At 70.0% G+C, this 43898-nt stretch carries 41 protein-coding genes and 1 pseudogene; 25 read left to right on the top strand and 17 right to left on the bottom strand.

The window, feature by feature from the left end; all coding sequences use genetic code 11:
• Positions 1 to 118: pseudogene (locus D7X99_RS30595) on the bottom strand (phosphoribosylformylglycinamidine cyclo-ligase); the annotation flags it as partial.
• A gap of 152 nt (positions 119 to 270) precedes the next feature.
• Here D7X99_RS30595 and D7X99_RS30590 point away from each other — a divergent pair.
• The 9 genes from D7X99_RS30590 (at position 271) to D7X99_RS30550 (ending at position 10908) form a co-directional block, all read left to right on the top strand.
• Complete coding sequence (locus tag D7X99_RS30590) at positions 271 to 921, top strand: Crp/Fnr family transcriptional regulator (RefSeq protein WP_120594646.1); 651 nt, start codon at positions 271 to 273, stop codon at positions 919 to 921.
• A gap of 1 nt (position 922) precedes the next feature.
• The gene (locus D7X99_RS30585; RefSeq protein ID WP_121753330.1) at positions 923 to 1678 is read left to right on the top strand and encodes an MBL fold metallo-hydrolase; all 756 of its coding nucleotides are present in this window, start codon (positions 923 to 925) and stop codon (positions 1676 to 1678) included.
• Between the two features lie 68 nt (positions 1679 to 1746).
• Entirely contained in the window at positions 1747 to 2604 is an 858-nt protein-coding gene (gene accD, locus D7X99_RS30580; protein ID WP_121780856.1) for an acetyl-CoA carboxylase, carboxyltransferase subunit beta, read from the top strand.
• A gap of 18 nt (positions 2605 to 2622) precedes the next feature.
• A complete protein-coding gene (locus D7X99_RS30575) occupies positions 2623 to 3936 on the top strand; it encodes a folylpolyglutamate synthase/dihydrofolate synthase family protein (protein WP_171805473.1) in 1314 nt (437 codons plus the stop codon).
• 9 nt (positions 3937 to 3945) lie between these two features.
• Positions 3946 to 5217: an alpha/beta fold hydrolase gene (locus D7X99_RS30570; protein WP_121780855.1), complete on the top strand. Its 1272-nt coding sequence runs from the start codon at positions 3946 to 3948 to the stop codon at positions 5215 to 5217.
• 98 nt (positions 5218 to 5315) lie between these two features.
• Positions 5316 to 6815, top strand: a complete 1500-nt coding sequence (locus tag D7X99_RS30565; protein ID WP_171805474.1) for an AMIN domain-containing protein — start codon at positions 5316 to 5318, stop codon at positions 6813 to 6815.
• 51 nt (positions 6816 to 6866) lie between these two features.
• Positions 6867 to 9575 (top strand): LPS-assembly protein LptD, encoded by a 2709-nt coding sequence (locus D7X99_RS30560; protein ID WP_121780853.1) that lies wholly within the window; start codon positions 6867 to 6869, stop codon positions 9573 to 9575.
• 67 nt (positions 9576 to 9642) lie between these two features.
• Positions 9643 to 9993, top strand: coding sequence for a helix-turn-helix domain-containing protein (locus D7X99_RS30555; RefSeq protein ID WP_121780852.1), 351 nt, complete (start codon positions 9643 to 9645; stop codon positions 9991 to 9993).
• A gap of 153 nt (positions 9994 to 10146) precedes the next feature.
• Entirely contained in the window at positions 10147 to 10908 is a 762-nt protein-coding gene (locus D7X99_RS30550) for a TetR/AcrR family transcriptional regulator (RefSeq protein WP_121780860.1), read from the top strand.
• A gap of 19 nt (positions 10909 to 10927) precedes the next feature.
• Here the strand turns inward: D7X99_RS30550 and D7X99_RS30545 are convergent, their stop codons facing one another.
• Positions 10928 to 11998 carry a M23 family metallopeptidase gene (locus tag D7X99_RS30545; RefSeq protein WP_121780851.1) on the bottom strand — a complete coding sequence of 357 codons (1071 nt, stop codon included), beginning with the start codon at positions 11996 to 11998 and terminating at the stop codon, positions 10928 to 10930.
• A gap of 315 nt (positions 11999 to 12313) precedes the next feature.
• On the opposite strand from D7X99_RS30545, the gene D7X99_RS30540 reads away from it, so the two are divergent.
• From D7X99_RS30540 to D7X99_RS30505, 8 genes are all read left to right on the top strand, one after another.
• Positions 12314 to 12832, top strand: a complete 519-nt coding sequence (locus D7X99_RS30540) for a hypothetical protein (protein WP_121780850.1) — start codon at positions 12314 to 12316, stop codon at positions 12830 to 12832.
• Between the two features lie 25 nt (positions 12833 to 12857).
• The gene (locus tag D7X99_RS30535; protein WP_121780849.1) at positions 12858 to 13622 is read left to right on the top strand and encodes an endonuclease/exonuclease/phosphatase family protein; all 765 of its coding nucleotides are present in this window, start codon (positions 12858 to 12860) and stop codon (positions 13620 to 13622) included.
• Between the two features lie 169 nt (positions 13623 to 13791).
• A complete protein-coding gene (locus D7X99_RS30530; RefSeq protein ID WP_121780848.1) occupies positions 13792 to 14265 on the top strand; it encodes a phage holin family protein in 474 nt (157 codons plus the stop codon).
• Positions 14255 to 14464: a DUF3618 domain-containing protein gene (locus D7X99_RS30525; protein ID WP_121780847.1), complete on the top strand. Its 210-nt coding sequence runs from the start codon at positions 14255 to 14257 to the stop codon at positions 14462 to 14464. The genes D7X99_RS30530 and D7X99_RS30525 overlap by 11 nt, the downstream gene beginning before the upstream one ends.
• Positions 14465 to 14536: 72 nt before the next feature.
• Positions 14537 to 14731, top strand: a complete 195-nt coding sequence (locus D7X99_RS30520) for a hypothetical protein (RefSeq protein ID WP_121780846.1) — start codon at positions 14537 to 14539, stop codon at positions 14729 to 14731.
• A gap of 26 nt (positions 14732 to 14757) precedes the next feature.
• Complete coding sequence (locus tag D7X99_RS30515) at positions 14758 to 15138, top strand: hypothetical protein (protein WP_121753326.1); 381 nt, start codon at positions 14758 to 14760, stop codon at positions 15136 to 15138.
• 54 nt (positions 15139 to 15192) lie between these two features.
• Positions 15193 to 15501, top strand: coding sequence for a YtxH domain-containing protein (locus tag D7X99_RS30510; RefSeq protein ID WP_121753325.1), 309 nt, complete (start codon positions 15193 to 15195; stop codon positions 15499 to 15501).
• 225 nt (positions 15502 to 15726) lie between these two features.
• Positions 15727 to 16650 (top strand): hypothetical protein, encoded by a 924-nt coding sequence (locus D7X99_RS30505; RefSeq protein WP_171805422.1) that lies wholly within the window; start codon positions 15727 to 15729, stop codon positions 16648 to 16650.
• A 6-nt stretch (positions 16651 to 16656) separates the two neighbouring features.
• On the opposite strand, the gene D7X99_RS30500 is transcribed toward D7X99_RS30505, so the two are convergent.
• Positions 16657 to 17520: a hypothetical protein gene (locus D7X99_RS30500; protein ID WP_121780845.1), complete on the bottom strand. Its 864-nt coding sequence runs from the start codon at positions 17518 to 17520 to the stop codon at positions 16657 to 16659.
• Between the two features lie 99 nt (positions 17521 to 17619).
• Here D7X99_RS30500 and D7X99_RS30495 point away from each other — a divergent pair, with 99 nt between their 5' ends.
• Positions 17620 to 20226, top strand: coding sequence for an adenylate/guanylate cyclase domain-containing protein (locus tag D7X99_RS30495; RefSeq protein WP_346729778.1), 2607 nt, complete (start codon positions 17620 to 17622; stop codon positions 20224 to 20226).
• Positions 20227 to 20234: 8 nt separating this feature from the next.
• Here the strand turns inward: D7X99_RS30495 and D7X99_RS30490 are convergent, their stop codons facing one another.
• The 8 genes from D7X99_RS30490 to D7X99_RS30455 all read right to left on the bottom strand — a co-directional run bounded on the left by D7X99_RS30490 (position 20235) and on the right by D7X99_RS30455 (position 29211).
• Positions 20235 to 21296, bottom strand: coding sequence for a S9 family peptidase (locus tag D7X99_RS30490; RefSeq protein WP_158627093.1), 1062 nt, complete (start codon positions 21294 to 21296; stop codon positions 20235 to 20237).
• A gap of 17 nt (positions 21297 to 21313) precedes the next feature.
• Positions 21314 to 21676 (bottom strand): ferredoxin, encoded by a 363-nt coding sequence (locus tag D7X99_RS30485; protein ID WP_120620128.1) that lies wholly within the window; start codon positions 21674 to 21676, stop codon positions 21314 to 21316.
• A gap of 173 nt (positions 21677 to 21849) precedes the next feature.
• Positions 21850 to 22608, bottom strand: coding sequence for an NADH-quinone oxidoreductase subunit I (locus D7X99_RS30480; RefSeq protein ID WP_120594634.1), 759 nt, complete (start codon positions 22606 to 22608; stop codon positions 21850 to 21852).
• Between the two features lie 27 nt (positions 22609 to 22635).
• Complete coding sequence (locus D7X99_RS30475) at positions 22636 to 24081, bottom strand: complex I subunit 1 family protein (RefSeq protein ID WP_121780843.1); 1446 nt, start codon at positions 24079 to 24081, stop codon at positions 22636 to 22638.
• 2 nt (positions 24082 to 24083) lie between these two features.
• Positions 24084 to 25976 (bottom strand): 2Fe-2S iron-sulfur cluster-binding protein, encoded by a 1893-nt coding sequence (locus D7X99_RS30470; RefSeq protein ID WP_121780842.1) that lies wholly within the window; start codon positions 25974 to 25976, stop codon positions 24084 to 24086.
• Entirely contained in the window at positions 25973 to 27232 is a 1260-nt protein-coding gene (gene nuoD, locus D7X99_RS30465) for an NADH dehydrogenase (quinone) subunit D (RefSeq protein ID WP_121780841.1), read from the bottom strand. The genes D7X99_RS30470 and nuoD overlap by 4 nt, the downstream gene beginning before the upstream one ends.
• A 13-nt stretch (positions 27233 to 27245) precedes the next feature.
• Complete coding sequence (locus D7X99_RS30460) at positions 27246 to 27764, bottom strand: NADH-quinone oxidoreductase subunit C (protein WP_121780840.1); 519 nt, start codon at positions 27762 to 27764, stop codon at positions 27246 to 27248.
• A gap of 172 nt (positions 27765 to 27936) precedes the next feature.
• Positions 27937 to 29211 carry an adenylate/guanylate cyclase domain-containing protein gene (locus tag D7X99_RS30455; protein WP_121780839.1) on the bottom strand — a complete coding sequence of 425 codons (1275 nt, stop codon included), beginning with the start codon at positions 29209 to 29211 and terminating at the stop codon, positions 27937 to 27939.
• A 158-nt stretch (positions 29212 to 29369) separates the two neighbouring features.
• On the opposite strand from D7X99_RS30455, the gene D7X99_RS30450 reads away from it, so the two are divergent.
• The gene (locus D7X99_RS30450) at positions 29370 to 31553 is read left to right on the top strand and encodes a sulfatase-like hydrolase/transferase (RefSeq protein ID WP_121780838.1); all 2184 of its coding nucleotides are present in this window, start codon (positions 29370 to 29372) and stop codon (positions 31551 to 31553) included.
• Positions 31543 to 31911, top strand: coding sequence for a PaaI family thioesterase (locus D7X99_RS30445; RefSeq protein ID WP_169820855.1), 369 nt, complete (start codon positions 31543 to 31545; stop codon positions 31909 to 31911). The genes D7X99_RS30450 and D7X99_RS30445 overlap by 11 nt, the downstream gene beginning before the upstream one ends.
• Before the next feature lie 84 nt (positions 31912 to 31995).
• Here the strand turns inward: D7X99_RS30445 and D7X99_RS30440 are convergent, their stop codons facing one another.
• Positions 31996 to 32559: an NADH-quinone oxidoreductase subunit B gene (locus D7X99_RS30440; protein ID WP_120566535.1), complete on the bottom strand. Its 564-nt coding sequence runs from the start codon at positions 32557 to 32559 to the stop codon at positions 31996 to 31998.
• A gap of 9 nt (positions 32560 to 32568) precedes the next feature.
• Positions 32569 to 32937 (bottom strand): NADH-quinone oxidoreductase subunit A, encoded by a 369-nt coding sequence (locus tag D7X99_RS30435; RefSeq protein ID WP_120594627.1) that lies wholly within the window; start codon positions 32935 to 32937, stop codon positions 32569 to 32571.
• Between the two features lie 259 nt (positions 32938 to 33196).
• Between D7X99_RS30435 and D7X99_RS30430 the strand changes: the two genes are divergently transcribed.
• Positions 33197 to 34747: a methyl-accepting chemotaxis protein gene (locus tag D7X99_RS30430; RefSeq protein ID WP_121780837.1), complete on the top strand. Its 1551-nt coding sequence runs from the start codon at positions 33197 to 33199 to the stop codon at positions 34745 to 34747.
• On the opposite strand, the gene D7X99_RS30425 is transcribed toward D7X99_RS30430, so the two are convergent.
• Positions 34748 to 35578 carry a PHP domain-containing protein gene (locus D7X99_RS30425; protein ID WP_121780836.1) on the bottom strand — a complete coding sequence of 277 codons (831 nt, stop codon included), beginning with the start codon at positions 35576 to 35578 and terminating at the stop codon, positions 34748 to 34750.
• Between the two features lie 194 nt (positions 35579 to 35772).
• On the opposite strand from D7X99_RS30425, the gene D7X99_RS30420 reads away from it, so the two are divergent.
• From D7X99_RS30420 to D7X99_RS30410, 3 genes are all read left to right on the top strand, one after another.
• The gene (locus D7X99_RS30420) at positions 35773 to 36999 is read left to right on the top strand and encodes a deoxyhypusine synthase family protein (protein ID WP_120577343.1); all 1227 of its coding nucleotides are present in this window, start codon (positions 35773 to 35775) and stop codon (positions 36997 to 36999) included.
• A gap of 45 nt (positions 37000 to 37044) precedes the next feature.
• Complete coding sequence (locus D7X99_RS30415; protein ID WP_120577342.1) at positions 37045 to 37473, top strand: OsmC family protein; 429 nt, start codon at positions 37045 to 37047, stop codon at positions 37471 to 37473.
• An 85-nt stretch (positions 37474 to 37558) separates the two neighbouring features.
• A complete protein-coding gene (locus D7X99_RS30410; RefSeq protein ID WP_120577341.1) occupies positions 37559 to 38086 on the top strand; it encodes a hypothetical protein in 528 nt (175 codons plus the stop codon).
• A 13-nt stretch (positions 38087 to 38099) separates the two neighbouring features.
• Here D7X99_RS30410 and speA read toward each other — a convergent pair whose 3' ends face one another.
• Complete coding sequence (gene speA / locus D7X99_RS30405) at positions 38100 to 40106, bottom strand: biosynthetic arginine decarboxylase (RefSeq protein ID WP_120577340.1); 2007 nt, start codon at positions 40104 to 40106, stop codon at positions 38100 to 38102.
• A 237-nt stretch (positions 40107 to 40343) separates the two neighbouring features.
• On the opposite strand from speA, the gene clpX reads away from it, so the two are divergent.
• Positions 40344 to 41420: an ATP-dependent Clp protease ATP-binding subunit ClpX gene (gene clpX / locus D7X99_RS30400; RefSeq protein ID WP_121780835.1), complete on the top strand. Its 1077-nt coding sequence runs from the start codon at positions 40344 to 40346 to the stop codon at positions 41418 to 41420.
• Here the strand turns inward: clpX and D7X99_RS30395 are convergent.
• On the bottom strand, positions 41410 to 42174 hold the full coding sequence (locus D7X99_RS30395) for a CvpA family protein (protein ID WP_121780834.1): 765 nt from the start codon (positions 42172 to 42174) through the stop codon (positions 41410 to 41412). The genes clpX and D7X99_RS30395 overlap by 11 nt on opposite strands.
• Positions 42175 to 42195: 21 nt before the next feature.
• On the bottom strand, positions 42196 to 43245 hold the full coding sequence (locus tag D7X99_RS43965; RefSeq protein ID WP_233613850.1) for a DnaJ domain-containing protein: 1050 nt from the start codon (positions 43243 to 43245) through the stop codon (positions 42196 to 42198).
• Positions 43246 to 43898: the final 653 nt, after the last annotated feature.

Here is a 43898-nt window from a genome sequence, read left to right as displayed (position 1 = left end):
CACCCACCCCGCCCAGGACTTCAGGGCGCGTGGTGCGCGCGGCATGGGGCTTGATCTTCTCGACGAACGCGTCGCCGGCCTCGATGTCTACTCCGGACTGCTTGTAGGTCGTTCCCACGGGCCGGCCTTGTACCCCTCCCGGGGGCCCCTGTCTCGGGCCTCGGAAGGGACGTGTCGGGTTTGCGGCGGCTCACTGCCCTCGGGCGCCCGCACGATATCGGTCTGGGATATTTGACCGGTGGGGTGGGGGCTGATTGACTCGCGGGCCAGATGGGCGCCGAGGAAACCCTCTTTCAACGTTTTGGCAAGGAGTTCCCCAAGGGCACCGAGCTCTTCCGCGAGGGAGAGATCGGCAAGGAGATGTTCGTCATCCAGTCCGGGAAGATCGCCATCTCCAAGCGCGTACGCGACGTGGAGAAGGTGCTCGCGGTCCTGGGGCCAGGCGAATTCTTCGGGGAGATGGCCATCATCTCCAACAAGCCCCGGAACGCCTCCGCCGTGGTGCATGACGACGCGAAGCTGCTCGTCATCGATCCCAAGACCTTCGAGGCGATGATCCGCGGCAACGCGGAGATCGCCGTGCGGATGATCAAGAAGCTGGCCGAGCGCCTCTCCGAGGCGGACGCCCAGATTGAGAACCTGCTCCATGGCGACCCCGCCAGCCGAGTGGTCCATCAAATCCTCCAGGCCTGCCAGACGCGCGGCCGGCCGCTGGAGGAGGGCGTGGAGGTGGACTTCGCCGTCCGGGAGATGCCCCGGCAGATTGGCGTGGGCGAGCCCGCCGTGCGCAGCATGCTGGATCGCCTGGAGCGCGCGGGCCTCATCGAGCGCAGCGGTGACAGGATCACCGTGTACGACACGGCCCGGCTGCATGACTTCCTCAACTACCTCGAGATGAAGTGGAAGTTCGGAGACCTCTAGCGTGAAGCTGCAAGTCCTCGGGTGCCACGGCGGCGAGCTTCCCACGTGCAGGAGCACCTGCTTCCTCGTGGACGACGTGCTCGCGCTCGACGCGGGCGCACTCACCGGCACGCTCTCGTTGGATCAGCTCTGCAAGGTGGACGACATCCTCGTCGGCCACAGCCACTTCGACCACGTGAAGGACCTGCCGCTGCTCGCCGACCTGGTCATCGGCCGCAGGGACAAGCCCGTCACCATCCATGCCTCCCGCGAGTGCGCGAAAGCGCTGCGCGAGAACATGTTCAACAACTCGCTGTGGCCGGACTTCACGCGCATCCCCACGCGCAACAAGCCCGTCCTGGCCATCAAGACCTTCCGCGCCGGCAGCACCTTCCAGGTGGGCCCGTACACCGTGAAGAGCGTGCCGGTGAGCCACCCCGTGGAGTCGTGCGCCTTCATCATCAGCGACGGCAAGACGTCGCTGGCCATGAGCGGCGACACCGGCCCCACGGACAAGCTGTGGAAGGCGCTCAACGCCACGAAAAATCTAAAGGCGCTGCTCCTGGAGGCCAGCTTCCCCAACAGCCTCCAGGCCCTGGCGGACATCTCCGGCCACCTGACGCCCGCCACCGTGGGCTCGGAGCTGCGCAAGTTCGACCGCAACGGCGCCCAGGTGATGCTCTACCACCTGAAGCCCGCCTTCGTGACCCAGCTCAAGAAGGAACTGGCCCCGCTGCCCGTGAACGTCCTGGAGCTGGGTGAGACGTTCCAGTTCTAGGGACGTGCCGCGGCGCGGCGTACGCGGGTATTGACGGCCCGCGACGGGCGGATTAACCCCCGGGCCTCATGGCCTGGTTCTCCAAGAAGCCCCGCATCGCCGTCGCCGCTGAGTCAGAGAAAGCCGCCGAGCCCCAGCCCTCCCGCATGCAGGGCCTCTGGGCCAAGTGCGAGCAGTGCGACGAGATCATCTACCGCCAGGAGCTCGAGAAGAACTGGATGGTGTGCATGCACTGCGAGCACCACCACGCCTGGACGGCTCGCGCGCGGCTGGCGGCCACATTGGATCCGGACTCCTTCGAGGAGTTCGACAAGGAGCTGGAGCCCCTGGACCCGCTCGGCTTCACCGACTCCAAGAAGTACAAGGACCGGCTCAAGTCCACGCGCAAGAACCTGGAGGAGAACGATGCGTTCATCTCCGGCGTGGGCCGCATCGAGGGACACCCCGTCTCCATCGGCTCCTTCGTCTTCGAGTTCATGGGCGGCTCCATGGGCTCCGTGGTGGGTGAGAAGGTCACGCGCGTGTTCGAGCGCGCCTTCGAGCTCAAGTGCCCCGCGGTGGTGTTCTCCGCCTCTGGCGGCGCGCGCATGCAGGAGGGCATCTTCTCCCTGATGCAGATGGCGAAGACGTCCGCGGCCATTGCCCGCTTCCGCACCAGCGGCAAGCCGTACGTCTCCGTGATGCTCAACCCCACCACGGGCGGCGTGGCCGCGTCCTTCTCCTGGCTGGGCGACATCATCCTCGCGGAGCCCAAGGCCCTCATCGGCTTCGCCGGCCCGCGCGTCATCGAGCAGACCATCCGCCAGAAGCTGCCGGAGGGCTTCCAGCGCTCGGAGTTCCTGCTGGACCACGGGATGATCGACGCCATCGTCCACCGCAAGGACCTGCGCGGGAAGCTGGGGCAGATCCTCGGCATGCTGGGGTAGGGCGGCGGGCTTCCACCCATGGACGCGCCCCGCACCCCCGAAGAGGCTTTGCGCTTCTTCCAGGCGCTCAACCCCTCCGGCATCAAGCTGGGGCTGGAGCGGGTGAGGGACGCGCTCGCCGCGTTGGATCACCCGGAGCGGGACTACCCGGCGCTGCACGTCGCCGGCACCAACGGCAAGGGCAGCACCTGCGCCTTCGTGGCGCGCGCCCTGGAGGCCGCCGGCCACCGCGTGGGGCTCTACACGTCTCCGCACCTGGTGCGCGTCAACGAACGGATCCGCGTCTCCGGTGAAGACATCCCGGACGCGGTCTTCGGGCAGCGCATCCTGGAGGTCCTGGAGCGCTATCCCTCCGCGTTGTCGGATCCGATGACGTACTTCGAGTTCGGTACCGTGGTCGCGCTCTGGCACTTCTCCCGCGAGCGCGTGGACGTGGCCGTGCTGGAGACGGGCCTGGGCGGCCGGCTGGACGCCACCACCGCCGCGAACCCCGTGGTGACGTGCGTCACCCCCGTGTCCTTCGACCACATGGAGTACCTGGGCCACACGCTCGGCGAAATCGCCTGGGAGAAGGCCGGCATCTTCAAGTTCGGCGTGCCGGTGGTCCTGTCCCGGCAGGAGCCGGAGGCCCTGGACTCCCTCCTGCGCCGCGCGGAGCAACTCGCCGTGCCCGTCCAGGTGGAGGGCCGCGACTTCGGTATCGACCTCGGGTCCGATGGGACGCTTTTCTACAGGGGACCCACCTGGTCGCTCGATGGCCTCACGATTTCGCTGCGCGGTCCGTATCAGCACCAGAACGCGGCGGTGGCCCTGGCCTGTCTGGAGGCCCTCCATGCCCGGGGCGTGGCGGTGACGCTGGAGGCCGCGCGCGCGGGTCTGGCCACGGCGCGCTGGCCGGGGCGGCTGGAGGAGGTGTCCCACGACCCGACGGTGGTGGTGGACGGCGCCCACAACCCGGCGGGCGTGGCGGTGCTGCTGGAGGCCCTGGACTCGCTCTATGCCGGGCGGCCGCTGCACCTCGTCTTCGGGGTGGTGGCGGACAAGGACCGGGGGCCGATGATGCGAGCCCTGTTTCCGCTGGCGGCCTCCGTGCACCTCACGCCGCTGGAGACGCCGCGCTCGCTTGCCCCGGAGCGATACATCCCTGAAGCACGGATTTTGTGTTCACGGGTCGCCGCGCACTCCTCCCTGGAGGAGGCCCTTGCCGGAGCGAGGGCTGATGCAGTGGGTCGCCCGGACGGACTCGTTCTAGCGACGGGCTCATTGTTCCTGGTAGGCGCCGTAAAGCGATTGGTCGACCGAAGCCTTGGCGCGATGCGGCAGCAGCAGTAAATTTGAGACATGCGCCTGCCGGACTGGAGATCAGCGCTTCCGGGACCTCCGATGCCCACCGTCGACGAGGTCGATTTCCGGGCGTTGTACTCCAAGACCAACTACGTGGTGGAGACGGCGGACGGCTGGTCACTCGTCATCACGCGCTACCGGCCGGTGAAACAGGCGTTCGCGCAGCCGCTGTTCGGTGAGCCGCTGCTGCTGGTGCACGGCTTCTCCCAGAACCGGCACACGTGGACGAGCGGCCAGTTCGTCAAGAACCTGCTCTTCTTCGGCGTGGACATCCACATCCTGGAGCTGCGCGGGCACGGCAAGAGCTCCATCGCCTTCCAGAAGGAGCGCGCCGAGCGCTTCAAGCGCCCGCTGCCGCAGGACCTGGACTACGGCTGGGACCTGGACAGCTACTTCCTCTACGACCTGCCGGCGGCCGTGTCCGGCGTCAAACGCATCACCCGCCGCGAGCGCGTCTTCTACTGCGGCCACTCCATGGGCGGCATGCTGGGCTACGGCTACGCCGGCATCCATGACGACTTCGAGGGGCTCATCACCATCGGGTCGCCCGCGGACCTGGGGCGCGGCTTCATGCTGCTGCGCATGCTGGCGCACGGCTCGCCGCTGCTCGCGGGTGCGGTGGACATGACGCTGGGCGGGCTGAACCTGAACCGCCGCGCGGCCTCGCTGGGCCGCTCGCTGCTGGCGAAGGGGGCGGGCGCCTTCAGCCCCGCGCTCCAGAAGCGCCTGGAGCCGGATGCGCCCAAGCCGCTCGTGTTCAACGCGGTGCCGGTGGACGTGGTGCTCAAGTGGGCGGAGCGCCAGCTGTCGCAAGCGGACGAGTCCGCGCTGTATCAGCGCTTCACGCGCAAGCTGAACCGGCTCATCAACACGGAGCGCGTCAGCCGGGACGACATCCGGTGGCTGCTGCGCGAGGGCGGCGAGCGCGAGCCCCGCAAGGTGATTGAACAGTTCGCCCGATGGATCCGCCGGGGCGAGATGGTCTGCTACCGCACGGACTACGACTTCAAGCGCGGCTTCGGGAAGATTGAAATCCCCATGGCCATCATCTTCGGGGACCTGGATCCGCTGGCTTCCGTGGAGTCCACGCGCAGCGTCTACCGCGCCGCGAAGAGCGAGTACCTGCTGTGGCGGCCGGTGAAGGGCAACAGCCACGTCGAGCTCACCATGGGGCACGACATCCGGCAGATCTGCTACGACATCAAGAACCTCATCGAGTACACCCGCACGCACCGCACGCGCTCGCCGGCCCTGCCGCGCTTGCGTTGAAGCGCGGACGTTCCGGCCAGACTGAAAAGTTGGTGCCTCCCGGGTGCGTGATAATTTCGCGCGCGTCTGTCTTCTGACGCATGTCACGGGAGGGGTCGATGAGGGGCTTGGCGGTGTCACTGCTGGGATTGTGGCTCGTGCCGTTGGTGGCGCTGGCGCAGCAGCCGGCGGACTACAACACCATCACGTCCGTCAACGTCAGCGGCGGGACGGTGGAGATCTCCGGCAGCAAGAAGCCGGACTTCAACAGCTTCACCATGACGGACCCTCCGCGGCTCGTCATCGACGTGTCCGGCGCCGTCTTCAAGGACGTGCCCGAGGAGCTGCCGGTCGGCAATGGCACCGTGACGGGCATCCGCACGCAGGCCTATGGCACGGAGTCCTCGTCCATCGCGCGCATCCTCATCGGCTATGAGCGCGAGGTGGAGACGGACATCCAGACCTCCGGCAACAAGCTGGTGGTGAAGGTCCTGGGCAGCGGGGGCGGCGCGGTCGTCGCGCAGGTAACCCCCTCGGAAGGGCAGGGCACCTCCGCGCAGGGAGCCACCGCGGCCAACACCCAGGCCGGCTCCAACGCGCAGGACGCGGCCCGCGCCGCCGCGTCGGACCGGGAGGCGCAGGAGAAGGCCGTGAAGGCCGCCGCCGACGCCGCCCGGGCGGAGCGCGAGGCCCAGGAGAAGGCCGCCGCCGAGGCCACCGCCCGCGCCAAGGCGGATGCGGACGCGGAGAAGAAGCGCCAGGAGGAGGCCCAGGCCGCCGCGAAGCGCCAGGACGAGGAGCGCCGCGCGTCGGAGCAGGCCGCCGCCACGGAGCGCAAGCGCCAGGAGGCAGAGGCGCAGGCCGCCGCGAAGCGCGCAGAGGATGAACGCCGCGCCACCGCGCAGGCCTCCGCCGACCAGAAGCGCCAGCAGGAAGAGGACGCGAAGACCGCCGCGAAGACCGCCGCCGAAGAGAAGCGCGCCGCAGCGCAGGCCGCCGCCGAGGAGCGCCAGTCCGCCGCGAAGACGGCCGCGGAGCAGAAGCGCGCCGCCGCGCAGACCGCCGCCGAGGCGAAGCGCCTGAAGGAAGAGGAGCGCCAGGCCGCCGCGCAGGCCCGTCGCGAGGAGCAGCAGTCGGCCCGCGAGGCCGCCGCCGACCAGAAGCGCCAGCGTGCGGCGGAGGCCCGTGAGCGCCGCGAGCAGGCCGTGGCGGCCCGTGAGTCGCGTGCCCGGCCCAGCCAGGGCAGCGCCGCGGCCGAGTCGCGCGAGAGCGGTGGGGGCGCGGTGTCGTCGCGCCGCAAGACGATGACGCAGATTGGCTTCCAGCAACAGCCGGACAGCTCGCGCGTCTTCGTGCGCACCAACGAGCCGGTGCGCTACACGGTGAGCACTTCCGGCAACCAGGTGGTCCTGGAGCTGGAGAACACGCGCGTGGTGGAGTCCAACAACACGCTGCCCCTGGACACGCACTTCTTCCCGTCGGCCGTGTCGCGGGTGGAGGCGTTCTCCGGCGCGGGCCAGACGGTGCGCGTCGTCATCCAGCTGAAGCAGGGGGTTCGCTATGAGACACGCCAGGAAGGCGGCCTCATCACCCTCGACTTCCCGCGCCCGGGCCGGTAGGACGGGGCGGGCGCCGTTGCCGGCACGGCGCCCACCGCCCACGCCTCCCGCATGACCTTCCTTGCCCCGGTCGTCCTGACGCTCTGGGTGTCGGCCCAGATTCCGCTGGCCACGCAGGTGGAGCTGCCCACCGGCGAGGTGGTGGAGCTCGCGGCCGACTACGTCGTCTTCGAGAACGACGTCCTCACCGCCCGGGGCCACTGCGAGCTGCGCAGCGGCCCCAACGTGCTGCGCGCGGATGAAGTGACGTACAGCGAGGCCACGCAGGTGGCCACCGCCACCGGCAACGTGATGTTCGTCAGCGGCCTGATGGCCGCCATCGCGGACGACGTGCGCGTGGACCTGCGCTCCAACGAGGCCAACGTGAAGGGCGGCCTCTTCATGCAGAAGAAGGGCGTCACCCCCGAAGCGCTCCAGGCCGCCAAGACGCCGGACGAATTGCGCAAGCTGGGGGAGACGCCCGTCCTGATGAGCGGCACGCGCATCCGCCGCACCGGGGAGACGGCCTTCTCCGTGGACGGCCTGGCCTTCACCCCGTGCCAGTGCGGCCCGGGCGAGCCGGGCTGGCGGGTGGAGGCGAAGGAGGCCAACGTGAAGATGGGCGAGCGCGCCATCCTCACCTGGCCCGTGGTTTACGTGCGCTCGGTGCCGGTGTTCGCGCTGCCGTGGCTGTACCTGCCCCTGGCCGAACGCCGCTCCGGCCTGCTCATCCCCCGTCCGTCCAACTCAGGCCTCAACGGCTTCGGGCTGGACGTCCCCGTCTTCGTCACGCTGGGGGAGAGCTACGACCTGACGTTCACGCCGGGCATCTACACGGGCGGCGGGGACATCTCGAACCCCCGGTTCGTCGAGGTGGACGAGGACGGCAACTCGACGCCCATTCGCGAGCTCCGCCCCACTGGCGTGAAGGGCCCCCGGCTGCTGACCGAGTTCCGCTACGTCCCCAGCGACCGCACGCGAGGCCGGGCCACGCTGGGCTTCCTCTACGACCTGCGGCCCCGGCTGGATCCCACCACCTCCGACTTCCTGCGCGTCGTGGACCGGACCAACTCGAAGGAGCCCTTCTACACATCGCAGATCATCGACGAGAAGCGGGGCCTGCGCGGCGAGGCGTCCTGGCAGCACACGCAGGACCTGGGCGACGGCTGGCACGACCGCGTGGACGCGTACTTCGTGTCGGACGGCTTCTACACGCGCGACCTCACCGCCGACCTGCTGGTGCAGAACACCAACTACCTGCGCAGCACCGCCGTCGTGTACCAGCGCCGCGACGAACGCTACCTGGGGCTGGACGTGTCGCTGCGCCAGGACCTGCGCTACGCCTACCGCTTCTTCCAGCCGAACCCCGTCCCCGCGGTGGCTTCGCTGAGTGGCGACGCCTTCAACCCCCACGGCCCCACGACGTTCCAGCGCCTGCCGGGCATCACCCTGGCCCTGCCCCAGCGGCCCCTCTTCGGCGGACGGGTGATGGGCGGAATGCAGGTGGAGTACAGCCGGCTGGCGCCCCTGCGCAGCGGCGGTTTCGCGGACGATGGCTCCGACGGGCTCTTCTCGCTCGCCGGCACCTGGCGCCCCGAGGGCACGCCGCTGGACATCAACACCTTCACCCTGCCCAAGGACGAACTGGAGGGCAACGGCCGCCTGGACCCCACCGAGCGCGAAGGCCGTGACCGCGTGTCGTTGGCCCCGCGCCTGTCCACCTCCTACGGGCTGGGCAACTGGGGCCGGCTGACGCCTTCCGTGGCGCTGCGCCAGGACGTGTCCGTGGGCGAGGTCTCCGGCCGCACCGCCGCGCGCGGCTACGCGCTGGCGGACCTGATGCTGGACTCGCAGCTGGCGCGCACCTTCGTGGACCGGGACACGCTCTACCGCCACACGATGTCCCCGTCGGTGAACCTGCGCTACGTGCCCGGCGGCTGGGGCCACGGGCTCACCGCCCTCAACGGCAGCGGCACCGGCACCGTGCCGCTCATCTACGACGAGTGGGACTCCGCGGTGCCGCTCCAGTCCAACGGCAGCGTGCGCGGCTTCCTCCACGCCGTGGTCGCCGTGGACCAGTCGTTGCGCGTGCGCAAGGGGCCCACCACCCGGGAGCCGCTGCGCCTGCGCATCGGGCAGGGGTTCGACCTGTCGCGCATCGCGCCCGTCGCGGGCCGGGACACCGTGCAGGGAAGCGTGGTGCGCGACACCTTCGCGCGCCTGTCCGCCAGCGCCGGCGTGCTCACCGCGGGCGGGCTCGTGCGCATGGACCCGACGACGCTCGACATCACCCAGCTGTCCGCCGACTTCACCATCGACAACGGCAAGGGCAACGCCCTGTACGCGCGATACGACGACCTGCTGGCCGTGAAACAATTGTCAATTGACCGTGGGTTGGATCCTTTGGCACAAGGACCCGATTTCGTGCGTCGGGGCGTGGATATGCTGGTGGGAGACGCACCTCGTCCCCTCCCGTCCCACAACGATCAAGTCGACCCCTCTCCGACCGAACGGGCACAGGCCCTCACTGTTGGTACGCGAATCAAGCTCGGATTCGGGCTCGGGTTGCGATACGAAGCACTTGTGCAGCCGCTTTATAAGGATCTGATTACCCAGGAAAGTCAGCCCCTTGCGCAGCAGACCTTTGGCGTGTCGTATGGACCCGCCTGTGACTGCTGGCGTATCGAGGGGGTGGTGATCCTTCGACGCAACCAGACGCCGGAATTCGCCGGTGTGAATCTGAGTGTGGCCGGATTTGGATCCTTCGGGTCGGGTGGATAGGAATCACCCGCCGTACGCGAGCGTTGCACACACCTCGGAAACATCCCCCCTAGAGGAGAAGTACTTCGTGTCGGATCTCGGAAAAAGAATTGGCCAGCGCATTCGCGAGCTTCGCACGCAGCGCCCGGAGCGATGGACGCAGGAAGAGCTCGCGGAGCGAGCGCAGATCAGTGTGTCCTTCCTGTCGATGATCGAACGCGGCGAGCGCGTGCCCCACGTGGAGACGCTTGCGGCGCTCTCCAACGCCCTGAGCGTCAGCCTCGGTGAGCTCTTCACGGGCACCGAGCAGACGCCTGCCCAGACGGAGGACCTGCTGCGTCCCCTTTCGGATTTCGCCCGTGCACGCGGCCTGAACGCGCGCGACGTGGACCGCCTGCTCGGCGTGGCCCGCGTGATGTTCAACGGCTCGGTGGCCTGAATCCCCTCCCGGGGAGGGCTCTTCCCCGTGCGTTTCCCTTCCGCCCGCCTCCCCCCCGGCGAGGCGGAGGGCCCCACGTAAGGATTGACCCCGGGGCCCCGCGTCCATAGCGTGGCTGGCTGATTCTTGAATCAACCAGTCATGGGAGGACGCGTGGGCCAGCAGAAGACGGCGCCGGAGAACGGGACGCGGGAGAGCGAGCGTCGCCGCACCATCCTGCGGGCCGCCATCGACGTGTTCGCTCGCAAGGGCTACCACGGCTGCCGTATCGCGGACGTCGCCAAGGAGGCGGGCGTCGCGTACGGGCTCGTCTACCACTACTTCAAGAACAAGGATGAGCTGCTGGAGACCGTCTTCGAGACGGGCTGGAGCGGCTTCATTTCGCGCGCGCGCACCGTCGCGGAGAGCGAGGGGCCGCTGGTGGAGAAGGTCCGCCGCATCGCGGACGTGGCCTTCGATGCCTACCGCGTGGACCCCCGCGCGGTGAAGGTGCTCATCCTTGAGATTGCCCGTTCACCGGCCGGAGCCCGCATCAACCGGCAGACGGCCTTCGTGGACGTCATCCGCCTGAGCGCGCAGATGTTCACCCGCGCGAAGGAATCAGGGGAGCTGCGCCCGGACGTGGATCCGCTGCTCGCGTCCGCGCTGCTCTTCGGCTCCATTGAAATGGGACTCACGGCCTTCGTCGTGGGGCTGGCGGACGCGCGCGACACGGCGATGCTCGAGCGCGCGAAGGCGCAGATCGCCGACTCGTTCCTCCACGGCGTGCTGCTGAGCGGCGCGTCCTCCAAGGCGGAGCCCGCGAAGCACGAGCCCGCGAAGCACGAGCTTCCTCCGGGTGAGGAGCCCCAGGACGCGGCCCCGCCGAAGCGGGAGAAGGCCGCGCCCAAATCCCGGACGCCCAAGCGCGGCTGAGAAGAGGCCGCGCGGCGCGCTACGGGTTGCTCAGGCCGGGCGCGTTGGTGGCCACACCCGGCGCTTCCGGGGCGCCGGTGAAGTCCAGCTTGAGCAGCGTCTGGCCATCCACCCAGCGGTCATCCGCCTTCACGCCCCAGTGGAGGTGCGGACCGGTGACGCGGCCGGTGCTGCCCACCAGGCCCAGCGGGTCGCCCTGCTTCACCTGCGCGCCGTCCTTCACGTCGATGCGCGACAGGTGGAAGTACGCGGTGTAGAGCCCCGCGCCGTGGTGCACGAGCACGGTGTTTCCAGACGCGTAGTTCTCGCGCGTCATCACCACCGTGCCGTCGTTGGCGGCGACCACCGGCGAGCCCGTGGCGCCGTCCAGGTCCACGCCGAAGTGCTGCGTCTGCAGCTTGCCGTTGAACGAGCGGCGGTCGCCGAAGGGCGCCGTCACCGTGGCCTCGCGCGGCCAGGCGAAGTTCCGGCCGAACAGCGGCGTGTGGAAGGGCTGCGCGAACGCCGCGGCGAACGCCTTGCGGTCCGCCTCCATGCGCGCCTTCACCGCCTTGGGCGGCTTCACGTACTTGTTGGCCACGCGCAGCTCGCGTTCGCGGAAGCCCGGCGCGCCCACCTTGAGCACGCCGGACAGCAGCACCGGCAGGCCGCGCCCGGGGGCCGTGACGTCCACCGCCACGGTGCCCTCCGTCTGCTCCACCGGCAGGCTGGAGAGGGCCGCGTAGCCGTTGTTCCACGCGAAGAAGCGCAGGGGCCGGCCCGCGATTGAGCCCGTGGGCAGCGAGGACGCGCCGTTCACCATCACCAGCACCGGGTCGCCCGGCTTGGGGTTGGAGGGTTGGAGCGACAGGCGCGGCCCGTCCAGGGGCGCCACCTTCAGCGGTGCCAGCTCTCCCTGGAGCACGGCGCCCGCCGTGGGCGCGCCCGGGGCGCGGAGGCCCGACGCGGTGGGCGTGGCCGCGGAGCCCGGCACGCTGCCCGTCACCACTGCGTTGGGGGCGGTGGGCGTGGCCGCGGCGAACGCCGGAGACCCGGAGGCGAGCAGGGAGAGGACGAAGAAGCGGGCGGCGGAAGGGGTCCGGGCGGGCATGGGCCGTTCTTTACACCACGCACGCGCGGAACCTTCCCGGACCGGCGTCGGGCGTGTTGGCTGGCTGCTTCTCTGCCCGGAAGGGCTCGCCTGGCTGACTCCCGCTGGACGCCTGGCCGCACGTCCCGGAGGCAGGCGCCAGAGATGTGCCATTGCCGGTACTTGGGTGCCCTCGGAGGCGAAAGGGTGTTCCTGGCCGGACGTGCGGCAGGCAGCCGTGCCAGTTCTCCCCGTGTCAAGGCGTTACGGACGGCGAGGGGCTCCCTAGCTTTCCGACATCAACGCAGCACATCAATTTCGAAAGGGAGGGCGCGCATGCCTCGCTCCTACAGCTTCGACCACTTCCAGGTTCCCAAGACGCTCCCGCCGCAGAAGCGTGGCCTTCGTCAGCGCGACAAGGAGCACCTGGCCCAGTCGTCGCGAGTGTCGGTGGACGAACACGAGGGCATCCACTACGGCAAGAGCCACGCGCAGACGGAGGAGATCCTCGCCGCGCGCAAGATGGAGCTTCAGCTGGAGGAGCTGGCCCGTCCGGAGGCGGACGCCAAGTTCTCCCACGGGCCGGTGTCGCGCGTGAGCGGGGCCTCGAAGAAGAAGCAGCGCAAGGCGGCCGCGTCGCCCATCATCGGGACGACGGCGCCCATTGGCGCCCTGCCGCCCACGCAGGAGCGGCCGCCGCAGCAGGGCCGGCTGCCGGACCTCATCGACGAGGCGCGCCGACAGCTCAAGGCCATCAAGTCCGGCGTGGGTGACGTGGCGTCGGCCATGCAGCGGCTGGCGTTGCTGCCCCTGGAAGCGGTGCGCCTGGCGGCCCGCCGCATCATTCCGGCCTGAGCAAGAAGGGGAGGGTGAACGACGCGTGGAGCTGACCCTGGTCTCCTACAACATCCACTCCGGCATCGGCGTGGACGGAGCTTTCGACCTGGAGCGCGTGGGCCTGGTGCTCCGCGAGGTGAACGCGGACATCATCGCCCTGCAGGAGGTGGGGGACTTCCGGGGCAAGACGTCCCGGGAGGACCAGCCCGAGCACCTGGCCGCGATGCTCGGGATGCACATGGCCTTCGGGCCCAACGTGGTCCGCAACGGCCGCAGGTACGGCAACGCCATCCTCAGCCGGCTGCCGGTGCTCAAGTCGAAGAACTACGACTTGAGCGTGCCGCGCCGCGAGCCCCGGGGAGCGTTGAGATGTGATCTGGACCTGGGAGGAGGGCAGCAACTGCACGTCTTCTGCCTGCACCTGGGCCTGTCCGTGAGCGAGCGGCGGCGGCAGCAAGCACTCCTGCTGTCCGCCGACCTGCTCCGCGACGCGGCCCGCAAGGACCCCATGGTGGTGTGCGGGGACTTCAACTCCTGGGGCAACGGGCCGGTGTCGTCGCTCGTGCGCGAGGCCATCCACGACGCCGCGTTCGAGCTGGGCGCCGCCGCGCGCACGTACCCCACGCGGCTGCCCCTGTTCCGGTTGGATCGCATCTACGTGGACTCGGGGGTGCGGCCCGTGTCGGTGACGCCGCACCGCTCGCCGCTGAGCCGCGTGGCGTCGGACCACCTGCCGCTGGTGATGCGCTTCGAGGCGCCCATCGCCGTGCAGCCGCCCGTCGCACCGCCGGTGCAGCTGATCGGCTAGGAGTATGGGCTTGGGGTAGGCTCCCACGCGGGTCCGGTGGTTTCTCGCGTTGAGTGGCCGACGCTGGCGAACGCCGGACAAATTCCTCGCGCCGTGGTTGTCGCGGGGAGGTGGGGTGCCTAGGTTGGCGCCCACGCGCACAGGGACGTGAGCGTCGGCCGGAGAGCGCATGCACGTGGGCAGTGAACAGACGGACCGCGGCGTCGCCGCGCTCGTCGGGCGCATGGCGGACGGCTTCAGTCGGTTGGTGACGCAGCACCTCCAGTTGGCGCGCGTGGAGCTGGCGGAGGACGCGAAGGCCATGGGCCTGGACGTGGCGAGCATCGCCGTGTTCGTGCCCTTCCTGCTCGTGGGGTACGCCTTCGTCTGCGGGGCGCTGGCGGCCGTGCTCGCTCCGTGGACGGGGTGGGCGGGGGCGCTGGCCCTGGTGGGCGCGGTGAACCTGGTGGGCGGCGGCCTGGGCATCCTGCGCGCGGTGAAGCGGATGAAGTCACGCCAGATGATGGATGACAGCGTGAGCGAGCTGTCGCGCAGCATGGCGGCGCTCACCAATGCGCAGCCGCGGGTGTCCGCGGCGCCCGGGGTGAACACGCTGAAGGACGCAACGGGAATGGCCTTCAAGGAGCCGCGGGATGGGCGCTAGCAATGGACACCTGCCGCGTACGAGCGCGGCGCTTCGCGAGGAGATCGAGCGCACCCGGGCCGACCTGGCCACGTCGGTGAGCGCGCTCCGGGTGGAGGTGGCGGAGGTCACGGACTGGCGTCAGTGGGTGCGCAAGCATCCCTACGCCTGCGTGGGGACCGCCTTCCTCGTTGGTTACCTGGTGGGCTCGCGGCGCTGAACGGCGCGGGCGGGCCCGGATGCAGAAGCTTCAAGACTCAATCGGAAAACGAACGCACAGCAGAGGGCTTCCATGGAAATCAATCCGCAGCAGATGGCAGACCGGGCGCGGCAGATTCAGGATCAGCTGCCGGACATGGACGAGGCGCGGCAGAACCTGGTGGACCTGAACCACCAGGTCGTCGGGTTCATCAAGGCCAACCCGGGCACGTGCCTCCTGGGCGCCATCGCGGTGGGCTTCATCGTGGGCCGCATCGCGTCCCGCTAACCGGTTGCCTGAAAGCGAGCACGGACATGACGAACTACTCGGGCACGACGGGCAACGGCACGGCGGGACACGGCGACGACGCGGGCTTCGGCCAGCGCGTGGATCAGCTGGGCTCGGACGCGCAGCAGTTCATCGACAACGCGCGCAGCGCGGTGGCGGACCTGGGGCAGACCCTGGACCTGAAGGGGCGCGTGGAGCGCAACCCCTATGGCACGTTGGCCATCGCCGTGGGCGTGGGCTACGTGCTGGGCGGTGGCCTCTTCACGCCGCTGACCGGGCGCATCCTCAAGCTGGGCGTGCGGCTGGCCGCGCTGCCCTTCGTGAAGGATGAGCTGATGGGCATGGCGGAGTCCGCCTTCCAGGGCTACCAGACGGGCCGTGGCCCGCCGCCGTCGGGCAGCGTCTAGGTTTTCCGAAGCAACCCGCGTCTTTCCCCCGAAGTCATTTCCCTGGAGTCGGACATGCTGAGCCTGAAGGACTTGAAGAAGCTGGACCGGGACGACGTGCTGGACCTCATCGGCCTGGAGACGCGCCGCTCGACGGCGGAGACGGCGCTGCCGGCGCTGGGCATCTTCGCGGCGGGCGTGCTCGTGGGCGTGGGCGTGGGCCTGCTGCTCGCGGACAAGCCGGGCCAGCAGCTGCGCGGTGACCTGCGCCAGCGCATCCAGGGCGGCCAGGACAAGCTGGCCACGGCCATCAACACCGCGCGTGGCTCGGAGACCCAGCAGGGCGCCGGCTCCACGGTGCCGCCGGGTCAGCGGACGACCTGATTCCAGGGCGTGCCTTGGAGTCGCACACGGGCCTCTTCCCGCTCATGGCGGGGAGGGGCCTTCGTGTTTCCGGCGGAGGGGGAGGGCGAATGGCCTAGGATGCGAGGCGATGGGCGAGCCTTCGCATCAGGAGCAGACCCGGTGAGCGCGGCGAAGAATCGACGGACATCCGGTACGAAACCGCCCGGGGCGACACCGCCACCGAGACATGACACGCCCGTGGACATGCCCGCCGTGGACGAGTCCTCGGCGCTCCCCGCGCGAAACACAGACACGCCGTGGGCCTCCGGACCCGATGGTGCGCTGGGTCAGTTGCGTGCGCTGGAAACGCTGGAGTCCACCTACGACGCCTGGGCGGAGCTGAAGCGCGAGCACGCGGCCTCCGTCATCCAGTTCCGCGAGGAGCAGGCCCGGCTCACGCAACAAGGTTCATTCCTGCTGGGCGCGGTGCGTGCCGCGGGCATGGACTCGGGTTCGACGACTCCGGGCCTCCAGCCCCAGGGCTCCGCCAGTGACTTCCTCCGCGACGCGGAAGCCAAACTCACCAAGGCGCGCGACGCCGTCTCCCAGCGCGAAGCGGAGAGCGAAGCCCGCTACCAGGCCGCGTTCACGGAGGTCCGCACCACGCTGCTGGACCGTGTCCAGCGCTACCTCCAGCGCAGCCAGCCGCACCTCACGCTGCTCCTGCGCCGAGTGGGCGCGGAGCGCTCCATCCTCCACGTCGCGCGCGTGCAGCCGGATGAGGCCGTCCTGCTCAGCTATCTGCTCACGCAGCGGGTGCCATCCCGCTACGGCTTCCTCTTCGACGACTCCACCGAGGACCTGTCGCTTCCGCCCGCGCCGCTCTACGCGGAGGAGTCCGTCGTCTCCGACGCCGTGCGCCCGGATGCGCCGGGCCTGCTGCGCGTCATCGATGCCAGCACGGACGTCGTGCCGCTCAAGGGCTTCATCCCCCTGCGCGTGCCCAGGCCCGGAGGAGGGGGGGACTTCTTCCGCCTCCTCCAGCGCGGCGCGGTGATGGAGGTGGAGATCGCGGACGGTCCGGACTTCCGCAGCATCCTCACCCGCGAAGAGTCGGAGCGCTTCGCGGGCCACCTGCTGCGCCTCAAGCTGGAGGAGCGCATCGGCCTGGACATCGAGGCCGGCTAGACGCGCTCAGTTCGTCCGCACGATGCCCACTTCCGCGGTGCCCGCCAGGACGACGCTGCCCAGGAAGAGGTTGTCGGACTCCGGGCCGCCCATGCGCACGGCCTGGAAGACGACCAGGTAGGTCTGCTTCGGGGTTGGGAACGCGGTGGCGGGAATGGTCACGCGCGCCTCGCGGAACAGCGCCGGGGTCGCCGCCAGCTGGAGGAACTCCACCGGCGACGTGGGCACGTTCGAATAGGTGGACTGGCCCTTCTCTCCGTTTGAACCCAGCGGCACCACCGTCACGAAGCCCAGCGTCCGGTCCTGGTTCGGCGGAGGCGCCGGCCGGTCGAACGCGAACGCCGTGTTGGCGTTGATGCGCACGAAGCCCTCCGCCGGGTGGAACGCCGGGATGGCCTCCTTCGTGGGCGCGTCCTCCACCCGCGCCTCGTACTTCGTCCCGCCCTGCTCCGCGAAGAACGAATAGGTGGCGCCGGACGCGTACTTCAGGTCGTCCGTGGAGTCGCTCGTCACGCCGTAGCTGCCGCCGCCCTGGCCGTTGAGCGGCACGCCCGCCGCGCTCCCGGCGTTCAGCGTCACGGTGGCCCCGCTCAGGCCCTGAGGCTGCGAGTTCTCCCCCGACTTCGTCCCGAAGAACACGAACGCCGCCGTCTGCCCGGGGAAGCTCACCACGTCCCCTCCGTCCGGCCCGAAGGTCCCCGCGTCGTAGCCCGCCATGGCGGACGCGGACACGTCCACCTGCGGCGTCGAGAGCAGGGTGCCCACGATGACGTGGTCCGCCTTGAGCTGGTGGGTCGTCTTCTCCAGGTCACAGGCGAGCGGCGACAGCAGGGACACGGTGGCCAGGGCGGACAGCAACAGGCGTTTCATGGGCACTCTCTTGAACGGGGCACGGGTGACGGCGGCCAACCATACCGCGCGTGTTGCCCATGGGCGCGGGGCTCCGACGGAGTATCCTGTGCGCCGCTCGTGCAACGCCTCCGCATCCACTCCTCTGGCCGCCGCTTCCTCCACCGGCTCGGCTTCTCGCTCGCCATGGCGGCCCTGTTCGGCTGCCTGCTGGGCCTGCTCGTCTCCCAGCGCGACACGGGCCCCGTCCGGCCGGAGGACACGCCCGCGCCCTGGCTGTCGCCCTCCGGCTTCATCGACGGGCTCTCGCGCTGGATAGACGGCGGCGAGCGCGTCTTCTACGACTGGCGCATCCGCCAGCTGGGAGAGGTGTCCGAGCGCTCCGACCGCGTCGTGCTCGTCTCCATCGACGACGACACGCTCGCCGAAGCCCAGCAGGGTCCCCGCGCGGACATCGCCGCGTACCCGTGGCCTCGCCAGGTCATGGGCGGCATGGTGCACCGGCTGGTGGAAGAGGGCGCCTCCGTGGTGATGCTGGACTTCGCCTACCCGGAGCTCAGCCCCCGCGCCTGCGTCACCCCCACGCGCTCGGGCCGGGGCGCCCTGTCCCAGGACGACGACGCGCTCCGTGCCCTCCTGGACCAGGACCCCGGCCACTCCGTGCTCGCCTTCCGCTGGGGCGCCGAGGGCACCCGCACGCTGCCTCCCACCGGCCGCCTGTGGCCCTACCGCGTCCGCCTGGGCAGCTACCCCAGCGTCACCGAGGCCCGCACCCGCGCCCAGTCCGTCCTCGCCCTCCAGCGCCCCGCGTTCCTCATCCCCGCGGGCAAGGCCCTGGAGGTCTGGGCCGGCGTCGCGGACGAGGGCGAGGGCCGCAGCCTGGGCGAGCAACTGGGCACCGCCGCCGCGTCCATCCAGGAGCGCCGCGCCGCGGACGACGCCTTCCGCGTGGCCCCGTCGGACCTGTTCCTCGCCCTGGCCTCCGTGCAGGTGCAGGGGCTGGATCCGGAGAAGCTCCTGGAGGTGCGCCAGCTCCAGCACCCGGTGACGCCGCTGCTCAGCCAGGCCAGCGGCTACGGCGCCACCACGCTGCCCTCGGACTCCGACGGCGTGGTGCGCGGCGTGCCCCACCTCGTCGCGTACAGTCCGCGCGGGGGCGAGCGCTACGTCCTGCCCTCTCTGCCCCTGGCCGCCGCCATGCGGCTCGCGGGCACGCAGAAGCTGCGGTACGCGGAGGGGCGCCTCTACATCGGGGACAAGTACTCCGTGCCCATGGACGCGGCCGGCTACAGCCTGCTGCGCTGGGAGGCCCCGGCCGCCACCCGCGGCGCGCGTGGCCCGCTCGCCCGCTCCATCCGCGCGTGGAACGTGCTGCTCAACCTCTTCGACTCGCAAGAGGCGCGGCCCGTCCGCTTCGACCACGACCTGGATGGCCGCGCCGTCATCCTCACCAACACCAGCAGCTACGCGCCCGAGCGCCGGGTGACGCCCATCGGGCCGGGCATCGCCAACGGCGCCGTGCTGGGCCAGGCGCTCGCCAACATCCTCGCGTCGGACGGCATCACCCGCGCGCCGCCGAAGGTGGACATGCTCGCCACCATGGGGCTCGCGTTCATCGGCGCGTTCCTGGCGCTGTCGTTCAGCTGGCTCCTGCGCTCGGTGGGCGGCGCCTTCCTCTTCGTCTGCGTGGCGGTGGCTGCCGGGGCGGGCTACGTGGGCGCGGCGGGCTACGTCTTCGTCCATGACCAGGTGTGGATCGCCGTCGCGGGGCCGCTGTGGTCCGGCGGGCTCGCGTTCCTGGTGACGACCCTCTACGCCTTCCGCACCGAACAGGACGTGCGCGAGTTCGTGCACAGCGCGCTGGGCCGCTACGTCAGCCCGGACGTGGCGCGGCTGGTGGCGCGCGACGTGAGCCTGATGAAGCCGGAGCGCAGGCAGATGACCGTGTACCTCTGCGACATCGAGGGCTTCACGCGCCTGTCGGAAGCGATGCCGCCGGAGCAACTGGTGCCGCTGCTCAACACCTTCCTCACGGAGATGACCGCCGTGGTGCGCGCCACGGCGGGGCAGGTGGACAAGTACATCGGCGACTCAGTGATGGCCTTCTGGGGCGCGCCCGTGCGCACGGACCGCCACGCGCACCTGGCCTGCGAGGCGGCGCTGAAGCTCCAGGCGGCGCTCGCGCTGAAGCAGCCGCTCTGGGAGAAGCAGTTCGGCCACCGGCTGTCGGTGCGCGCCGGCATCGACACGGGCGACCTGCTGGTGGGCGACATGGGCAGCGAGCTCAAGTCCCACTACACCGTGATGGGCGAAGCGGTGAGCATGGCCGGCCGGCTGGAGGCGGCGAACAAGGAGTACGGCACCCAGATGCTGGTGGGGCATGCCACCGCGCAGCTCGCCAGCGACGCCTACGTCTTCCGCGAGGTGGACCGCGTGCTCCTGAGAGACCGTCCCCAGCCCGTGCGCGTGCACGAACTCCTGGGCCGCCGGGGCGAATTCTCCCCGGAGAAGCAGGCAGGCATCGCCCTCTACGAGAAGGCCCTCACCGCCTACTACGGGCGCGACTTCATCGTGGCCCAGGAGCTGTTCCGCCGCTGCACCGTGGAGCACGGCGACCCGGTGGCCCGCGTCTACGTCCAGCGCTGCCAGCGCCTCATCCAGGCGCCGCCGCCCGAGGACTGGGACGGCGTCATCCGCTGGGGCCGGCGCAGCACGGACGCGCGCTAGGCAGCCCGTCAGGGCTGCGTGTCCACCCTCAGGGGCACACCGAAGCGCGTGGTGAAGAACTGGAGGAGGTGGGCGTGCTCGAAGGCGATCTCCTCCGGGCGTTCCGTGAGGTGCGCGTGCTCGGGGATGATCATCAGGGTCGCGTCCTGTCCCCTCGCCCGGAGCTTGCGCACGAAGACGTCCGCGTCCGACAGCGACACCTTGGGGTCCCTCGCGCCCAGCATCAGGGTGATGGGGGCCTCCACGCGGTCCACCCAGGTCACGGGGGAGATGACGCGAAGCCGCTCCGCGTCCCGCTCCGGATCGCCGTATTCGGAGGCCCTGGCACCGCGCAGCTCTGGCGTCGTCTGGGAGAGGAATGAGGCCAGGTCCGTCTTGGCCGCGAAGGCGAAGCCCGCATCGTAGCTGCCCGCGAAGCGCGTCATGCCCACCAGCGTCTGGTTGCCTCCGTAGCTCCACCCGAGGATGCCCAACCTGGGGACCACGCCATCGCGGGTGAAGCGCTGGCGCAGACAGCGGCTGGCGGCCTCCAGGTCCGTGGCGGCCGCCACGCGCAGTGGCCCGTTGTCCGCGCGGGCCCAGTCCTCGGAGCATTTGGTGCCCCGCACCGCGGGCTCCGCGAAGATGAAGCCCGCGCGGAGGAAGAACTCCGGGCGCCAGTGGTAGTCCGGCCGGGGACAGCCCGTTGTGTAGAAGGCGAGCACGGGACACGCGCGCTCCCGGCACGCGGGCGGCACCCGCACCTGGATCCGGAAGCGGACGTCGCCGTTGTCACACTCCAGGTCCTCCGCGGGGGCCGCGCTCCATCGCAGATGCTGCCCGGAGTCCGCGAGGATTGCCTTCAGAGTGGACGTCAGCGCCGCGTCGGGCTCGACACGGGGATGGCGCCGCAGCAGCTCCTCGCGCGAATCCCCGTCCCGGACGAGCGCCGCGCCCACGACGCGGGGGCTGTCCGCATCCGCATGCGCGCCGAGCACCTTCAGGGGCGCCGCGGGCCGCGAACACGCACCCAGCACCAGCAGGCCCACGAGACCCGGCAGGAGGAGGGGTGAACGGGATGCGCGAAGCACGGCCCACCTCCTGCGCATCAGTCGTCGTCGCCGGAGTCCGGCTGGCCGAACAGCTCGCGCACCGGTGCGTCGTCCTGGATGTGCTCGGCCACCACGCGGCGCATCTTCTCCGCCGTCATCCCGGAGTAGTACACCTCTCCGGGCCACCCCATGAGCTGGTAGTCCTCCGGGGACAGCGGGTCTCGCTTGCGGCCCGTGTCCTCGCGCACCACCACGTTGGGCCCCATGTGGCAGAAGCCGTAGCAGCCGCCCCGGTACAGCTCGCAGCGGGCCTGCAGGCCCTTCTCCGCCAGCGCCTCGCGCGCCGCCACGTGCACCGCGTCCGAGCCGCCCGCGCGGCAGCTGGAGCCCTTGCACACCGACATCCGGTAGCGCTTCACGGCGGGGCTCCCCGTGCCAGGCAGGCACCATGCGCATTGAAGAGGTGCAGCATCACCACATGCCCCCAGAAAAGGCTTCGGCCCGCCCTTCCCAATCCAGCGGGAAGGAGGCGGGCCGGGATGCGTGCGAAGGGGCGGCGGACGGCCCGCCCCACGCGGTGCGAAACAAGGGACTACTTGATGAACTTCGTCACCTGGATGGGACCCTGCTGCGTCACCACCGCGTGCCCGGTGCTCGCCTTGGCATGGCCGTGGCCCGCGCCCAGCTGCTTGGCGTGGCCGTGGCCATGGTCCGCGTGTCCCTCGCCGACGCGCGTGTGCGCTTCCTTGTGGACGTGGTGCGGCTCCGAGGAGCTGTCGCGCTTGTTCCACGGGTCGGACGGGTGCGACACCGGCGGGCCCTTGAGCAGCTTCGGGATGTCGTAGACGAAGTTCTGCCGGTTGTACTCGGACGGCGTGTGCATGTACGTGTCCATGCGGATGGCGTCCTTGGGGCACGCCTCCACGCACAGGCCGCACACGATGCAGCGCAGCTCGTCGATGACGAACTGGGTGGGGTACTTCTCGATGACCGCCGACTCGGAGTCGGAGGACGCCGTCTCGTACTCACCCGCCTCGATGTAGATGCACTGCGCGGGGCAGATGGTCGCGCACATGTAGCAGGCCACGCAGCGCGGCTTGCCGTCGTCACGCGGCACCAGCCGGTGCAGACCGCGGTAGCCCTCCGGATAGATGGGCTTCTCTTCCGGGTACTCCACCGTGGTCATCAGGTTCATGCCCGTGCGGTCCACAACCTGGGGGTTGGGGTCGCGCGTGCCGAACATGTTGCGGAAGAAGTGCTTGGTCGTGATGGCCAGACCGCGCAGCAGCTCCGGGATGTACATCCGCTCGCGGAGGTCCGTGCGCGGGTCCTGGGAAGCATTGAACGCCATGGTGTCTTGTCTCGCTTCCGGACCGCGCTAGTGCGCGCCCGCCGGGGAGTGGGAGTGGGGGTCCGCGTGCGCCGGCAGGCCGTGCGCATCGCTTCCGTGGCCGTGCGTGTCGTGCCCATGGCCGTGCGCCGCGTCGTGAGCGTCCGCCGCCTTGGAACCCGAGGTCATCGTCAGCGCGATCACGAAGCCGATCTCCAGCAGGCCCACCACGCCCAGCGCCTGGAGGGACGGATCCCACAGCACCAGCGCGCCGCTGATGAACACGTTGGCCAGGCCCACGGGCAGCAAAATCTTCCAGCCCAGGTTCTGGATCTGATCGTAACGGAAGCGCGGGAAGGTCCAGCGGATCACCAGCTGCACCCAGATGAGCAGGATGACCTTGATCCAGAACACCGTGCCCAGCAGCGTGCCGTACACCCAGCCGTGCTCCTGGAAGAAGGGCTGCGCCGCCAGCCACTCGCCGCCGAAGGGCAGGTGGTGCCCGCCGAAGAAGAGCGACGCCGTCACGCCGGCCAGCACCACGACCTCCACGAACTCGGAGATCATGAACATGCCGAACTTCATGCCGGAGTACTCCACGAAGTAGCCGATGATTTCCGACTCGCCTTCCGGAGCGTCGAACGGGGCGCGCTTGGTCTCCGCGAAGGACGCCACGAAGAAGGCGATGAAGCCCAGGGGCTGGATGAAGATGCCCCACGCCGGCAGGCCCAGGTCGAAGCCGCCGTCCGTGCGCCACAGGTACTTCGCCTGGCCGGTGCCGGACACGAGCGCGTTGCCCACGTCACCCACCAGCGTGGGCAGCTGCACGGAGGAGAAGGCCAGGAACAGACCCACCAGCGACAGGCCCAGCGCCACCTCGTAGCTGATCATCTGCGCGGAGGCGCGCACGCCGCCCAGGAGCGCGAACTTGTTGTTGGAGGACCAGCCGGCCAGCGACGTGCCGTAGACGGCGAGCGACGCGATGGCGAGCAGGTACAGCATGCCGAAGTCCGGCGTGGCGACGACCATGTCCACCGTCTTGCCGAACACGTTCACCGTGGGCCCGGCCGGCACCACCGCGAACAGCGCGAACACCGGCGCGAAGGCGAGGATGGGGCCCAGGTTGAACAGGAAGCGGTTGGCGGTGCCGGGGACGAAGTCCTCCTTGGTCAGCATCTTCAGCACGTCGGTGATGATGTGCGGGATGCCGCCCAGGGAGCGGTTGCCCAGGCCCGGGATGGCGGACAGGCGCGCGCGGTTGGGGCCCACGCGGTCCTGCATGAACGCGGACCACTTGCGCTCCGCCAGCGTGAGCAGCGTCGCGGTGATCATCACGAAGACGAGCATCAGGAAGATGATGTTCGTCAGGCGGCTGGCACCCTCGAAGAGGTACTCCTCCGCCAGGTAGCCCACCAGATACGCCGAGGCCACTCCGCCAGCGATGGCGAAGACGATGAAGGCCATGGCGAACAGCATGGTCAGGATACGGCTCATGGTCAGATGCCCCTCACGCGCGGCGCGCCGAACTCACGGTAGCCCGGCGGACGGCCGTCGGCTCCCGACGGCAGCGGATTGATGCCCGGCTTCTCCCGGTCCGGCGGAGAGGCCTTGTCCCAGTTGAACTCGGCGAACTCGGACACCTGCCCGGAGAGCGCCCGCCACACGTCGCGCGCGGAGGCCGCGGCGGCCTCGCCGCCCAGCTCGCGCGTCAGCTCCGTGGCCCACTTCCAGTGCGGCACCGCGTCCCCCTTGGAGGGGTACGCCTTGCGGAAGCGCTGGGTGATGCCGTCCTGCTGGGTAAACGTGCCCTCGTCCTCGATGTGCGCCGAAGCGGGCAGCAGCACCGTGGCCTGCGCCGTCACCGGGGACTCGTTCTGCGCCTGGGCGACGAACACCTCCAGCTTCGCGGCGACTTCCGCGAAGGCGGCCGCGTCCGTGGGGACTTCCGTGCCCACCGCGTAGAGCGCCTTCACCTGGCCCGCGTTGATGGCGGGGGTGAGCTCCTCGAAGCCCTTGAGCGACAGCCCCAGGCCCTTGGCGATGAGCGCCAGGCCCTGGCGGTTGGGGTTCTTGTCCGCCGTCATCAGGTAGTGGTCCGCCTTGCCCTGAGGCCGGCCGCCCACGAACACGCTGGTGACGCCCAGCACCGTCTTGGCGAACGTCAGGCCCGCGAGCAGGTCCTCGTTGGACGCGACCGGCGAGGCCAGCACCGCGAGCTGCTTGGAGCCCGCGAGCGGCTTGAGCGCCTTGACCGCGCCGAGCGCGGCGTCCTTGCGCGTGAGCACCGGCTGCACCGTGCCGGGGGCCTGCAGGCCGCGGCCCACGCGGGCGGACAGCACGCGGCCCACGTTCAGGTCCTTGTACGACAGGCGGCCCTGGTCGCACATCCAGCTCTTGTTGATGGCCTCGTTCTCACGCGGGCGGTAGCGGTAGGTGTCCTGGGACATCCAGTCCGCGGAGATGCTGCAGCCGCGCGAGCAGCCCGTGCAGACGGACGGCGTGGCGGACAGGAACCAGGAGCGCGCCTTGAAGCGGAAGTCGCGGGAGAGCAGCGCGCCCACCGGGCACACGTCCACGGTGTTCAGCGAGTAGTTGCTGTCCAGCTCGTTGCCCGGGAAGACGTCGATGCGCTCGTGGCTGCCACGGCCGAAGACGCCCAGCTGCGGCTCCTTCGGGATCTCGTTCATGAAGCGGACGCAGCGCGTGCAGATGATGCAGCGCTCCTGATCCAGCACCACGTGAGGCCCCAGCACCTTGCGCTTGTGCTTGAGGGCCTTGGTGCCCTCCAGGCGCGAGGGCTTGTAATTGTACTTCATGTAGTAGTCCTGCAGCTTGCACTCACCGGCCTGGTCGCAGATGGAGCAGTCGACCGGGTGGTTCAGCAGCAGGAACTCCATCACCGCGCGCTGCTGCTCCTTGACCTTGGGGGTCGTGGTCTTGATGACCTGACCCTCGGCCATGGGCGTCTGGCAGGCGGGGACGAGCTTGGGCGCGTTGGACGCCTCGATGAGGCAGATGCGGCAGTTGGCCGCGATGGAGAGGCGCGGGTGGTAGCAGTAGTAGGGGATCTCCGAGCCGACCGACTTGGCCGCCTCGATCATGTTCGTCCCCGGCTTCACCACGACTTCGCGCCCGTCGATGACCGCCGTCACGAAGCCCGGGTTCTTGGGCTGCGGCTTGGGCGGAGGGCCGCCGGCCGGAGGCGCCGCCGGCTTGGGCGGAGGCGTGCCGGTGGGGCCGCTGGCGGCCGCGGGCGGATTGTCCAGCTTCGCGCCAGCGGGCGGGTTGGACGGCTCCGGGCCAATCTTGGCCGCGGGCGTGTCGGTGGGCGCGCCCTTGGGGGGCGTCTGCGCGTCACCGGTGGGCTTCTTCGTGTCGTTGTCGCTCACTGCTCGACCTCGCCGCCGATCATGTTGATGGTGTCAAAGGTGGGAACGAGGTCCGCGAGCATCTTGCCCTGGATGATGTGCGGCAGCGCCGCCAGCACCGGGAAGCCCGGGGCGCGCACGTGGACCTTGTACGGGCGGCCGCGACCGTCGCTCACCAGGTACCAGCCCAGCTCGCCGTTGGACGCTTCCGTCGCGTCATAGACTTCACCGGGGGGCACCTGGATGCCCTCCATCACCAGCTTGAAGTGCGCCATCACGCCTTCGATGGTGCCGTACACCTCGGGCTTGGGCGGCAGCGCGATGCGCCAGTCGTCCACGATGATGGGGCCCGCGGGGATGGTGTCGAGGGCCTGGCGGATGATCTTGATGGACTGCCGCATCTCCTCAAGGCGCACGAGGTAGCGGTCGTAGTTGTCGCCGTGCTCGCCCACCACCACGTCGAAGTCGAAGCGGTCGTAGACCCAGTACGGCTGCACCTTGCGCAGGTCGTGATCCACGCCGCACGCGCGCAGCGCGGGGCCCGTCCACCCGTAGTCGATGGCGTCCTCGGCGGAGATGACGCCGGTGCCCTTGGTGCGGTCCACGAAGATGCGGTTGCGCGTGAGCAGCCCGTCCATCTCCACGAGCAGCTCTTCGGTGCGGTCCAGCGTCTTCTTGACCTTCTCCGACCAGCCTTCCGGCAGGTCGCGGTTCATACCGCCCACGCGGCCGAAGCTGGTGGTGAGGCGCGCGCCGGTGAGCTCCGTGACGCGGTCCTGGATGAGCTCGCGGGCCTCCATGCCGTAGAGGAACGGCGCGAAGCCGCCCATCTCCAGGCCGGTGGCGCCCACGCACGTCAGGTGGTCGGTGAGCCGGTGCAACTCGCTGCCGATGACGCGGATGTACTGGGCGCGCTCGGGGATCTCCAGGCCGATGAGCTTCTCCACGGCGTTGAGGAACCCGAAGTTGTTCATCATCGCGGACAGGTAGTTGAGCCGGTCCGTGTACGGCAGGCACTGCGTCCAGGTGACGTTCTCGCAGCTCTTCTGGAAGCCGCGGTGGAGGAAGCCGATCTCCGGGTCGATCTTGACGATGGTCTCACCCTCGAGCTCCACCTTCAGCCGCACGGTGCCGTGCGTGGCCGGGTGGGAGGGGCCCATGTTGATGACCATGTTCTTCGTCTGGAAATGCGACTCCAGATCCGACTCCTCGTGGGCGAACCCATCGGTGTCGGGGTTGTGCGGCTTCTGCGCGTCGGTGTTGTGGCTGTCGGACATGGTGAGGTCTCGATCAGGCGACGCCGCTGGTGCCGGGGCCGCGGAAGATGTCCTTGATGGGGCGCTCGGGGATCAGCGGCTGGCGGTCGCGCAGCGCGTAGTCCTTGCGCAGGGGATGACCCTGGAACTCGTCGTACAGGAGGATGCGGCGCAGGTCCGGGTGGTCCGTGAAGCGGATGCCGTAGAAGTCGAACACCAGCCGCTCCCACCAGTTGGCGCCGCGGTACAGCGGCGTGAGGGAGGGCAGCTCCGGGCGGGTCTCGGTCACGCGCACCTTCAGGCGCACGTGCTCCTTCCGCTTGAGCGAATAGAGGAAGTAGACGACCTCGAAGCGCGGATCACTCTCCGCCAGGTGCAGGCGATCCACGGCGTCCGCGGAGCCGAACAGCTTGAAGTCCAGCTCGGGGTCCATCTTCAGGAAGGTGGCGACCTTCGGAAGCCACTCGGCATGAATGACGGCCCAGGGTCCACCAGCGCGGTCGACATAGCGTTCCGCGACCGCCTCGGGGAACTGGGCGGCGACCCGGTCCAACGCGAAAATGCTCAAGGGGGGCCTCGATCTACGACAGAGGAAACCGCGGCTTTATAAGGACCGTTCGCGTGAGGCGTCAACGTAAACCCTCAACCGTGTAGGCCACTTAGGTGGTCCAGCAGCCCGCGTCGCGATCCACCCCCTGCCTGCCTGGGCACGGGGGCGGAAGGGCTCAGGCGGCCACGTCCGGACCCAGCACCGGGGCACCCTCGGTGGGCTCTGGGATGAAGGTCACCACCGGCTGGCTCTTGCCAGGGACGAGCGCGGTGGGGGCGGGGGACCAGCGAAAGGCGTCACCCGCCTGCTCGCGGGTCGCCTGGGAGACGAGCACCGGCACCGCGAAGCCCTTGGTCAGCCGCTCGATGCGGTTGGCCAGGTTCACCGTGTCGCCGATGGCCGTGTACTCCAGGCGCCGGAACGGCGAGCCAATGTTGCCCAGCACCACCGGCCCTGTGTGCACGCCCACGCCCATGCGCAGGCCGGGTTCTCCCCGGGCGGCGCGCTCGGCGTTGACGGCCTCCAGCTCGCGCACCATGTCCAGCGCGCACCGGGTGGCGCTGCGGGCGTGGTGGGCGTCCGGTAGCGGGGCGCCGAAGTACACCATCAGTGCGTCCCCGATGAACTTGTCGAGCGTGCCACCGTGGCGGAACACCACCTCCACCATGCGGCCGTAGTACTCGTTGAGGATGGTGACCACCTGCTCGGGCGGCAGCCGTTCGCTCATGGCGGTGAAGTCGCGCACGTCCGCGAAGAGGACGGACACCTCGCGCAGCTCCGGGGCGGGGGAGTCCCGGTCCTGGAGGCGTTCAGCGACGGCGGGGGAGAAGTAGCGGCCCAGGCGGGCGCGCTGGAGCTCCTCCTGGGTGACCGCGGCGGACAGGAAGCGGATGCGCTGGAGGAGTCGGGATGCACCCGCGGCCGTCATGGCCAGCATCACCGCGCCGGCCACCTGCGCGCCTCCGCCGATGGAGGCCTGCCGCTGGAGCTCCACCTCCGCGAGGATGGCGATGACCGTGACGAGCAGGGTGACGGGCCGCCTCAGGCTCAGCGCGGACAGCAGCACCAGCGCCGCGAAGATGCCCAGCGTGAAGCCGGCCACGCCGCCCGGTGAGGGCGACACCGGCAGCGCCAGGTGCTGCAGCCAGTACACGGCGGGTACGTCCACGAACGCGACGGACAGTGACGCCCAGCGGGCGATGCGCGCGGAGGCCGTCACCGCCACCGCCACGAGGGTGGTGCACACGAGGTACAGCGCGAAGGGCGCCAGATAGACGTCCCAGTCGTGCAGCTCGCGCACTCGGCCCAGGTACACGGCCATGGAGAAGAGCACGCCCACCGCGCCCAGCCGGACCCACGCCAGGTGCCGTCCATTGGACTGCCGTTCCATGTCGAGCGCGCGCCGGACGGACTCCTGCAGGCTGTCGCTGGGCGTGGCGCTGGATGACATGGGAGTGGCCCCCCCGGACCGAGGGAAGCGGCGGTCAGGAACAGTGAAGGCGCCATCTTGCACCGACAGTGTGTGACATGCACATCAGGTGCTCCCTGAAAGCCCGGAAGAACACAGAGTTGGCATGGAAATGCCCGGACGGGGTAGAGGCTGGAGGCATGTCCGTGCGGACCGTCGCCTCCTTCCTCCGTGCCGCCTCGGGGCGCCTGGCCCTTGGCTCCCTGTTGGGGCTGCTGCTCTTCGCCGCCGAGACCGTCTGGCTGCTCAAGGCGGGCGTGGTGGGCGTGGACATCCCGTTGGATGGCCCCTACGCGGCGCTGGCGGCGGCGGTCCGGCCGTTGCTGCCCGGCGTCATCCTGCGCGTGGTCGCCGTGTACATGGTGGCGGGCGGCCTGCTGGGGCTTGGCGCGGCGGTGCTGACCTCCGCCTGGACGCGGCGGGGTGGGTGGGCGTCGCTGGCGTTGATGGTGCCGCACTGGGTGGGGCTGCTGCTGTTCTGGGCCTGGGACCGGGCGCTCGCGCGGCCCGCCCTCTTCGACGACCTGCCGGCGGTGCGGCCGGTGCTGGCGTGGCTGGTGGATCACGGAGAGCCGTGGCAGGCGCGCTCGGCGGCCGGGGCGTGGGTGGCGGTCCATCTGGCCGTGCTGGCGTGGCGCGGCGCCCGGGGGCTGCGGCGGTTCGCGGCCACTGGTGGTCCGGCGGCCCTCCGGGCGGAGCGCGCCGCGTGGGCGGTGGTGGCGGGCGTCGTCGTGGTGCTGGCGGTGGCGGTGACGGTGCGCCGGGTGGTGCCCTCCGTCCGGCAGCCGCTGGTGGTGCTCATCGGCATCGACGCGTTCCGGCCGGACCGGCTGGGCGCGACGGGGCATGGTGTCGCGCCCCAGGTCGAGCGCTTCCTCCAGGACGCCACGCTCTTCACCCAGGCCTACACTCCGGTGGCGCAGACGGAGCCCGCGTGGCGTTCGCTGCTCACCGCGCGCTGGCCGTACCGCACGGGCGTGCGCTACCCGCTGACGCCCGACGCGCGGCTCGTGCTGGCGCCCACCTTCGCGCAGCGCTTCACGGACGCCGGATGGCGCACGGTGTTCGCCACGGACTGCTCGCGCTTCCACTTCGAAGGGCCGGCCTCCGGCTTCGCCACGCGCTGGCAGCCTCCGCGCGGCGCGATCAACTTCGCGCTGGAGAAGCTGCGCTACCGGGCGCTGGGCCTGTTCGCGGACAACCCGGCCGGCGCCGAGTGGGTGCCCGAGTTCATCGACAACCGCGCGCTGGCCGGCATCCACGACCCCATGGGCTATGCCCGGCGGCTGTCGGACGGGCTCGTGGCGGAAGCAGGGGAGGGGCCGCTGCTCTTCGCCTTCCACGCCACGGCGGCGCACTTCCCGGGCGACCCGGTGTACCCGTTCTATCGCCGCTATGTGTCCTCCTCCGAGCCGCTGGAGCGCCGGCTGCGCATGCACTTCGCGCCGGTGAGCCCGGGAGCGAAGGGGGCGTGGAACCGCGCGGGCGCGGAGGGGCTCTACGACGAGCTGCTCGCGCAGGCGGACGCGCAGGTGGGGACGCTGCTGGACGCGCTGCGGGCCTCCGGGCGCTACGACGACGCGCTCATCGTGCTGATGTCCGACCACGGCGAGAGCTTCCACGCGGACCGGCCGGACCTGGCGGGCGCGACGTCCGTGCACGGCGCCCGGCTGGGCGACGAGGAGAACCGCATCCTGCTCGCGGTGAAGATGCCTGGCGGCCGTGGCGCTGGCCCCGCGCAGGTGGACGCGCTGGCGCGGTTGGTGGACGTGGGCCCCACGCTGCTGGAGCTGTCCGGCCTGTCCGCGCTGCCGGAGTCTGACGGGGCGTCGCTCGGGCCGCTGTTGCGTGGCGAGGCGCGTCCGCTCACGCCGCTGTACGCGGAGACGGGCTACACGCACGTGAGCCCGGAGGTGTTCGACCCGGGCCACTGGCCCGGCGCGCCGCGCACCTTCGACGCGTACCGCCTGCGCCCGGACGGCGTGGTGGAGATGGGCGACGACGCGGGCACGGCGGTGCTGCGTGAGAAGGACACCGGCGCCTTCGACGGACAGCGCTGGGTGGTGGACCGGCCGCAGGCGGATGGCAGCGTGCGCCGCACCTGCATGGGGGACTGTGAAGGGGCGGACGCGCGCGCGCTGGCGGACTGGCTGGACGACGCGACGGAGCGCGCGCCGGAGTCCGCCTCACGTAGAGTCGCCGGCCATGTCGACGACCGAAACGACTCGCGGCCTCCAGGAAACGTACGCCCCCCACAACGCCTGCTTCGGGTGTGGCCCGGCCAACCCCAAGGGGCTGCGCATCCGCAGCCGCGTGGAGGGTGACCTCGTCGTCGCGGACTGGACTCCGGAGGAGCACCACCAGGCGTTCCCGGGCGTGCTCAACGGCGGCATCATCGGCGCGCTGCTGGACTGCCACTGCAACTGGACGGCGGCGTACCACCTGATGAAGGCGCAGGGCGCGGCCACCCCGCCGTGCACCGTCACCGCCGACTACGCCATCGTGCTCAAGCGCCCCACGCCCATGGGCCCCGTGCACCTGTCCGCGAAGCCCGTGTCCATCGAGGGCGACCGCGTCGTCGTGGAGGGCACCCTCACCGGCGAGAACGGCAAGGTGACGGCCACCTGCCGGGGCACCTTCGTCGCCGTGAAGGAAGGCCACCCCGCGTACCACCGCTGGTAGGCCCCCAAAACGCCTCGGGCCCCGTCACCTGCCTCTTCGTGAGAGGCGGCGCGGGGCCCGTGGGGTGGAGCGAGAGCGGTGTGACTACTTGCCGGCGGCGAGCATGCGGGCGTGGTGCGCCGCGGTCTCGTTGGGCTCGCCGGGGTCGCGCAGCCGGTGCACCTGGTTGCCGATCTTGTCCTGCAGCAGCATCAGACCGTCCAGCACCTGCTCCGGACGCGGCGGGCAGCCGGGGATGTAGACGTCCACCGGGATGATGCGGTCGATGCCCTGGAGCACCGCGTAGTTGTCGTAGAAGCCGCCGGAGGACGCGCACACGCCGAAGGACACGACCCACTTGGGCTCGGTCATCTGCTCGTAGACGCGCTTGAGGATGGGGGCCTGCTTCAGGTTGATGGTGCCCACCACCATCAGCAGGTCCGCCTGGCGCGGCGAGAAGCGCGGGAACTCCGCGCCGAAGCGCGAGATGTCGTGGCGGCTGGCGGCCACGGACATGTACTCCATGCCGCAGCACGCGGTGGCGTACGGGTAGGTGAACAGCGAGTACTTGCGGGCCCAGCCCAGGCCCTTGGACACCAGCTTCTGGAAGAAGCCCATGGCTTCGTCCCGGCGGGTGGTCATGATCGGCGCGATGTCGGTGTCAGCCATGGTGGTGTCTCAGCTCTCCCAGTCGAGAGCGCCCTTCTTCCAGACGTAGATAAGGCCCACGACCAGGGTCGACGCGAAAACCAGCATCTCCACGTAGCCGAACCAGCCGAGCGCCTGGAAGTTCACCGCCCAGGGGTACAGGAACACCGCTTCGACGTCGAACACGATGAAGAGCAGCGCGATGACGTAGAACTTCACGGCGAAGCGCTGGCGAGCGGGACCGCTCGACTCGGAGCCTGCTTCGAAGGGGGCCGACTTGGTGCTGCTCGGGCGCTTGGGGCCCAGCCGGGAGGTGATCTGGGGGATGATCATCCCCATGACACCAGCCAGCAGGAGCACCACCGCCATCGGCAGGTACGGGGCGAGGGGTGTTGTCATCGGGCGCGGACCCTAACGACACCGCTGGCGTCGTGTCAAAGGGAAACACCCCCCGCGCCGGGCCCGCCAACCCCTTGAGAAGACGGCCGAAACCGAGCTGCCCGGACGCCTGCTCCCGGACGGGCGGTGGATCAGCGGGCGCCCGTGCCCGCCCTGCCACTCCCAGGCCTGGACCGGGGTCGGTTTGACGCTGTGGGGAGCCCACGCCTAGCGTCAGTGGGCTGTCCTTCTTGCCTTCATCGCCTGGGGAGTCGTCGACATGTGGGGCCGGCTGACCTTGCGGATGCAGGTGGCGATCGCGGTGCTGCTTCCGTGCCTCGCGGTGATGTTCTTCACCGGGGTGTACTTCCCCGCGCGGCAGAAGGCGGCGGGCCTGGAAGTGCTCGCCGGCAGGGCCGTGACGCTGGGGACGCTGGTGGTGCGGCACCCCTCGCTCGCGCTGCCGGAGAGCGCGCCGGACGCCCGCGCGCGGCGCGACGAGGTCTTCAACCAGGTGGAGTCCGGCGGCTTCACGCTGACGTTCCAGGAGCTGACCCGCGCGGACGGCACGGTGGTGGCCGTGCGCGGCCAGGTGCCGGAAGGGCCCCCCGAGCCGAAGGAGCTCAAGCCGGGTGCGTGCACGGTGGCGCGGCTGACGGATTCGGATCAGGTCGTGGTGCGCTGCGAGAGCGATGGCCGCGTGTACCGGGCGGGCTTCGGCACCCACGAGGTGAAGGCGGCGCTGGCGGCGACGGAGGGCTACTCGCTCATGGGCTACCTGGGCGCCGCGGTGCTGGGCCTGGGGCTCGCCGTCATCATCAGCCGTGCCATCGCGGACCCCGTGTCGCGCGTCACGCAGGTGGCGCGTGAGGTGGCCCGGGGCGACGTGTTCCGCGGCGAGCTGGACGTGTCCGCCGCTGGCGAGGTGCGGCAGATGGCCACCTCCTTCAACGAGATGCTGAGCACGCTGCGCTCCACGGTGATGGAGCTCGTCACGCGCACCGAGCAGCTGTCCAGCGCGTCACGCGGGTTGATGGGGGCCTCCGCGGATCAGGAGCACGTCATCAGCCAGCAGGCCGCGTACGCGCAGCAGATCGCCGCCACGTTCGAGGAGCTCTCCCGCACCGCTGAGCAGATCTCCTCGTCCACGGAGGTGGTGGAGTCCAGCGCGCGGCGCACCCATGACGCGGTGGCGGAGGCGATGGCGGTGGTGGCCCAGGTGGTGGGCGGCATCAACGACATCCGCACGGAGTCCAAGGGCGTGGCGGACGCCATCGTGGGGCTGAACAAGGACCTGCAGCAGGTCTCCAAGATTGCCCAGGTCATCAACCAGGTGGCGGAGCGCAGCGACCTGCTGGCGCTCAACGCGGCGCTGGAGGGCACCAAGGCGGGCGACGTGGGCCGGGGCTTCTCGCTGGTGGCCGCGGAGATGCGCAAGCTGGCGGAGAACGTGTCCGTGTCCGCGCGCGACATCGCTCGCATCGTGGAGAAGGTGCAGGACTCCGGTGAGGAGGCCGCATCCAAGGCCCGCGTGGGCATGGCGACGAGCGACCGGGGCGTGGAGGTGGCCGAGCAGGCCTCCGCCGTCTTCCTGCGCATCGTGGAGCTGGCGCGTGGCACCAGCGAAGCGGCGCGGCAGATCACCATCGCCACCCGCCAGCAGCGTCAGTCCAGCGAGCAGGCGGTGCAGGGCGCACGCAACGTGGCGGACCTGGTGAAGCAGGGTGTGGATGCCACCGGCCGCACCACGCGCATCGCCCAGGACCTCCAGGCCGTGGCCGAAGGCCTCACCGCGGTGACGAGCCGCTTCAAGGCCCAGCCCCGGTCCTGATCAGACGGGCCGGGACGAAGGCGCGCGGGCGCGCAGCTTCTGGAACAGCTCCGGGGACATGGCCGCGACGCCCAGGCGGTGGTCGGGCGCCACCGCCTCGCCGTGGAAGTCGCTGCCGAAGGTGGGCACCAGGTCGGACTCCGCCGCGAGCGCCAGGTACTTCTGACGCACCGAGGGGTTGTGGTCCGCGCTGAGGATCTCCAGGCCGGAGAGGCCCGCCTTCGCCAGCGCGTGAATCTCCGAGCGCTCCATCTTGGAGGAGCTGGGGTGGGCCAGCGTCGCGGTGCCGCCCGCGTTGCGGATGAGCCGGATGGCCTCCGCGCCGTCCAGCTTGAAGCGCTCCACCCACGCCGCGCGGCCCGTGCCCAGGAAGCGGTCGAACGCGGCCTTCACGTCGATGCACCAGCCTTGATCCACCAGCACCCGCGCCAGGTGGGGCCGCCCCAGCTGCGCGTCCCCGGCCACCTTGCGCACCTGCTCCATGCGCACCGGGAAGCCCAGCTCCCGCAGGCGGGCCACCATGGCCTCCATGCGATGGGTGCGCTCGTCGCGCAGCCGGTCCGCGAAGCGCGCGAGGTCCGGGTCCTCCGGGCGCAGGAAGTGGCCCAGGATGTGGGCCTCCTTGCCGTAGACGAAGGCGGACAGCTCGATGCCGGGCACCAGCTCGACACCATGCGTCGCGGCGGCCTGCCGGGCTTCATGGAGCCCCGCCACCGTGTCGTGGTCCGTCACGGCCAGGACGGTGACGCCCGCGGCGGCGGCTCTCGCCACCAGCTCCGAGGGCGGGTACTGGCCGTCACTGGCGGTGGTGTGCGAATGCAGGTCAATCACGGCGGTGGAACCCTCCGGAGGGCGGCGAGGCGGGCACTCTTACGCCATGTCCCCATGGGAAGGGGCCGGAAGAGCGGGCCCTGTGTGAATCCGCACGGCGAGGGGTTTGTTCCTGTCCGGTGGCGGCCCCAGGGGAGGGCGGGGCTGGAGCCGGGCCTCCCCTTGGCAGGCCGGCGGTGCTAGATCGCCGCGCCATGGCCAAGACGACCCCGACCCCGAAGAAGTCCACCCTTCGCGCCGCCTACGCGAACGCGCGCAAGGCGGATCCGCGCCCCATCACCGGCAAGGAGAAGCCGGCGGAGCTGCTCGCGCACGCGTTCAGCGCCTACGTGGGCCGCCAGGAGCGCACCGCGTTCGAGCTGATGCAGCAGTCCGTGCAGCAGGACGCGTCCATCTTCCTCACGCTGTCGGGTGCCATGACGCCCGCGGGCCTGCACCAGTCCTGCCTCATCCCGCTGGTGGAGAAGGGCATCATCTCCGCCATCACCACCACGGGCGCCAACCTCTACCACGACGCCCACCGCATCATCGGCCACGGCATCCGCGAGGTGAACCCCAACGCGGGCGACCTCCAGTACCGCCTGGCGCGCATCATCCGCATCTACGACCTGGGCTTCTGGGAGGAGGCGCTGCTCGACACCGACCGCCTCTTCTCCGCCATCCTCCGGCAGCCGCAGTTCCAGCGGAAGATGACCACCCCGGAGTTCCACTACCTCCTGGGCAAGGCCATTTACGGCATCGAGAAGCAGCTGGGCGTGAAGCAGCCGTCGCTGTTGTCCACCTGCTACAAGCACGGCGTGCCCATCTGGGTGGGCGCGGTGCAGGACGGCTCCATCTTCCTCAACGTCGTGAAGCTGAAGCGCCTCTTGGGTGACGAGTTCAAGTTCGAGCTCGACATCAACGACGACGTCTATTCCATGGCCGCCATGCAGCACTACTGCCGCCACAACGGCAGCGGGAAGCTGGCCATCTGGATTTTGGGCGGCGGCGTGCCCAAGAACTACACGCTCCAGGGCGAGCCGCTGCTCGACCAGATTCTCAACGTCCCCACGTCGGGCTTCGACATCGACGTGCAGTTCTGCGTGGACCCGGTGGACAACGGCGCGCTGTCCAGCTGCCCGGCCGGTGAGGGCCACACCTGGGGCAAGGTGTCCGTGGAGGCGGTGGAGACGGGCTCCATGTACGTGCACTGCGACGTGACGGCGGTGTTCCCCTGGCTCACGCACGCACTGTTCAGCGAGCCCAAGAACAAGCGCAAGCCCATGCGCCTGATGGACAAGATGGACGACGCGGTGAAGTTCCTGGACGCGGACGTCAAGAAGCGCAGCAAGTCGCTGATGAAGACGCTGGACTGGAGCGTCGAGGAAGCCGCGCCCTCCTCCAAGAAGGACGCGAAGGCCCACGACAGCTTCGTGCGTTAGAGCGCAGTTCTTCCAACCCAGGCTTCAAGTCCCAAGGAGACGGTGATGAGTCAGCAGCCCGCGACGGGTGTGGTGATGTCCCTGGTGAGTGCTCCCCAGCTGAAGACGCAGGTGACGCACGGCCCGTCTGGCGCGACGTTGCCCACGGAGGCGCCGAAGGACAACGGCGGCACCGGCGGCAGCTTCTCCCCCACGGACCTGGTGGCCACGGCGCTGGCGTCCTGTGTCGTGACGACCATGCACCTGGTGGCCGGCAAGGAGGGCTTCACCCTGGGCGAGGTGCGCGCGACGGTGGAGAAGCGGATGACCCCTCCGCCGCGCAAGATTGGCGAGCTGGTGATCTCCATCCTGATGCCGGCCGGCCTCGTGCCGGAGCAGCGCACCCTGCTGGAGAAGATCGCCCACGAGTGTCCCGTGGCGCGCAGCCTCCACCCGGACGTGAAGGTCACGGCGTCGTTCGGCTACCCGGACTGAAGCAGTCGTGAAGGGGCTCGGTCGGCTGCCCGCCCTCCGAGCCCCGCATGCGGCAGGCGGTCGTCGTGCCCACTCTCCTGGGTACATGAACCTGAAGCGACTGGGCATCTACCTCAACGACCACCTGCTGGGCTCCACCGTGGGGTTGGAGCTCGCGAAGCGGACGGAGCGCGAGAACCGCAGCAACCCGGTGGGCCAGTACCTGGCCACGCTGATTCCGCTGCTGGAGCAGGACCGCGCCACGCTGCTGTCGGTGATGTCCGCGGTGGAGGCGCGCGTGGACCCGCTGAAGGTGGGCGGCGCGTGGCTGACGGAGAAGCTGTCGCGCCTGAAGCTCAACGGCTCCTGGCTGCGCTACTCACCGTTGAGCCGGCTGGTGGAGCTGGAAGGCCTGTGCGTGGGCTCCCACGGACGCGTGTCCATGTGGAGGAGCCTGGCGAAGGTGGCCGCGAAGGAGCCGCGTCTGGCGCGGTTCGACTTCGCCTTCCTCGCCGAGCGGGCCGACGGGCAGCTGGAGACGCTCCAGACGCTGCGCCTTCGCGCGACGGAGACCGCGTTCAGCGACACATCCGTCGAGACCGGCGAACAGGCACCGGTCCCGACGGAGGCTTGAGCCGTCAGGGACTTCAGGTCCCCGAGGGCGTCACGGGCGTGCGCGCCCCGTTCTCGGGGCCGGGCAGCAGGCGCAGCTGGCTGGCGGAGGTGAACGTCGCGTCCACCTCCCGCTCCAGGTACGTGTAGCCGGACAGGCCGTCCTCGTAGACGCGCAGCAGGTTGCGGGACTCGTCCAGGGTGATGCGCCCCTGGCGCAGCGCCAGCTCCGTGAACTTGCGCAGCTTCGCGACGAGGTCGTCCTTGTTGTAGCTCACGTAGTTGAGCACTTCCGTCACGGTGTCCCCGGCGACGACGTGGTCGATGAGGTAGCCGCCGCCCGGAGCCAGCGACACCTGCACCGTGTGCGTGTCTCCGAAGAGGTTGTGCAGGTCGCCCAGGATCTCCTGGTACGCGCCGACCAGGAAGATGCCCAGGTAGTAGTCGTCGCTGTTGAGCGCGTGCAGCTCCAGCGCGTCCTTCACCTCGCGCTTGTCGATGAAGTGCTCGATCTTCCCGTCCGAGTCGCAGGTGATGTCCGCCAGCGTCGCCCGCCGGGTCGGCTTCTCCGCCAGACGGTGGATGGGCATCATCGGGAAGAGCTGATCAATGGCCCACGAGTCCGGCAGCGACTGGAACACGGAGAAGTTGCAGAAGTACGTGTCCGACAGCTGCTTCTCCAGCGCCTCCAGCTCCTCCGGAATCTCCCCGGCCTCGCGCGCCACGCGCAGAATCTTGTGGCAGATGGCCCAGTAGAGGTTCTCCGCCGCCACGCGCTGCTCCAGCGACAGGTGGCCCAGGGAGAACAGCTGGAGGCTCTCCTCCTTGGCGTCCTGCGCGTCGTGGAAGGCCTCGATGACGTTCTTGTTCGTGACCTCGCGGAACGTCGAATAGAGGTTGCGCACCACGGAGGGCGCCTTGTCGTCCACCTTGTCGGGCGTCTGGGACGGGTCGAACTCGCTGGTGCCCAGCACGTCCACCACCAGCACCGCGTGGTGTGCCACGACGGCGCGGCCGGACTCGGAGACGAGCGTGGGGTGCGGCACGCCCGCGCGGTCGCAGGCCTCCATCACGCCGAAGACGACGTCGTTGGCGTACTCCTCCGTCGTGTAGTTCATGGAGGAGGCGAAGTTCGTCTGGGAGCCGTCGTAGTCCACGCCCAGTCCGCCGCCCACGTCCAGGTACTTCAGCGGCGCGCCCTGGCGGGCCACCTCCACGTAGAAGCAGCCCACCTCGCGCAGCGCGTTCTTCACGTTGCGGATGTTGGAGATCTGGCTTCCCAGGTGGAAGTGAAGCAGCTCGAAGGAGGACAGCAGGCCCGCGTCCTTCATGAAGCTGATGCAGTTCATCAGCTCCGACGAGGACAGGCCGAACTTGGACCGGTCACCGCCGGACGCCTCCCACTTGCCGGCGCCGCGCGTGGACAGCTTTACGCGCATGCCCAGCCGGGGGGTGATGCCGGTGCGGCGCGCCACCTCCGCGATGAGGGGCAGCTCGCTGGGCTTCTCCACCACCAGGATGACGTTGCGGCCCAGGCGCGAGTAGAAGAGCGCCGTCTCGATGTACTCCTCGTCCTTGTAGCCGTTGCAGATGACGAGCGCGTCTTCGCTGTCCAGCAGCGCCATCACGGCGAGCAGCTCCGGCTTGCTGCCGGCCTCCAGGCCGTAGGTGTACTCCTTGCCCGCCTCGATGATGGTCTCCACCACGTAGCGGTGCTGGTTCACCTTGATGGGGTACACGCCCCGGTACAGGCCCTTGTAGCCCTGATCCGCGATGGCCTTCTTGAACGCGTTGTTCAGGTGCACCACGCGGTGGCGCAGCACGTCCGTGAAGCGCAGGAGCAGCGGCAGACCGATGCCCCGGCGACGGACCTCGTCCACCAGCTCCTTGAGGTCCATGCTCGGAGCGGCGGGCCCGTCCGGGTGGACGCACACGTGGCCCTTGTCGTTGATGCCGAAGTAGGGCGAGCCCCAGTTGCGGATGCCGTACAGCTCATGAGCATCGGCCAGGGTCCAGCGGTGCTGAGGGGAGGGAGCGGCCATCGTTGTTTCGTGCCTCCGGTGGAGCGCGCGGCGGGGGTGTGGAAACTCCCATGAACACGGGAGGGGGGCCGGACTATCGGAAACGCCCCATCCATTCAATAGCCGCCTGTTCCCAGGGCAAGCAGGCGGGCAGGGGCCCCATTCCGGGCTCTAGCCCCGGTGGGCCGGTCAGCATCCAATTCCTACCCTTCCACCTGGGCAGCGCAGGGAGGTCGAGTGGAGAGAAGGGGAGGGTACATGGAGTCGTCCGCACGCAGGGAAGAGGCAGCGCCACTGACCCCGCGGGAGATCTTCGAGCGGCTGGATAGGTACGTCATCGGCCAGGACGTCGTGAAGCGAGCGGTGGCCATCGCCGCGCACAACCACCTCAAGCGCATCCAGGCGCGGCGGATGCGCCGGCAGTCCCTCATCAAGAAGTCCAACATCCTGCTCATTGGACCCACGGGCAGCGGCAAGACGCACATCGCGCGCAACCTGGCGGAGATCCTCCAGGTCCCGTTCACCACCGTGGACGCCACCGAGTACACGGAGGCGGGCTACTACGGGAAGGACGTGGAGGTGATGGTGTCCGACCTGCTCTTCAAGGCGAACCACTCCGTGGAGGACACCCAGCGGGGCATCATCTTCATCGACGAGGTGGACAAGATTGCCCGCCGCACGCAAGGCGCCCGCAACGGCGCGGGCAGCCGCGACATCGGCGGTGAGGGCGTGCAGCAGTCGCTCCTGAAGCTGCTGGAGGGGCGCGAGGTGCACGTGCCCATGAATGTCACGCAGGCGTGGAACAAAAGTGACTTCGTGCAGGTGGACACGCGCGACATCCTCTTCATCTGCGCGGGCACGTTCAGCGACCTGCACGACTTCGGCGACGAGGGCGGCCGCGCCATGGGCTTTGGCGCGGATGCGCTCGGGGCGAAGCGCAAGGAGAAGCGCATCTCCACCAAGCAGCTGGTGGACTTCGGGATGATGGCGGAGTTCCTGGGCCGCATGCCGGTGATGGTGCAACTGGAGCGGCTGGGCGAGTCCGACCTGTTGCGCGTGCTCACCGAGCCTCCGGATGCCATCACCCGCGAGTTCAAGGAGCTGCTGGCGCTGGATGAGATTGAGCTGGAGTTCCCGGAGAGTGGCCTGCGGGAGGTGGTGCGCTATTCCATGTCGCGCGGGCTGGGAGCTCGCGGCCTGCGCTCCATCCTGGAGCACGTGATGTCGGACATCATGTTCGAGGCGCCGGAGCGCAAGCACCGCCACGTGACGGTGGACGCGGAGTTCGTGAAGGCGCGGCTCGCGGCGCTGGACGACGTGGAGCTCAACGCTTAGCGGGCGTTGGCTTCTCGGAGGCCCGGGCGGCGGCGCCCAGCCGTGCCGCCGCCTGCGGATCCTGGATGAGCTGGAGCACCACGTCGTTGCGCAACAGGGCCCGCGTGTCGCCGCGCTCCAGCGCGTCCTGCAGGTCCCGGTGCGACAGCGCGAGCTGGAAGCGCGGGTCCTTGCGCAGCGCCTTGTAGGCCGGATCCTCCTGGAGCTTCTTCGCCTTGGCGGGGTCGTGCGCGGCCTGGGCCACCTGGACCAGGTCCTCCAGCGGGGCGAACTGGGTCAGCTCGAAGAGGTTGAAGCGGCGGGACATGTCGAACGCGACGGAGTCCTTGGGGGCCACGCCCCAGCGCTGGCCGGCGATGACGACGTGCTGCTCCATGAACGTCAGCGCGCTCAGGCAGACCCAGAACAGGGCCGCCATCTTCCCGCCGCCGAGCACGAAGCCCAGGGTGCGGTCCAGGCCGCGCTCGTCGGAGTCCTTGCCGGAGAGGAAGCGCAGGAGCAGCGCGCCCAGGGCGTAGCGCACGGTGAGCCACGTGACGACGAAGAGGAGCACCGTGCCGAAGAGCGTCCCGATGAGCAGCGGTGAGCCCAGCGCGACGGCGAGCTTGGGGCCGACGAGGGGCGCGAGCTTGCGCGAGACGAAGTAGCCCGCCGCGAGCCCCACGGAGTTGGCCACCTGCCGGGCAGCGCCGGAGAGGGCGCCGAGGATGCCGAAGAACAGCACCATGCCCAGGAGGATGAGGTCGATGACCATGGGGTGGGCTCCTGGGGGCCGCTAGCGGATCTTGAACGAGGAGTCGCCCTTGGACTTGTCCGCGGTCTGCTTCTGGGCTTCCGCGAGGGCTTCCTTGTAGCGGGCGTTGGCGGGCTCGTAGGTGAGCGCCATCTTGAGGTTGCGCTCCGCGGCGGAGGGGTTGCCGGACTCCAGGTCCTTCTGGGCCTGGGTGTAGAACTGACGGCCCTTGGGGTGGGTGCCGATCTGCTCTTCCTGCTCCTTCTTCGCGGCGGCCTTGGTCTCGGACTCGGAGGCGTCGGTGAAGCGCAGTTTCTGCGCGCGGTCCGGGCCGGCGATGTCGGAGAGGTACTTCTTGCGCTTGGTGTCGTCGCGCAGGACGTAATAGGCCTCGGTGACGCGCTTGTAGAGCTCGTTCACCTGGTCCTTGAGGGCCTTGGACTCCAGATGGAAGAAGCGGTCCGGGTGGTAGACGCGGCTCTCTTTGTAGAAGGCCTTCTTGATGTCGCCGGGGACGGCGGTGCGCGCCACGCCGAGCAGCTCGAAGTAGTCCAGCTGGTCGAGCTTCGCGCAGCGTGACTCCAGGTCCGCGAGCTGCTCCGGGCTGAGGGCAGGGCCCCCTGCGGCGGCGGGCGGCGGCGGAGGCGTGCTGGCGGCGGGAGGACGCGGCGGGGCCACGGGCGGCGGCGTCGGCATGGACGCGATGCTCGGCACCGACGGCGGCATGGCGGGGGGCATCGCGGGCGAAGCGCTCGCGGTGGGCGGAACGACCGGTGCGATGCGAGGCGTCGACGCGGGAGCCACGGGAGGCGTCACCGCGCCCACGGCCGGCGTCGTGGTGGTGGGCCGGGCTGTGGCGGGCGCCTGGGGCGGAGTCACTGCGCCCACGGCCGGAATCGCGCTGACAGTGGGGCGAGCACCGACGGGAGTTGCCGGAGCCTGCGGAGCAGTCACCGCGCCCACGGCCGGAATCGCGGTCACGGTCGCGCGAGGCGTGGCGGGAGTCGCCGGAGCCTGAGGCGGGGTCACCGCGCCCACGGCCGGAATCGCGGTCGCGGTGGGCCGGGTCTGCGCGGTCGTCACCGGCGGCACGGACGCGGCGCCAACAGACGGAACCCCCGACACCGTGGGCCGTGCCGTGGCCGGGGCACCCACAGGGGCAATGCCCGGCGGTGTCCCACGAGGAGCGGCCCCCATGGGCGCGAGGCCCGCGGGAGTGGGACGCGGAGGCGCCCCCGTCGTGGGCGCTCCTCCCGAGGGAGAAACGGACGGAACCCCACTGGACGATGCGGGCCGAGCCGTCGCCGGAACCACGGGCGGAACGCCGCCCACGGCAGGCGCCACTGATGGCACCTGTCCCGACGCGGGCCGAGCCGTCGCGGGGGCCACGGGCGGAACGCTGCCCACGGCAGGCGCCACTGAAGGCACCTGTCCCGATGCGGGCCGAGCCGTCGCCGGAGCCATGGGCGGAACGCTGCCCACAGCCGGAGCCACCGAAGGAACCTGACCTGACGCAGGCCGAGCCGCCGCGGGAGCCACGGAAGGAACCTGACCCGACGCGGGCCGAGCCGTCGCCGGAGCCACGGGCGGAACGCCGCCCACAGCCGGAGCCACCGAAGGAACCTGGCCCGACGCGGGCTTCGCGGGAGGCACCGCGGGCACCTGACCCGACGCGGGCCGGACCGCCGCCGGAGCCTGCGGGGGCGCGACGGGGGGCGGCGTGGCGCGGGCGACCGGGGCCGCCG

It is taken from the genome of Corallococcus sp. AB032C (assembly GCF_003668935.1).
In the GTDB taxonomy this organism is placed as follows: domain Bacteria; phylum Myxococcota; class Myxococcia; order Myxococcales; family Myxococcaceae; genus Corallococcus; species Corallococcus exiguus.
This window is presented reverse-complemented; position numbering and strand designations above follow the sequence as displayed.

What these genes read in the sequence shown, in the direction of transcription:
- D7X99_RS30590 (WP_120594646.1), top strand. Translation starts at nt 271, where the DNA reads ATGGGCGCCGAGGAAACCCTCTTTCAACGTTTTGGCAAGGAGTTCCCC.
- accD (WP_121780856.1), top strand. Translation starts at nt 1,747, where the DNA reads ATGGCCTGGTTCTCCAAGAAGCCCCGCATCGCCGTCGCCGCTGAGTCA.
- D7X99_RS30575 (WP_171805473.1), top strand. Translation starts at nt 2,623, where the DNA reads ATGGACGCGCCCCGCACCCCCGAAGAGGCTTTGCGCTTCTTCCAGGCG.
- D7X99_RS30570 (WP_121780855.1), top strand. Translation starts at nt 3,946, where the DNA reads ATGCGCCTGCCGGACTGGAGATCAGCGCTTCCGGGACCTCCGATGCCC.
- D7X99_RS30565 (WP_171805474.1), top strand. Translation starts at nt 5,316, where the DNA reads ATGAGGGGCTTGGCGGTGTCACTGCTGGGATTGTGGCTCGTGCCGTTG.
- D7X99_RS30560 (WP_121780853.1), top strand. Translation starts at nt 6,867, where the DNA reads ATGACCTTCCTTGCCCCGGTCGTCCTGACGCTCTGGGTGTCGGCCCAG.
- D7X99_RS30545 (WP_121780851.1), bottom strand. Translation starts at nt 11,998, where the DNA reads ATGCCCGCCCGGACCCCTTCCGCCGCCCGCTTCTTCGTCCTCTCCCTG.
- D7X99_RS30540 (WP_121780850.1), top strand. Translation starts at nt 12,314, where the DNA reads ATGCCTCGCTCCTACAGCTTCGACCACTTCCAGGTTCCCAAGACGCTC.
- D7X99_RS30530 (WP_121780848.1), top strand. Translation starts at nt 13,792, where the DNA reads ATGCACGTGGGCAGTGAACAGACGGACCGCGGCGTCGCCGCGCTCGTC.
- D7X99_RS30525 (WP_121780847.1), top strand. Translation starts at nt 14,255, where the DNA reads ATGGGCGCTAGCAATGGACACCTGCCGCGTACGAGCGCGGCGCTTCGC.
- D7X99_RS30520 (WP_121780846.1), top strand. Translation starts at nt 14,537, where the DNA reads ATGGAAATCAATCCGCAGCAGATGGCAGACCGGGCGCGGCAGATTCAG.
- D7X99_RS30515 (WP_121753326.1), top strand. Translation starts at nt 14,758, where the DNA reads ATGACGAACTACTCGGGCACGACGGGCAACGGCACGGCGGGACACGGC.
- D7X99_RS30510 (WP_121753325.1), top strand. Translation starts at nt 15,193, where the DNA reads ATGCTGAGCCTGAAGGACTTGAAGAAGCTGGACCGGGACGACGTGCTG.
- D7X99_RS30505 (WP_171805422.1), top strand. Translation starts at nt 15,727, where the DNA reads ATGCCCGCCGTGGACGAGTCCTCGGCGCTCCCCGCGCGAAACACAGAC.
- D7X99_RS30500 (WP_121780845.1), bottom strand. Translation starts at nt 17,520, where the DNA reads ATGAAACGCCTGTTGCTGTCCGCCCTGGCCACCGTGTCCCTGCTGTCG.
- D7X99_RS30480 (WP_120594634.1), bottom strand. Translation starts at nt 22,608, where the DNA reads ATGGCGTTCAATGCTTCCCAGGACCCGCGCACGGACCTCCGCGAGCGG.
- D7X99_RS30475 (WP_121780843.1), bottom strand. Translation starts at nt 24,081, where the DNA reads ATGAGCCGTATCCTGACCATGCTGTTCGCCATGGCCTTCATCGTCTTC.
- nuoD (WP_121780841.1), bottom strand. Translation starts at nt 27,232, where the DNA reads ATGTCCGACAGCCACAACACCGACGCGCAGAAGCCGCACAACCCCGAC.
- D7X99_RS30455 (WP_121780839.1), bottom strand. Translation starts at nt 29,211, where the DNA reads ATGTCATCCAGCGCCACGCCCAGCGACAGCCTGCAGGAGTCCGTCCGG.
- D7X99_RS30450 (WP_121780838.1), top strand. Translation starts at nt 29,370, where the DNA reads ATGTCCGTGCGGACCGTCGCCTCCTTCCTCCGTGCCGCCTCGGGGCGC.
- D7X99_RS30440 (WP_120566535.1), bottom strand. Translation starts at nt 32,559, where the DNA reads ATGGCTGACACCGACATCGCGCCGATCATGACCACCCGCCGGGACGAA.
- D7X99_RS30435 (WP_120594627.1), bottom strand. Translation starts at nt 32,937, where the DNA reads ATGACAACACCCCTCGCCCCGTACCTGCCGATGGCGGTGGTGCTCCTG.
- D7X99_RS30430 (WP_121780837.1), top strand. Translation starts at nt 33,197, where the DNA reads ATGTGGGGCCGGCTGACCTTGCGGATGCAGGTGGCGATCGCGGTGCTG.
- D7X99_RS30420 (WP_120577343.1), top strand. Translation starts at nt 35,773, where the DNA reads ATGGCCAAGACGACCCCGACCCCGAAGAAGTCCACCCTTCGCGCCGCC.
- D7X99_RS30415 (WP_120577342.1), top strand. Translation starts at nt 37,045, where the DNA reads ATGAGTCAGCAGCCCGCGACGGGTGTGGTGATGTCCCTGGTGAGTGCT.
- D7X99_RS30410 (WP_120577341.1), top strand. Translation starts at nt 37,559, where the DNA reads ATGAACCTGAAGCGACTGGGCATCTACCTCAACGACCACCTGCTGGGC.
- speA (WP_120577340.1), bottom strand. Translation starts at nt 40,106, where the DNA reads ATGGCCGCTCCCTCCCCTCAGCACCGCTGGACCCTGGCCGATGCTCAT.
- clpX (WP_121780835.1), top strand. Translation starts at nt 40,344, where the DNA reads ATGGAGTCGTCCGCACGCAGGGAAGAGGCAGCGCCACTGACCCCGCGG.
- D7X99_RS30395 (WP_121780834.1), bottom strand. Translation starts at nt 42,174, where the DNA reads ATGGTCATCGACCTCATCCTCCTGGGCATGGTGCTGTTCTTCGGCATC.